Genomic DNA, 53,820 nt, shown 5'->3' with positions numbered 1-53,820 from the left:
GCGTTTCACGGAATCGCAGATCGGCTCTAACTCATTGTTTTCACGCGTTTCCGAACGGCGAACCGGTTTCCACTTCGCCTGGAAACGCTATAGGCCGTGCCGCCCGCCGCTCAGCGGCGGGCGATGATCTCGTCGCCGTCGACCACCAGCCGCAGGCCGAGCCTGCCGGTCTTGCGTCGCGCCAGGAAACGCGGCCGCTGCGCCAGCGGCCCGCGCGGGCGGCGCCGCTCCTGCGGCGGCGCGGTCTTCACCGGGCCGATCGATTCCTCGAGCGCGCGCGCCACGCCGTCGGCCTCGAACAGCAGCATCGGCAGCCGGTAGGCGGCGGCCCAGGCGCGCCAGTCGGCCGCCACGTCGTCGAGGTCGCCGGCGACCAGCAGCGGCACCGACAGCATGGGATCGTCGTGCAGCAGCTCGAGCGTCACCGTGACCTCGCCGAACTCGTCCTCCAGCGCCCGCGCCGCGACGCCGCGAAAGGCGCTCGCCGGCAGGGCGAAGCTCGCCGGCAGGCCGCTCCTGGCCAGCACCCGCTTCATGGTGACGCCGCGCTGGCCGATGGTGAAGGTCACCTCGCCGTAGTCGTCGTGGGCGGCGTAGCTGACCGCCTGCGGCAGCCGAAAGGGGTCGAGCCGCATCTGGCGGCCCGCCCATACGGGCTTCAGACCTGTGTTCATTGCGCCTTCCTGTCTCTCCTGAGAGCCGGTGTTCCGGTTCTCTCCGGGCCGGTGGTCCGGCCTCGTTGTGGAAGGCACCCTAGCGCCGCGGGTCTTACTGCCGGGTCTAGAAGTTCGGTTAAATTTTGCTGATCCACCCGATGGTTAGCGAATCCCGAGCGGACCGAGGGGCGGGCGCGGCAGACCCGCTCAGATGACCTTGCCGGGATTCATGATGCCGGCGGGATCGAAGGCGTGCTTGATGCGGCGCATCAGGTCGAGGGCGAGCGGCGGCGCGGTGGCGGCCAGCTCGTCGCGCTTCAGCCGGCCGATGCCGTGCTCGGCCGAGAACGAGCCGCCGAGCGCGCGCACCAGGTCGTGCACGGCGGCGTTGACCTCGCCGTAGCGCGCCATGAAGGCGGCGGCGTCGCCGCCGGCCGGCTGCGAGACGTTGTAGTGCAGGTTGCCGTCGCCCATGTGGCCGAAGCACACCACCCGGCTGCCCGGCACGATCGCCTCGACCAGCGCGGCGGCGCGGTCGATGAAGCCGGGAATCGCCACCACCGGCACCGAGATGTCGTGCTTGATGGAGGCGCCCTCGGGCCGCTGCGCCTCCGACATGGTCTCGCGCAGGGCGCGGAAGGCGGCGACCTGCGTCTCGCTGCGCGACACCACGGCGTCGTCGACCAGCCCCTTCTCCAGCGCCTCTGCCAGCACCTGCTCGGCCATCGCGCGCGATTCGTCCGCCGAGCGGCCGGACGACAGCTCGAGCATCACGTACCAGTCGTGCGCGCCGGAAAGCGGCGCGGCGGCGCCGGGCATGTGGCGCAGCGTGAAGTCCATCGGCGTGCGGCCGACCAGCTCGAAGGCGGTGAGCGCGGCGCCGGCGCGCGCCGAGGCCAGCCGGAACAGCGCCAGCGCCCTGTCCGGCGAGGCGAGGCCGGCCCAGGCGATGTCGCGGCCCCGCGGCATCGGCACCAGCTTGAGAACGGCCGCGGTGATGACGCCGAGCGTGCCCTCCGCGCCGATGAACAGGTTCTTCAGATCGTAGCCGGTGTTGTCCTTCTTCAGCTTGCGCAGGTCGTCGAGCACCTCGCCGGTCGGCAGCACCACCTCGAGCCCGAGGCACAGCTCGCGCGCGTTACCATAGGCAAGCACGGCGATGCCGCCGGCGTTCGACGACAGGGTGCCGCCGATCTGGCACGAGCCCTGCGAGCCGAGCGACAGCGGGTAGAGCAGGTCGCGTGCGGCGGCCGCCTCCTGCACCGCCTGCAGCACGGCGCCGGCCTCCACCGTCATGGTCGCCGAATCGGCGTCGATCTCGCGGATGCGGTCGAGGCGCGCCAGCGACAGGACGACCTCGCGGCCCGAGGCGTCGGGCATCTGGCCGCCGACCAGCCCGGTGTTGCCGCCCTGCGGCACCACCGGCGTGCCGGTCTCGCTGGCGAGCGCCAGGATGCGGCTCACCTCGTCGGTGTCGGCGGGCCTGAGGACGAGGCCGGGCCGGCCGGGAAAGAGGCCGCGCAGCTCGCGGCCGTAGGGTGCGACGGCGGCCGCATCGCGCAGCGCGTGGCGGGCGCCGACAATGGCGGCGAAACGCTCGACGAGCGGCGCGGGCAGGGTTTCGGTGTCGGTCTGCATGGCCCGACCCTAGACCATCTTGCCGCCGAGTGGACTCCCCCCGCCGCGCCGCAGCACGGCAAATCCGCACGTGCGGATCACGACGGCGGACGCGGCGCGGCGGCGCGCGCCAGCCGGTCGTTGATCGCCTCGCCGAGGCCCGTTTCGGGCACCGGCTCGACGGCGATCACGGCCGCGCCGCTCCCGTCGAGCCGGGCGAGATGGGAAAACAGGTTGGCGGCCGCCTCGCGCAGGTCGCCGGCGGGCGACAGGTTGAGCACCATCGCCGCGCGGTCGGCCCCGGCGGCGCGCGTCGGGCCGAAGGCGAGCAGCGCCTCGCCGGGCGCCACGGCGCGCGCGGCAAGCCGCAGGCCGGCGGCCGGCGCGTAGTGCGAGGCGAGCATGCCGGGCGCCACCACCGGACCGCCGGGCCGTTCGAGCGGCAGGCCGGCGACGCGCTCGATCTCGCCGGCCGGCACGCCGCCCGGCCTGAGCAGGCGCAGCCGGCCCTCGGCAACCTGAACGATGGTCGATTCCAGGCCGACCGGCGTCGGTCCGCCGTCGACGACCAGCGGGATGCGCGCGCCGAGCCCTTCGGCGACGGCCGCCGCCGTGGTGGCGCTGACGCGGCCGGACGGATTGGCGCTCGGCGCGGCGATCGGTCGCCCCAGCGCGCCGACCACGCGCGCGGCGAAGCCGACCGGCCAGCGCAGCGCCACGGTGTCGAGCCCGGCGGTGACCAGCGGATGGATCGGGCCGTCCGGCCGCAACGGCAGGACGAGCGTCAGCGGTCCCGCCCAGAAGGCTTCGGCGAGGCGCCGCGACAGCGGATCGAAGCGGGCCAGACGCTCGGCCATCGCCAGGCCGTCGACATGCACGATGAGCGGGTTGAAGCGCGGCCGGCCCTTGGCCTCGAAGATGCGCGCGACGGCGTCGCCGCGGGTCGCGTCGGCGGCCAGACCGTACACCGTCTCGGTCGGCAGCGCGACGACCTCGCCCGCCGCAAGCAGCGCGACGGCACGCTCGAGCGCCTCCTCAACGGGCAGGATTTCGGCCATGGATCCACGCTCCGGCACAACCGCCGCGCTGTAGCGCATCGGCCGGGAAACCGGAACCGGTTTTCGCAATGGCACGCCGTGCCCGTCCGGGAAGCGACCGCGTCCTTAGCACGCCGCGCGCGATGGCCGACGGGCCGCGCCCGCCGGCACGTGCCGCTGCGTCACCGTTTTGTTAATCCCCCCGATGCTACGGTTTTGCCGGTTCGGCGCATTCCGTTCCCGCAATGATGCACAATCAGAACCACGCGAGAGCCCACTGCCAGTCATGCGTCTTCTGCCGGCCCTCCTCGTCTGGTGCACGGTCGCACCCGCCGCCGCGCACGCCTCGTCCTTCGTCGTGCTCGCGCCGATGACGGAACGGGCCGGGCCGTCGATGCTGGTGCTCGACGCCGCGGCGAAGCCGGCAGGGGCGGTGCGGCAGGCGGCGACCCCGCCCGCCATGCCGGCGCTGCGCTATCCGCACCCGGCAGGCGGCGCGCCACGGCTCGCCGCGGCGCCGGCGGCACCCGCACCGCACGACGCTGTGGCAAGCAGCGGCACCGCCGGCCGCTTCGCCGCCATGAGCGCCTCGATGATCGCCATGACGCCGCCGCCGGCGGCGCCGTCCGACGTGGCTGACCCGGCGCCGCCGCCCGGACCGGCGCTCGCCTATCCCTATCCCGGCGGCGACGCGCCGGCCCATGCGCTGGCGGCCGCCGCTCCCCTCGCCTATCCCTATCCGGGCGGTGCGGCACCGGGACTGCTCGCCGTCGCCGCGCAGCCGCAGATCGCGCTCGACTACCCCTATCCCGGCGGTGCCGGGCGCGCGATGGTCGGCCGCGACATCGCTCCGGCCTCCGAGGTCGCGGCGATCAGCGCGTCGATGATCGCGCTCGAGGCGGTGCCGCCGGTCACCTTCGAGACGGTCTCCGCCGTCGCCGGCCCGGCGCCGACGAACCGGCCGCGCGCGCTGCCGGTCGTGATCCGCGGCGGGGTGTCGGGGGCGCCGTTCCGCCGCGCCGCGCCGGCCGCCGCCGCGCCGCCCGAGCCGACGCCGGTGGCCGGAAGCGCGCCGCCCGAACCGCAGCCCGCGCCGCCGCCGCCACCGCGTCCCGCCGCCCCGCCGCCGCCGGAGCCGAAGCGCGAGCCGGCCGAGCCGCCGGGGCCGACACCGCCGCCGACGCGCCTGCCGGAGTAGAGCGTTTCCAGGCGAAGTGGACACCGGTTCACCGTTCGGAAACGCATGAAAACAATGCGTTAGAGTCGATCTGCGATTCCGCGAAACGCAGAGCGGCTCTAGCGCACATGGCGCCGCGCCGCCGCGCTCTTGACCGGCCGGCGGCCGATGCGAAAGCATGCCGGCGACCGCCACGACGCGGCCAATTCGGGGGGACCGGCGATGGACGGGCTCATGAAGTTCCTGCACCTGTTCGCGCTGATGCTCGGCGCGGGTGCGGGGTTCGGCAACATGATGGTGGCGATGCAGGCGCGGTGTGCCGGCGGCGCGCCGCCGGCCGCGCTGCTCGGGCTGCGGCCCTTGTTCGGCCGGCTCGGGCTCGCCGGCATCGTGCTCATCTGGCTGACCGGACTGTGGCTGTGGATCGCCGACTACGACGCCGCGCCGCTCGGCTGGGCGTTCGTCGCCAAGCTGGCGGTCGCCGCGCTGCTGCTCGCCGTGGTGCTGGCGCTCAACGCGATCTTCGCCCGCGCGGCGCGCGGCACGCCGCCGCCGGCCTGGGCGCCGCGGCTCGGCCAGTCGACCAGCGTGCTGACGGTGATCGCCGTGGCGCTCGCCGTCTACGTGTTCGGCTGACGCCGCATCACGCCTTGCCGCGGCGCAGATGCTCGTCGAGGCGCGGCATGATCTCGACGAAGTTGCACGGCCGGTGACGGTAGTCGAACTGGTCCTTGAGGATCGCGTCCCAGGCGTCGCGGCAGGCGCCCGGCGAGCCCGGCAGGACGAAGACGAAGGTCTGCCGGATCAGCCCCGCGGTGGCACGCGACTGCACGGTCGACGTGCCGATCTTGTCGTAGGAGATGCGGTGGAACAGGACGGAGAAGCCGTCCATGCGCTTGTCGAACAGCGGCTCCAGCGCCTCGGGCGCCACGTCGCGGCCGGTGAAGCCGGTGCCGCCGGTCGTCAGCACCGCGTCGACGGCGGGATCGTCGCACCAGGCGCCGACCGTCTCGCGGATCGCCGCCACCTCGTCGCGCACGATGCGCCGGTCGGCGAGCGCGTGGCCGGCCTCGGCGATGCGCCCGGCCAGCGTGTCGCCGGAGCGGTCGTCGTCGAGCGTGCGGCTGTCGGAAACGGTCAGCACCGCGAAGCGGACGGGCACGAAGGGCCGTTCGGCCGGGGCATCAACCATGGTCGTTCTCCTGTGCGGCGAGGCTGCTGGTGGCGGCGACGAACCAGGCCGGCTGCGCCGCCGCCAGCGCCGCGGCGGCGGCCCCGGCCGCATCGCTGTCGGCGTAGACGCCGAAGCAGGTGGCGCCCGAGCCCGACATGCGCGCGACCAGCGCGCCGGTCCGCCCGAGCGCGTCGAGGACGTCGTCGATCTCCGGCAGCAGTTGGCGCGCCGGCGCCTCGAGATCGTTGCGCGTGGCGGCCAGCCAGTCGATCAGCGCGGCGCGGTCGGCGGCGGCCGCCAGCCGCGGCAGCGGCGGGTTGTCGCGCGTCCGCAGGGCCGAGAACACCGCCGGCGTCGACAGCGGCGCGCCGGGATTGGCGAGCACCATGGGCAGCGCCGGAAAGCGCGGCAGCGGCTCGACCGCGTCGCCGATGTTGCGGGCGACGAGCGGCCGGCCGGCCAGGCACATCGGCACGTCGGCACCGAGGCGAAGGCCGACCGCCGCGAGCGCCTCCTCGCCCAGGTCGGCGCGCCAGTGGCGCGACAGCAGGCGCAGCGCCGCGGCCGCGTCGCTCGAGCCGCCGCCGATGCCGGCGGCGACCGGCAGGTTCTTCTCCAGCACCAGCCGCACCGGCCGCGCCGCGGCGCCGAGCCGGGCGCGCAGCGCGTCGCGCGCCTGCACGGCGATGTTGGCGCCGTCGAGCGGCACGCGCGCAGCGAAGCGGCCGGTCACGCGCACCTCGTCGGTCTCGGCCGGCTCGGCCGAGAGCCGGTCGCCGGCCGCCGCGAAGACCACCAGGCTGTCGATCAGATGATAGCCGTCGGCGCGCTGCCCGGTGACGTGCAGGGCGAGGTTCACCTTGGCCGGGGCGGCCATGGTCTGGGGTTCGGCCATGCGCCCCCTTAGAGCATGTTGCAGCGGCGCGGAACCAGCTCGCCTCGCGACGATGCGACAAAATCGGTTCACCGGACCACGACGCCCCGGACCCGCGCCGCCGGCCCGGCCGCGTCCCGGCCCGGCGCTGCGGTCAGTCCTTGACGAGCCTGTACTCGCCGGTCTCGGGGTCCTGGACCAGCGTGCCGTCGGCGCGCGTGGACGCCTCCTTCTCGGCCCGCCGCACGCGCTGGGTGACGCGCTCGGCCTCGCGCACCAGCGCGCGATAGCCGACGATGGCGGCGACGCCGACGAGACCGAAGAAGATCAGTTGCGGCATGATCCAGGCATCCTCCGTTCAGCCCGGCACGGCGAGCGGCGTGCGAAATGTTACGCCGCTTTCGCGCCCTGTCAAAGCCCGTAGCGTCCCCACAGGGCGCGCTCCTCGGCGGCCTCGGCCGCACCGCCCAGAACGGCCGCGCCGAGCCCGGCCCCGGCCGCACCGATGCCGAAGAAGCCGAGGCGGCGGCCGAACAGGCCGCGCGGCGGCGTGACGAGCCGCAGCCGCGTCTTGTCGCCATAGCGCTCGCGCAGCACCGAGCGCATGTCGCCGAGGCCGTCGACCAGACCGAGCTCGACGCCGCGCCGGCCGGTCCAGAACAGCCCGGTGAACAGGTCGGGATCGTCGGCCAGCTTGTCGCCGCGGCGCTCGCGGACGATGTCGATGAAGGTCTCGTGCACGTCGAGCTGCAGGCGCTTCAGCCGCTCGACGTCCTCCTCCTTCTCCGGCTGGAAGGGATCGAGCACGGCCTTGTTGCGCCCGGCGGTGTAGAGCCGGCGCTCGACGCCGATCTTCTTGATCAGGTCGTGGAAGCCGAAGGAGGCCGACACGACGCCGATCGAGCCGACGATCGAGGAGGGATCGGCGATGATCTCGTCGCCGGCGAGCGCGATCATGTAGCCGCCCGACGCCGCGACGTCCTCGACGAAGACGAGCACGGTCTTGTTCTTCTCGGCCGCCAGGTCGCGGATGCGGCGGTAGATCAGCCGCGACTGCACCGGCGAGCCGCCCGGCGAGTTGACCGAGATGGCGACGGCCGGCGCCCGGGGAAAGGAGAACGCCTTCTGAAGCACGCCCGCCGTGGCGGCGAGCGACAGATGCTGGCGGAACTGGCTGCCCGACGCCATGATCGCCCCGTTGAGGCGGACGACGGGGATGGTCGGCGCATCTCTGCGCATCGACCTCGGCAGGGCGAGGCTCAAGGATCGCAACACTGAAAGCGGTCTCCGTTCTCGGGCCCTCATCCATTTAGGCATTCGCGGCGACGGCGCAATGGGCCCTGCGACTGCGGCCGCCGGCGCGGCGGGCTCAGCCGGCGAACAGCGGCGCGCGGCCGTTGACGATCGCCTCGGCGGCGGGCGAGAGCGCGCGGCCTTCCGCGTGCAGCACCAGCGGCGGCGCGAGCTGCAGCGCGCCGCGCGCGCCCTTCCTGGCGCGCAGCACGACGCGGATCGCCGCGGCGTCGGCGCGCGGATGGACCGGCACGACGGCCAGATCGCCGAAGCGGCCCGCGCAGGCGGCGATCAGCGCGCCGAGCGCCTGCGGCCGGGCGATCGCGGCGAGCCCGCCGCGCGGGCGCAGCACGGCGGCGGCCGTGCGCAGCCAGCGCTCGAGAAGCCCGTCGGGCATGACGTGCGCGGCGCGGCGCAGCGCGTCGGGCGTGGCACGGTCGCAGGCCGCGTTGAAGGGCGGGTTCATGATCGCGAAATCGAAGCTGTTGTCGGCCAGCCCGGCGGCGGCGCGCGCGGCCCCCGCCAGCGCCACGTCGGCGGCGAGCACGCCGGCGCGGGCGCGCAGATGGGCGTTCTGCGGCAGGGCGAGGCTGCGCTCGGCGCAGGCCAGCATCTGCGGCGCGTTGTCGACCAGGGTGACGCGCGCGGCCGGGCAGCGCGCGGCGACGGCGAGGCCGGCCGCACCGGCGCCGGCACCGAGGTCGACGGCGTGGCCGGCGAAGCCGTCCGGCACGGCCGCGGCCACCAGCAGCGCGTCAAGGCCGGCGCGATGGCCGCGCCCGGCCGGCTGCACGAGGTGGAAGCCGCCGCGGAAGAAGGCGTCGACGGTGACGGCGTCCGCGGCCCCGGCGTCGGCCATGGCCGCGCTCACGCTTCGCCGATCTCGCCGCCGATGCCGGCGTCGCGCAGCAGGCGGCGGGCGCGCTCGGCCTCGTCGGCATCGACCAGGATGCGGCGCGGCAGGATGCCGAGCGAGCCTTCCATGATGCTCATGTTCTGGTCGGCCACGAAGCAGCCGATGTCGGCGTCGCGCAGCAGGCTTTCAACGAAGGAGATGAGGACCGGGTCGTTGGTCCGGAACAGTTCGACCATGGCGCGACGTTTGCAGTTTGCCGGCCGCTTGTAAACGGCGCGCGTCGGCGGCGCCGGCCGCAGCGCCAATTCGCCGCTTGCCGCGGGCCGGGCCGGCGCCCTAGAATCATCAGCCGGGACGGCTGCAGCAGCGCGGCCGCGGAGAGGAGAACGACGTGGGTGTAGTACTGAACATCGGCAGCGGCCAGCGCGGCGAGGCCTCGATCGCGCCGCTCGTGGAGCTGACGGCGGCCGACATGGCGCGGGTGAACGAGCTGATCCTGTCGAAAGCGGGCTCGGACGTCGAGCTCATTCCCGAGGTGGCGCGCCACCTGATCTCGTCCGGCGGCAAGCGGCTGAGACCGATGGTCACCCTCGCGGCGGCGCAGATGTTCGGCTATTCCGGCGACAGCCACGTCAAGCTGGCGACCAGCGTCGAGTTCATGCACACCGCCACGCTCTTGCACGACGACGTCGTCGACGAGAGCGACCTGCGGCGCGGCAAGAACACCGCGCGCACCATCTGGGGCAACCAGGCGAGCGTGCTGGTCGGCGACTTCCTGCTCGGCCAGGCCTTCCGCATGATGGTCGAGGTCGGCTCGCTCGAGGCGCTCGACATCCTGTCGGCGGCCGCCGCGGTGATCGCCGAGGGCGAGGTCATGCAGCTCGGCGTGGCCAAGAACCTGGAGACGACCGAGGACGAGTATCTCGCCGTCATCAGGGCCAAGACGGCGGCGCTGTTCTCGGCCGCCGCCGAGGTCGGCCCGGTGATCGCCGAGGCGACGCGCGCCGACCGCGCGGCGCTGCGCTCCTACGGCACCAATCTCGGGCTGGCCTTCCAGCTCGTCGACGACGCGCTCGACTACGGCGGCAGCGCGCAGGAGCTCGGCAAGAACGTCGGCGACGACTTCCGCGAAGGCAAGGTGACGCTGCCGGTGATCCTCAGCTACCGGCGCGGCAGCGCCGAGGAGCGCGCCTTCTGGAAGCGCGCCATCGAGGACGCCGAGAACGACGACGCCGCGCTGGACAAGGCGCTCGGCCTGATGGCCCGGCACGGCGCCATCGGCGACACGATCGGCCGGGCGCGCCATTTCGGCGAGATCGCCCGCGACGCGCTGGCGCCGCTCCGCGACACGCCGGAGAAGGCGGCCATGCTCGAGGTCATCGACTTCTGCATCAGCCGGGTGACCTGAGCGCGCCGCCCGCGGCGTTGCGGGGCGTCCGCAAAAAGGCCATGCTTGTCGTGTCTCAGTGCAGCGCGAGTGCAACCGGCGAGTCCACGCTGCGCATGCCCATGGCTGGAAAGGAACCGATGCGGCTCAAACGTCACGACCTCACGCGCGCCCTGGCCCTGGCGGCGGTCATCGCGCTCACCGGCACGCCGGCCGGCGGCCAGGAGGCCGACGAGACCGACAGGATCGTCGCCACCACCTCCTTCTCCGGCGCCTTCCTGGCGGCGCGCGCGGCCGAGCTCGACAACGACCTCGACGCGGCCATCGCGTTCTACGAGCGGGCGCTGTCGTTCGACCCCGACAACCAGGCGCTGCAGCAGGGCCTTCTGCTGGCGCTGATCTCGAACGGCGATTTCGACGCCGCCCTGCCCTATGCGCAGAAGCTCAAGTCGGTGCCCGAGGTCGAGCGCTTCTCGCGGCTGGCGCTCGCCGTCGACGCGATGCGCGAGGGCGCCTTCGGCGATGCCCGCGACTGGCTGGAGATCGTGCTGGAAAGCGATCTCGACCGGCTGATCACCGGCGTGATGAGCGCCTGGGCGAGCCAGGGCGAAGGCGACACGTCGGCTGCGCTCGACCAGCTCGACGGGCTGTCGGGACCGGAGTGGTACGACATCTTCACCACCTATCACCGCGCCCTGGTGGCGGCCGGCGCGGGCCGCGACGACGTCGCGGTGGCGGCCTTCGAGGCGATCCTCGACGACAAGGTCGCCGGCGCGGGCGCGCCCGACACCTACATGCGCGCGGTGGAGGCCTATGCCGCCTACCAGGCCGGCCGCGGCGAGCGCGAGCAGGCGCTGGCGACCCTCGACGCGGCGGAGGAGTTCATCACCGGGCGCGCCGCGACGCTGGCGCTGCGCGAGCGCATCGCGGCGGGCGAGAGCGTCAGCCCGCCGGTGGCCGGCCCGGCGGCGGGCGCCGGCGAGATCCTGCTCAACCTGGCGAGCGCGCTCAACCGCGGCGGCAGCGAATCCTTCGTGCGGCTCTACCTGCAATACGCCCGTGCGCTGCGGCCCGACGACGCCGCCACGCTGATCGAGCTCGCCTCGGTGGCCGAGCGGCAGAACGAGCCCGAACGCGCCATCGCGCTCTACGAGCAGGTGCCCGACAGCTCGCCGATGAAGCGCGTGGCCGAGCTGCAGCTCGGCCTCAACCTGGCCGATCTCGAGCGCCACGAGGAGGCGATCGAGCATCTGACGGCGGCGCTGGCCGCCGACCCGGACGACATGCGCGCCTATGTGGCGCTCGGCAGCGTGCACGCCGCGCGCAAGGACTTCGCCGCCGCGGCCGAGGTCTACGACCGCGCCGTGACGCGCATCGACACGCCGGAGCGCGAGCACTGGAACATCTACTACCAGCGCGGCATCGCCTATGAGCGGCTCAAGCAGTGGGAGAAGGCCGAGCCCAACCTGCGCAAGGCGCTGGAGCTCTATCCCGAGCAGCCGCAGGTGCTGAACTATCTCGGCTACAGCCTGGTCGACATGAACCGCAATCTCGAGGAGGCGCTCGAGATGATCCGCCGCGCGGTCGAGCTGCGCCCGAGCGACGGCTACATCGTCGATTCGCTCGGCTGGGCCTACTACCGGCTGGGCCGCTTCGAGGAGGCGGTGCAAGAGCTCGAGCGGGCGGTGTCGCTGAAGCCGTCGGACCCGATCCTCAACGACCATCTCGGCGACGCCTACTGGCGTGCCGGGCGCCGGCTGGAGGCGCGCTTCCAGTGGTCGCACGCCCGCGACCTGGAGCCGGAGCCCGACGTGCTGGCCGCCGTCGAGCGCAAGCTGGAGGAAGGCCTGCCGCCGCAGGACGAGACGGCCGCGCCGGAGGACGAGGCGGCCGCGCCGCAGCCGGAGGAACCGGTGATGGTGGCGCAGGCGCCCGCGGCCGGCGGCGCGGCGATGCAGGACGCGATGCCGGCCGACGACGAGGCGGCCGGCGGCGTGCCCGCCACCTACGTCGTCAAGCCGGGCGAGACGCTGTGGTCGATCGCCGTCGACCGGCTCGGCCGCGGCGATCTCTACATCGACATCCTGGAGGCCAATCCGGCGCTGCAGGGCAATCCGGACCTGATCCGGCCCGGCCAGGAGCTGCGCATGCCGGCGCCGCGCTGAGGCGCCGGCGGACGGCCTTCCCCCGGCTGCCGGTCCTCAGTTGCCGGCGCCGTAGCGCGGCGTCACCGGACAGGCGACCCAGCCGCCCCCCTGGCGCGTGAAGCATTCGAGCCGCAGGTCGGAAAGCCGCTGCTCGTTGGGGTTCTGCTTCTCGCAGATGCAGTTCGACTGCGGCAGCCGCACCACGTCGCACCCGGGCGTCACGCACAGATAGCCGGTCACGGAATCGCGCATGTTGGAGTTGCGCTCGCCGGTGGGAAAGTTCTGCGCGGCGGCGGGCGCGGCGGCGGCGAGCGCGAACAGGGCGGCGGCGACAATGCGGGTCATCGGGCAATCTCCTCTCGACGGCGCCGGCACGGCGGCTCGGTCCGCGCCGCGGCGCCTTTCCTTGCACCGTAGGGGCACCGTAGGGCGCGAGGCCGGGCCGCGACACCCCTCACCGGCCATCACTTTCGCGCGAGCGGCCCGCGGCGCGGCCGCGCGCGGGCCCGGTTGACCGGCCGGCCGGGCCGCTCTACCACGGCCGCGCAACCCCCGCATCCGAGCCGAGGACCGCTCCCGTGAACGCCGGCCTGCCCGCCCACATGCATCCCAGCCGCTCCTTCCAGGGGCTGATCCTGACGCTGCACGGCTACTGGGCCGAGCGCGGCTGCGTCATCCTGCAGCCCTACGACATGGAGGTCGGCGCCGGCACCTTCCATCCGGCCACCACGCTGCGCGCGCTCGGCCCGCGGCCGTGGAACGCGGCCTATGTGCAGCCCTCGCGGCGGCCCAAGGACGGCCGCTACGGCGAGAACCCCAACCGGCTGCAGCACTACTACCAGTACCAGGTGATCCTGAAGCCGAACCCGCCCAACCTGCAGGAGCTCTATCTCGGCTCGCTCGAGGCGATCGGCATCGACCCGCTGACGCACGACCTGCGCTTCGTCGAGGACGACTGGGAAAGCCCGACGCTGGGCGCCTGGGGGCTCGGCTGGGAGTGCTGGTGCGACGGCATGGAGGTCTCGCAGTTCACCTACTTCCAGCAGGTCTGCGGCTTCGAGTGCGCGCCGGTGTCGGGCGAGCTGACCTACGGGCTGGAGCGGCTGGCGATGTATGTGCAGGGCGTCGACAACGTCTACGACCTCAACTTCAACGGCCTGGAGGGCGCGCAGCGGGTGAGCTACGGCGACGTCTTCCTGCAGGCCGAGCAGGAGTATTCGCGCTACAATTTCGAGCTGGCCGACACGGCGCCGCTGTTCCGCCACTTCGAGGACGCCGAGCGCGAATGCACGGCGCTGCTCGACGCCGGCGCGCCGGCCGCCGAGGGCGGCCTGCACCGCTGCGTCCTGCCGGCCTACGACCAGTGCATCAAGGCGAGCCACGTCTTCAACCTGCTCGACGCGCGCGGCGTCATCTCGGTGACCGAGCGGCAGAGCTACATCCTGCGCGTGCGCAACCTGGCGCGCCGTTGCGGCGAGGCCTACCTGCAGACGGAAGCCGGCGGCGCCGGCGCGCGCTCGGCCGCCTGAGGCGCCTGCCCAACACATTTGCGTGAAGCGCGCGGCAGCCGCTCGCGCGCCGGGCGGCCTTGCGCTTCAATGCGCACGGGGCGGCGACGGGTGCGGACCGCCCCGCGGGAGGAGGACCCGACGATGGCCGAGCACGGGCATTTCTACTGGAACGAGCTGATGACGCGCGACGCCGAGCGCGTGAAGGACTTCTACGGTCAGTCGATCGGCTGGACGTTCGAGGCTATGGCGATGGACGGCGGCCAGACCTACTGGGTGGCCAAGCGCGGCGACGCGCCGGTCGGCGGCATCTTCACGATGAGCGGCCCGGATTTCGAGGGCGTGCCGGAGCACTGGCTGCCCTATCTCGCCGTCGACGACATCGACGCCGCCGTCGACAAGGCACAGACCGCCGGCGGCACGATCGTGCGGCCGCCATGGGACGTGCCGGGCGTCGGCCGCATCGCGATGATCCGCGAGCCGGGCGGCGCGATGATCGGCTGGATGACGCCGGCGCCGGTCGACTGACGCCGCGCCCGCCGCCGCACCGCGCTGCGGGATGACAGCGCGCGCCGCCTTTGGTAAGGCCTGCGCGGCCTTCCCTTCGTTCTCATCCCGGCGACCCGATGCCCGACCTGCTTCTCGAACTGCGATCCGAAGAAATCCCCGCGCGCATGCAGCGCAAGGCGGCCGGCGACCTGAAGGCGATGGTCACCGGCGGCCTGGTCGAGGCGGGCCTGACCTACGAGGGCGCGCGCGAGCACTGGACGCCGCGCCGGCTGGTGCTCGACGTGCGCGGCGTCACCGCGCGCTCGAAGGACGTGCGCGAGGAAATCAAGGGACCGCCGGTCAAGGCGCCCGAGCAGGCGGTCAACGGCTTCCTGCGCAAGGCGGGGCTGACCTCCACCGAGGCGCTGGAGGTGCGCACCGACCCCAAGAAGGGCGCCTTCTACGTCGCGGTGATCGAGCGGCCGGGCCGCCCGGCCGATGAGATCGTCGCCGAGATGATGCCCGGCATCATCCGCGCCTTCCCCTGGCCGAAGTCGATGCGCTGGGGCCGCGCCTCGGCGCCGAAGGGCACGCCGTTCTACGGCGAGGAGGCGCGCGGCAGCGAGAGCCTGCGCTGGGTCAGGCCGCTGCAGTCGATCCTGTGCACCTTCGGGCCGGAGACCGAGGAGCCGACGGTGGTCGACTTCGCCGTCGACGGCGTGCGCGCGGGCAACGTCACCTACGGCCACCGCTTCCACGCGCCGGAGGCGATCACCGTGCGCCGCTTCGACGACTATGTCGCGAAGCTGGAGGCCGCGCGCGTCATCGTCGACGCCGAGCGGCGCAAGCGCATCATCCTCGACGACGCGCGCAACCTCGCCTTCGCCGCCGGCCTCGAGCTGGTCGAGGACGAGGCGCTGGTCGAGGAGGTGGCCGGCCTCGTGGAATGGCCGGTCGTGCTGATGGGCAGTTTCGAGGAGGCCTTCCTCGACATTCCGCCGGAGGTGGTGCGGCTGACCATCCGCGCCAACCAGAAGTGCTTCGTCACGCGGCCGCGCGGCGAGGCGGAGCGGCTGTCCAACCGCTTCGTCATCACCGCCAATGTCGAGGCGCGCGACGGCGGCGCCGAGATCGCCCAGGGCAACGGCCGGGTGGTGCGCGCGCGGCTGTCGGACGCCGTGCACTTCTGGACCACCGACCAGGCCGACCTGCCCGATCTCGACCGGCTGACGCAGGCCGCCGCCCGCTTCGACCTCGACCTGTCGAAGCCGCTCGACCAGCGCATGGCGCGGCTCGCGCATCTGAACGTCACCTTCCACGCCAGGCTCGGCACGCAGGGCGCGCGGGTGGCGCGCATCGCGCGGCTGGCCGAAGCGCTGGCGCCGGCGGTCGGCGCCGACGCCGCACGCGCGCGCCGCGCCGCCGTGCTCGCCAAGGCCGACCTGCAGACCGAGGTGGTCGGCGAGTTTCCCGAGCTGCAGGGCGCCATGGGCCGCAAATACGCCGCGCTGCAGGGCGAGGACGCACGCGTGGCCGCGGCGATCGAGGCGCATTACCGGCCGCTCGGACCGTCCGACCGGGTGCCGGACGAGCCGGTGTCGGTTGCCGTGGCGCTCGCCGACAAGCTCGACATGCTGACCGGCTTCTGGGCGATCGACGAGAAGCCGACCGGCTCGAAGGACCCCTATGCGCTGCGCCGCGCCGCGCTCGGCGTCATCCGCATCGTGGTGGAGAACGGCGTGCGGCTGGCGCTGCTCGACGCCTGGCACCGCACCTGGCTGGAGCATGCGCGGCAGACCTTCGACGCCTCGATCCACGACCTGTTCGACACCGTGCAGCGGCTCGGCACGGCGCTCCGGCCGGCCAACCTGGCCGCCGTGCTCGATGAGATCGGCGAGAGCGTGGAGACGGAGATCCGCGACCGCGCGCCGGAGATCGCCGAAACGCTGGCGCAGCGCGAGGCCGACCTGCTCGCCTTCTTCCACGACCGCCTCAAGGTCTATCTGCGCGACCGCGGCGCGCGCCACGACCTGATCGACGCGGTTCTGGCGAGCGGCGAGGCCGGCGGCGCCGCGACGGCCAATGACGACCTGCTGATGATCGTGCGCCGCGTCGAGGCGCTCGGCGCGCTGCTCGACAGCCCCGACGGGCAGAACCTGCTCGCCGGCACCAAGCGGGCGGCCAACATCCTGGCGGCCGAGGAGAAGAAGGGCACGGCGGTCGCCGGCCGCGTCGACCCGGCGCTGTTTGCCAGCGACGAGGAGCGGGCGCTGCACGACAGCCTGGAGGAGGCGGAGCACTTCGCGGGCGAGGCGATCGCGGCGGAGGATTTCGAAAGGGCGCTCGGCTTCCTCGCCGCGCTGCGCCAGCCGATCGACGCCTTCTTCGACGCCGTGCTGGTCAACGCCGACGATGCGGCCGTGCGCGGCAACCGGCTGGCGCTGCTGGCGCGCATCCGCTCGGCGACCGGCCGGGTGGCCGACTTCTCGCGCATCGCCGGCTGAGGCACCGCGCCGGCGCGGCCGGCGACGGCCCGCTGCACACGTCGTCCGGCGGCCACCCGAACCCCGTCACCAGCGCCTCACATCGCTATCCTCTGCGATCCTGGCCGACCGCGCGCAAGCGCGGGAGCCGGGCCGGGCCTGCTGGCGCGTCATCGGCCGCCCGCCGGCCGCAAGACGGCAGCGCGGCGCGTTCGGCAAAAAGTTCTTGCTTTGTTCCGTTCTCGGCGATAGGAATAGATTCATCGAGACAACGCGTCAGCAGGGCGGCCCGGCCGCCGCGGGAGAGCGCAGGATGGAACAGATCGGTCGCGCCGACATTGCCGCCTTCACAGGCGGAGGGCCCGACATGGCCAATGCCATCATCGAGGAGAGCGGCATTCGCGTCGGCGGCGAGCGGCGGCGCGGGCGGTCCGCCGGCATCAATCCCAGCGGCCGCTACGAGCCGCTCACCCGGCACGTCTTCGACGACGGCTGGAACTCGCTGGAGGAGCTGCCGCCCTTCAAGACCGAGGTGCAGGTGGAGCGGCCGCGCAACATCATCACGCGCAACCAGTCGCCCGACATCTCCTTCGACCGCTCGATCAACCCCTATCGCGGCTGCGAGCACGGCTGCGTCTACTGCTTCGCGCGGCCGAGCCACGCCTATATGGGCCTGTCGCCCGGCCTCGACTTCGAAGCGCGGCTGTTCGCCAAGCCGGACGCCGCCAGGCTGCTCGAACGCGAGCTGGGCAAGAAGGGCTACGAGCCGCGCACCATCGCCATCGGCACCAACACCGACCCCTACCAGCCGGTCGAGCGGCAGTGGCGCATCATGCGCGAGGTGCTCGAGGTGCTGGAGGCGCACGACCATCCCGTCGGCATCGTCACCAAGTCGGCGCTGGTCACCCGCGACGTCGACATCCTGGCGCGCATGGCCGGCAAGGGCCTGGCCAAGGTGGCGCTGTCGGTGACCACGCTCGACCGCAAGCTGGCGCGCACCATGGAGCCGCGCGCGGCGACGCCGGCGCGCCGGCTGGAGGCGATGCGCACGCTGAGCGAGGCCGGCGTTCCGGTGTCGGTGATGATCGGGCCGGTGATCCCCGGGCTCAACGACCACGAGATCGAGCGCATCCTCGATTCGGCCGCCGCCTTCGGCGCGCGCGAGGCGGGCTACATCATCCTGCGCCTGCCGCTCGAGGTCAGCCCGGTGTTCAAGGACTGGCTGCTGCGCCACTACCCGGACCGCTTCCGGCACGTCATGTCGCTGGTGCGCTCGATGCGCGGCGGCAAGGACTACGACGCCGAATGGGGCCGGCGCATGAAGGGCAGCGGTCCCTATGCCTGGCAGATCGGGCGCCGCTTCGAGATCGCCGCGCGCCGCTACGGGCTCAACCGCGAGAAGCGGACGCTGCGCACCGACCTGTTCAAGCCGCCGCATCGCCAGGGCGAGCAGCTCGTGCTGATCTAGCCGCAGCGCGGCACGCCACGTTCTTTCGGGCCGCCGGCGCGGCGGTCCCTGTCTTTCCGTCGGACCCGTCCCCCTCGTCCACAGCCGACGGATTTCCTTCCCGGCCGCCGCCCCCTCGATGGCCGGGAAGGGCTTGCGGAGAATCGGGCGCGGTGCGAGCATTGCCGCACGATGGCTCGCCGGCGCACCGATTCTCCGCCTCTCTTCGATCTGCCGATCCGCCCCGACCTCTCGCTCGAGCGGGCGGTGATGCGCGACGGGCATGCGCCGGTCGCCGGCCTCGACGAGGCCGGCCGCGGGCCGCTCGCCGGCCCGGTGGTGGCCGCCGCCGTGATCCTCGACCCCGCGCGCGTTCCCGACGGCATCGACGATTCCAAGCGCCTCGACGCGGCGGCGCGCGAACGGCTGTTCGCGGCGATCTTCGAGGCCGCCTCCTGCGTGTCGGTCGCCTCGGTCTGCGCCGGCTCGATCGACCGTTCCGATATCCGCAAGGCGAGCCTCGAGGCGATGCGCCGGGCGCTCGCCGGCCTGTGCACGGCGCCGCGCTACGCGCTGGCCGACGGCTGCGACGTGCCGCCCGGCCTGCCCTGCCCGGCGCGCGCGGTGGTCAAGGGCGACCAGCGCTCGCTGTCGATCGCCGCCGCCTCGGTGGTGGCCAAGGTGATGCGCGACCGCATGATGCGCCGCTCGGCCGGCGTCAATCCGCACTACGGCTTCGAGACGCATGTCGGCTACGCCACCGAGCGCCATCGCGCCGCGATCGCCGCGCACGGTCCGGTGACCCGGCTGCACCGCATGAGCTTCGCGCCGCTCAAGCTGTGAGATACCGTCACGTTCATCAAGCGTTTTCTTCGGGTGCGGCAGGCGCGGCCGCAGTGCGTTTGCCGACGGCGAACCGGCTTCCACGTCGCCTGGAAACGCTCCAACTTGTTGTTTCGACGCGTTTCCGGACGGCGAACCGGCTTCCACTTCGCCTGGAAACGCTTCAACTTGTTGTTTCGTCGCGTTTGCCGACGGCGAACCGGCTTCCACTTCGCCTGGAAACGCTATAGGTCGCAGGCAAAGAAAAACCGCCGGCGGTCGCCCGCCGGCGGCTTTTGCAATGTCGTGCCGGGGCGGCGCGTCAGTTCATGCGCGCCTTGACCGCCTCGACGGACTCCTTGAACAGCTTGCCGCGCGTGGTGGCGTCGACCTTGTCGCCGATCAGCGAGCGGGCCGCCTCCACCGCGATGTCGACGGCGCGCGCGCGCACCTCGGCCACCGCCTCGCGCTCGGCCTGGGCGATCTTGTTCTCGGCCAGCGCGGTGCGCCGGGTGACGTAGTCCTGCGTCTTCTGCTTGGCGTCGGCGAGGATCTGCGAGGCCTCGCGCCGGGCCGCCTCGACGATCTCGCCGGCTTCCTTCTCCGCTTCCTGGCGCTTGCGCTGATACTCGGCGAGAAGCTGCTGCGCGTCCTCGCGCAGCTTGCGCGCCTCGTCGAGCTCGTTGCGGATGCGATCGGCGCGCTTGTCGAGCGCACCGTTCACCATGCCCGGCACCTTGAGGTAGACGAGCAGGGCCAGGAACAGGATCAGGCTGACGAGAGCCCAGAAAGTGGCGTCCATGTCGCTCTCCTAGAGCCCGTTTCCACCAGGCCCGCTGGCCTGGCGCCGCGTCGCCGCGGCAAGTTCAATCAGACGGTCCATGGCGTCGTGCGCGACCCGCGTCGCGCCGTCCGGCGCCATGGCCTAGCGCTGCGCCGACTTGACGGCGCCGGCCACCGCGGCCTTGTCGACGCGGCCGCCGATCAGCTCCTGCACGATGAGACCGGCCGTCTCCTCGGCGATGCTGCCGACGTCGGCCATCGCCGAAGCCTTGATGGCGGCGATGCGCTCCTCGGCCTCGGCCAGCTTGCCGTCGAGCTCGGCCTCGACCTTGCGGCGCTCCGCGTCGGCCTCGGCCTTGGCGTTGTCGCGCGCCTCCTGGCCGATCGTGCCGGCCTTCTTGCGTGCGTCGGCGAGCTCCTGCTCGTAGGCGGCGACCGCCGCGTCGGCGTCGTCCTTCATGCGGGCGGCCTGGTCGAGATCCTGCGCGATGCGGTCGCGCCGCACCTCGAGGATCCCGCCGATGCGCGGAATCGCGACCCGCTTGATGAACAGGTAGAACAGCCCGAAGGTGATCGCCAGCCACAGGAGCTGCGAGGGGAAGGTCGCCGAATCGAAGGGCGGAAAGCCGCCTTCCTCCGTGCCCTCCACCGCGATGCCGGTCTCGGTGTTCAGCTCGCCGGAGGCGCCCTCCTCCTCCGGTGCCGCATATGCGGATGCCACAAACATGTGCGTGTCCTGTCAGCGGATGACGGCCGCGCGGAGGGCGGCCGTTCCGGGAGCCTTCAGCGTGCGGCTTACGTGAACAGAAGCAGCAGCGCGATGAGCAGCGAGAAGATGCCGAGCGCCTCGGTCACGGCGAAGCCGAAGATGAGGCGGCCGAACTGGCCGTCGGCGGCCGAGGGATTGCGCAGCGCGCCGGCCAGGTAGTTGCCGAAGATCTGGCCGAGACCGATGCCCGCGCCGCCCATGCCGAGGCAGGCGATGCCCGCGCCGATGGCCCTTGCTGCTTCTGCTTCCATGTCGAAACTCCTTGTCGATCGGGTGGTGGCGTTTTCAAGAACGTGGCGGGAGACCCGCCGGTGAGGCTTTCCTAGTGGCTCGGATGCAGGGCGTCGTTCAGATACATGCAGGTCAGAACGGCGAACACATAGGCCTGCAGGAAGGCCACGAGGAACTCGAGAGCGGTGATGGCGATGGTCATCAGCAGCGGCAGGATCGCCCCGGCGACGCCGACCGCGCCCATCGCGCCCATGGTGGTGACGAAGCCGGCGAACACCTTCAGCGTGATGTGACCGGCCAGCATGTTGGCGAACAAACGCACCGACAGGCTGATCGGCCGCGACAGGAAGGAGACGATCTCGATGAGAACGACGAGCGGCACCAGCACGCCCGGCACCCCTTCGGGCACGAACAGCTTGAGGAAGCCGAAACCGTTCTTCATGAAGCCGTAGACGATCACCGTGCCGATCACCAGCATGGCGAGCGCGAAGGTGACGATGATGTGGCTGGTCACCGTGAAGAAATACGGGAACATGCCGATCAGATTCGCCGTCAGGATGAACATGAACAGCGAGAAGACCAGCGGGAAGAAGCGCATGCCTTGCGTGCCCGCCGCATCGCGCAGCATCGAGGCGACGAACTCGTAGCTCATCTCCGAGACCGACTGCATCCGGCCGGGAACCAGGCCGCGGCTCGAGGTGGTCAGCAGCAGGAAGGCGCCGGCGCCGACGACCGTGGCGACCATGAAGGCGGCGGAATTGGTGAAGGAGAAATCGAGGCCGCCGACCTCGATCGGAATCCAGCGCGAAATCTGAAACTGGTGGATCGGATCTGTGGCCACCGGGACCCCCTCGCTCGCGGCCGTGCCGCTATTCGCCCTGACGGCCGCCGCCGCCGTCGCGACGCAGCCCGTTTTCCGCTACCAGTCCTGCCGAGCGCAGGACGTTCAAAACCCCTGCCGCAAAGCCCAGAAGCAGGAACACGATCAGCCCCCAGGGCGACGTTCCCGCAAACCGGTCGACGAACCAGCCGAGCGCTGCGCCCACGGCGATGCCGGCGATGAACTCGCTCGACAGACGCAGCGCGTTGCCGAACCCCGTCATGCCGCCGGACCTGGACGCCTCTGCCCCCTGCCCCGTCTCCGGCCGCTTCGCAGCCAGTGCCGCCTCGAGCGCGCGCCGCCTCTGGTCGAGGGCATCCGGGCCGCCGTCTTGCGCCCCGCTTCCGGCAGCGTCGGGGCCGTCCGGTCGTTTGTCCGTGGCCACCCGCAACCTCCATGCCCCGCAAGGCCGGCCGGCGGCCGCCCGCGTCGAAGTCGGGCGCAACATAGAGAGGGGCCTCGCGCCAGTCAAGCCGCGCGCGAGACCCTGTTCCCGCAAAGGAAAACCTTGTTTTTCAACTGCTTAGCCGGGTGCGACAATGCGCCCGCCGGCGGCCGCGCGGTGCCCGGCGGCGATTCCCCCGCGCTTCAGTTCCAGCCGCCGCCGCGCGTGCGGTAGAAGATGTGCTGGCCGATGCGCTGCATGCGCTGCATGGCGCGCGCCCAGCGCGGATTGACATAGGTGGCGTGGTAGTGGGTCGAGGAGCCGACCTCCTCGATCCAGATCTTGCCGGCCGTCACCGCCAGGCCGACCGTCTCGGCGGTCTCGTAGCTGCGCGGGCTGAGCACGCGATCGCGGATGCCGTCGCAGGCGAAGGAGAACTGGCAGCGGTTGCGCCAGCTCTTGTTCTGATAGACCACGCCGCAGATCGACCCGGGATAGGCGGGGTTGCGCACACGGTTGAGGATCACCTGCGCGACGGCCGCCTGGCCCTCGACCGGCTCGCCGCGCGCCTCGAAATAGATGCCGGCGGCCAGGCACTGCTGCTCGCGGGCGGAGAACACCGAGGCCGGCAGCGGCCGGCGCGCCCAGGCGTGGTCGCCGCGATCGACCGGCGGAATGAAGCGGCCGGCCTGCTCGTCCTCGTTCGCGAGCAGGCTGGCGAAGGGCGAGGCCTCGGCATAGTCGGGCTCGGCCGGCGCATAGGCGGTGGCCAGGACGTCGGGCCGGTCGTTGGTCACCAGCCGGGCGATCATCGGCGGCAGGTCGAAGCGGTCCTGCGGCTTGGCGCGCAGATGGAAGGCGGAGGCGATCTGCACCTCCTTGCCCTGGATCTTCGGCACGACGAAGGCCATGGCGGCGCTGCCGTCGGGCGGCGCGGCGAGCAGCGAGCTGGTGCGCTCGAAGATCGAGCCGGCGTTGAACAGCCGCGGCGGGGCGACCGGCAGCGTCTCGGCCAGCCGGCCCTTCTTGTCGGCGCGGTTGACGCGCGCCTCGTCCGGCGGCAGGTCGGGATCGGCGGTGCGCTTGCGGAAGGCGACGGCGCCGATGCCGTTGGCGCGCATCCCCGCGCCGGAGATCGCGCCGGTGGTCAGGTCGCCGTCGACGAAGGGCATCTCGGCCTGGTGCACCGAGCCGGCGACCGACGGCTCCAGGAAGGCCGCCCAGCGGCCGGCGCCCGATTCGGCGCCCGACACCAGGCTCGCCATGTCCTGATAGGCGGCGGTGGTGGGAAACCCGATCCAAAGCCCCAGCCCGACGACCGCGGGCGCGGCGATCGCGCGGCTTGCGCACTGCAAGCGGCGCAGTCCCTTCACGCTTGAACGCAGCACCAACCCTCTCCGAACGCGACAACTCAACCCCACAGGAAGCCGCAGCATGAAGGGTTAACCTTGACTTCCGGTTAACGGGCGCGGCCTCAGCGGCGCTTGCGGGCGCGCCCGGCATAGGGGTTGTCGGAGGTGCGCAGCGCGACGCGGATCGGCACGCCGAGCAGACCGAACGTCTCGCGCAAGCCATTGACGAGATAGCGCACATAGGCCTGCGGCATCGCCTCGGGCCGCGAGCAGGCGAGCACGAAGCCGGGCGGCCGCGTCTTCACCTGGGTCATGTACTTGACCTTGAGCCGGCGGCCGGCGACGGCCGGCGGCGGGTGGTGGGCGACGACGCCCTCCAGCCAGCGGTTCAGCCGGCCGGTCGAGATGCGCGTGTTCCACAGGTCGTGGGTGGCGACGATCGCCTGCATCAGCCGGTCGAGGCCGCGGCCGGTCTCGGCCGAGATCGGCACGGCGCGGATGCCGCGCGCCTGCGGCAGCAGCCGCCCGGCCGCCTCGCGCAGCTCGGCCAGCCGCGCCTGCGGCTCGTCGACCAGGTCCCACTTGTTGAAGGCGATCACCGGCGCGCGGCCCTCGCGCAGCACGAGATCGGCGATCTGCAGATCCTGCTTCTCGAACGGGATGGCGGCGTCGATCAGGATGACGACGACCTCGGCGAAGCGCACCGCGCGCAGCGCGTCGGCGACCGACAGCTTCTCCAGCTTCTCCTGCACCTTGGCCTTGCGGCGCATGCCGGCGGTGTCGAACAGCTTGACGCGGCGGTCGCGCCACTGCCAGTCGACCGAGATGGAATCGCGCGTGATGCCGGCTTCCGGGCCGGTGAGCAGGCGCTCCTCGCCGAGCAGCGCGTTGACCAGCGTGGACTTGCCGGCGTTCGGCCGGCCGACGATCGCCACGCGCAGCGGCCGGTCCGCCTCGGCCGGGTCGGGGGCGGCGTCCGGGTCGATGTCCTCGCCGATCAGCGGCTCCTCGCCCGGCGCCGCCGCGCTGCCGGACAGCGCCAGCGCGTCGAGCCCGGCCGCCTCGAGCGCGGCGACCATGGCGTCGCGCAGCTCGCCCAGGCCCTGGCCATGCTCGGCCGACACCGCGACCGGCTCGCCGAGGCCGAGCTCCCAGGCCTCGTGCGCGCCCATCGCCGCGCCGCGCGCCTCGGTCTTGTTGGCGACCAGGACGACCGGCCGGCCGGACTTGCGCAGCAATTCGGCGAAGGTGAAGTCGTCGGGCACCAGGCCGGCGCGCGCGTCGACCAGGAACAGCACCAGATCCGCCTCGGCGATGGCGCGCTCGGTCTGGCTGCGCATGCGCCCCTCGAGCGCGGCGGCCGCGGCATCCTCCAGCCCGGCGGTGTCGATCACGTCAAAACGCAGGTCGTCGAGCCGGGCGGGATGGACGCGCCGGTCGCGCGTCACGCCCGGCGTGTCGTCGACGATCGCCAGGCGGCGGCCGACCAGCCGGTTGAACAGCGTCGACTTGCCGACATTCGGCCGGCCGACGATCGCGACCGTGAGCGCCATCGCGGCCTACGCCGCCGGGCCGGAGCCGACGATCAGCTCGTTCATCAGCTCGGCGCGGCGGCGCAGATTGGCCGGCGCGCGCGGGTCGTCGGCGATCTGCTCGAACAGCGCCAGCGCATCGTCGCGGCGGCCTTCCTTCCAGGCGGCGAGCCCGAGCGCCTCGCGGGCGGAATGGCGCAGCGGGTTGGCGTCGCCGGTCAGCGTCTCGACGCGGGCGGCGACGTCGGCATAGGAGCCGTGGTCGACGAGCAGAAGCGCGGCGCGCAGGCGGGCCATGTCGCGGATCGAATCGGCGATCGCGCCGTCGCCGGCGACCGCGTCGAAGGCGGCGACCGCCTCCTCGACCTGGCCGTCGGCGGCCAGCACCGTCGCCGCGCGCATGCGCGCCAGCAGCGGATAGGCGCCGAAGCCCTCCGCCTCGAGCGTCTCGAGCGCGGCCAGCGCCTCGCCGGTCGCGCCCTGCTCGGCCAGCTCGAGCGCCTCGGAGAAGGCGTCGCCGGAGGCGTTGGCCCGGCTCTCGCGCCAGTACTCGTAGCCGACATAGGCGGCCGTCGCCAGCACCACCGCCACCGCCACCGCGATGGCGATCGCCCCGTAGCGCCGCCACAGCGCCTTCATCTGATCCTGGCGAAGCTCCTCGTTGACTTCGCGAATGAAACTGTCGTCGGACATGGAAGATCCGTTCCCGCCGGCGCCGAGGCCGGCCTTGCCTGCCGCCGGCCCGAGGCCGGCAATGCGTGCCGCCGGTCCCCGACCGGCACAGCGTGAGTGGCCCGCGTTTTAGCGGATTTTCGCGGTCATGGAAGGGGCGAGCTGCGTCGGCGCGTGCGCGGCCCGCCGAATCGGGCCCGTCATCCCATCACCGGCACGCCGAACAGCCACAGATGCAGCCGCCAGGCAAACAGCCACCACGCGGCCGAGCCGACGAGCACCGCCGCGACGTCCCACACCACGGGGCCCGGCGGCGGCCCGAAATCGCCGCGCCGCTTCATCGAGATGCGGTCGACCACCGCCCAGGCGAGGAAGGCGCCGAACAGCACGAGCGCGGCGAGGTCGCCATTGGCCAGCAGATGGCCAAAGGCCCAGATCTTGACCGCCAGCAGCATCGGATGGCGGGTCGCCGAGCGGATGCGGCCGGCCGGCATCTGCGAGGCCGTCAGCACGACGAAGGCGACCCACATCAAAAGCAGGTTGACGTGCTTCATCCACACCGGCGGCTCGTAGAGCACCGGCGCGGCCGGCCAGGCGCGGTCGTAGCCCCACACGATCAGCACCAGGCCGACCAGCGCGACCACGGCATAGATGCCTTTCCATGTCGCCTCGCCCATCCTCGCCACCTGGCGGTCGCGCCAGGCCGGCGCGACGATGCGCACCGAATGGATGCCGAGAAAGAGCACGAGACCGAGGATGAGAACCAGCATGACGCCCCCCAGAATGGCAGTGCGCGCCGACCGGCCGGATTGCCGGCGGGGCGCGCCGTGCCTAGTCTTCAATCATGACTGCCGATCCCGATAAAGCGAAAAGCCGGCTTGCGGCAAAACGCGCCGAGCTCGAGGCGCTGTCGGCGGCCTCGGCCGCGGCGCGCCGGCCGGACGCGCTCGACCAGCAGGCGATCGGCCGGCTGTCGCGCATGGACGCCATGCAGCAGCGCGCCATGGCCGAGGCGGCCGAGCGGGCGCGCCGGCGCGACCTGACCCGCATCGAGATGGCCGAGCGGCGGCTTGCGGCCGGCGACTACGGCCACTGCGTCGACTGCGACGCGCCGATCGCCGACGGCCGGCTCGCGATCGATCCGATGGCCGAGCGCTGCGTGCGCTGCGCCGGCCGGCGCTGACCCGCTGCCGCATTTCCACCGCCGCGCCGCCACAATCGCCGCCTATGGCGGCTCCTCCCGCCAACCTCCTGCCCGGACCTGCCGCCATGATCCTGCCGTCGCGCCCGCTCGCCTCCTGCCTCGCCGCGCTCGCGCTGGCCCTGACGCCGGGCGCCGCCGGCGCGCATGCGGCGGACGGCGGGCGCGCGCCGCAATACGTGCTGATCTCGTTCGACGGCGCCGGACCGATCGCGCAGTGGGAACGTAGCCGCGCGCTGGCGCGGGCGAGCGGCGCGCGCTTCACCTACTTCCTGTCCTGCACCTTCCTGCTGACGCCGCAGACGGCGGCGCGCTATGCCGGGCCGCGGCAGCGCGCCGGGCGCTCCAACATCGGCTTCGCGCAGTCGCGCGAGGAGGTGGCGGAGCGGCTGCGCCAGATCTGGGCGGCGCGGCTGGAGGGGCACGAGATCGCCAGCCACGGCTGCGGCCATTTCGACGGCGCCGCGTGGTCGGGCGCGGAATGGGCGGCCGAGCTCGGCGCCTTCGAGACGGTGCTTGCCGAGGCCTGGACGCTCAACGACATCCCCTTCGAGCCGGCCGGCTGGCGCCGCTTCGCCGACGACGAGATCGTCGGCTTCCGCGCGCCCTATCTGGCCACCGGGCCGGCGCTCTTCGCCGCGCTGGCCGAGGCCGGCTACCGCTACGACGCCAGCACCGTATCGCGCGGCCCGGCCGAGCCGACGGCCGGCGACGGGCTGTGGCGCTACGCGCTGCCGATGGTGCCGGAAGGGCCGCAGCAGCGGCCGCTGATCGCGATGGACTACAACCTTTATGTGCGCCATTCCGGCGCCGAGGAGCGGCCAGACGAGGCGGCGGCCTTCGAGGCGCGCGCCTACCGCGCCATGCGCCAGGCGTTCGACGCCGCCTATGCGGGGGCGCGGCCGCCGCTGCAGCTCGGCTTCCACTTCACGCTGATGAACGGCGGCGCCTACTGGCGCGCGCTGAAGCGCTTCGCCGGCGAGGTGTGCGGCATGGCCGAGGTGCGCTGCGTCGGCCACGCCGCGCATCTCGGGCTGACGCGCGACGCCCCGCAGGACGACGGCGCGCTCGGCGGCTGAGCCACCGCCGCGCCGGCGCTCACTCGGCCGGCGCGCCGCGCTTGGCGAGATAGACCTGGTCGATCTCCGGCAGCGACTCGCCCTCGATCGCCGCCTCGAACGCCTTCAGCCGCTTGTGCACCGACATCAGCTCGATGATCGTCGTCCACGAGTTGACCAGGTACTGGAACGAGTTCTCGACCCGCGTGAAGGCGCGGATGATCTGCTGCATGACGCCGAGCGTGATGGCGCCCGACACGATGGTGGGGCCGAGCGCGATGTAGGGCACCAGATTGCCGATCTGCAGGTAGAAGATGCGCACCACGTTGAAATAGAGGTAGTTGAAGTAGAGGCGGAAATAGTTGCGCCGCACGTCGTCGTAGAGCTCGCGCACGGTCTGCGGCCGCGCCCGCTCGGCATGGTCCTCGCCGTAGACCAGCTCCTTGCGGTAGGCCGCCTCGACGCGCTGGTTGCGGAACTCCAGCCCCGGCAGGCGGATGCCGGCTGCGGCGACCAGCGCGGTGCCGATCACCGACCACAGGATGGCGACGAAGACCAGGCCCTGGCTGACCTCGCCGATGATCGGCAGCTCGGTGACGTTGGCCGACAGCACCCACAGCAGCGGCAGGAAGGCGATCAGCGTCATCAGCGAATCGACCATGTTGATGCCGAGGCTCTCGCTGATGGAGGCGAAGCGCATGGTGTCTTCCTGCACGCGCTGCGCCGCGCCCTCGATGTGGCGCAGCTTCTCCCAGCGCGTCATGTAGTACTCGTTCATCGCCGTGCGCCAGCGGAAGATGAAGTGGCTGACGAAGAAGCGGAACAGCGTGGCCACGAAGACGTAGACCAGCGCGATCTGCAGGAAGCTGACGATCTGCCAGTAATAGTCCGTCGCGGCCACGGCGCCCGGCTCGCCGAGCGCGCGCTGCACCATGTCGTAGAAGGTGCCGAACCACTCGTTGATCATCACGTCGAGCTGGACGAGGAACCAGTTGACGAACAGGATCAGCGCCGAGCCGGCGACCGACCAGCGCTGCCAGCGATGCGGCGCGATGCGCATCCAGGTGCCGACGAACGCGACGATGACGACGATGAAATACTGGTAGAACCAGAACTCGAGCGCCCGCTCGCTCGCCTGCGTGAACACCGCCTGGGCGGCCTCGTCGGCGCCCGGCGCCGGCGCCGGCGGGTAGCCGAAGCCGACCAGGCCGCCGAGGCTCAGCGTGCTCCCCCAGCCCTTGGCCGCCAGGTACCAGAACAGCACGCAGAACAGCGACCAGAGGGCAAACGACACGAAGAACGCCTTCGGCCGCGGAAAGAACGATACGAACACGGGCGGTTTTCCCTTCTCGGGGGCTCGATTTGCAGGCTGGAGACGGGCCGCGCGCCGCGCGGACCGGCTTCTCGAGCCGTTCTGCTCTTCACGGAATCGCAGATCGGCTCAAACTTGTTGTTGTGCCGCGTTTCCGGACGGCGAACCGGTGTCCACCTCGCCTGGAAACGCTCTGGCGATGGTAGGGCTGGAGCGCGCTCACGACAATCACACAAAAGTGCGAGAATTCGGGCGACGCCGTGGCAATGTCAGGCGCCGGCCGCGCCGCCCGCGCGCAGGCGCCCCGCGGGATAGGCGACGGCCGCCGACAGCACCAGCGCGGCGGCGGCGGCCAGCGAGGCGGCGAGATAGCTGCCGGTCAGGTCGGTGGCGTAGCCGGCGACGATCGGCCCGAGGATCTGGCCGGTGCCGAAGGCGGCGGTCATCAGCGCCAGCGCCCGGCGCGGCGCGTCGCCGGCGAGCCGGCGGCCGGCCTGCAGGCCGAGCGCGGTGACGGCGACGAAGGTGCCACCGAGCAGCACGCCGCCGACAAGCGGCCCGGCCGGCTGCGGCACCAGCACGCTGGCCATCACGCCCGCCGCCTCGACGGCGCAGCCGACGGCGAAGGTGGCGGTCAGGCCGAGCCGCCGGGCCGCCTTCGCCCACAGCCAGACCGACGGCGCGGCGGCCAGCCCGGTGACCAGCCACACGCCCGGCTCGAACAGCCGCCCGCCGGCACCCTCGCGCACGATGGCGACGAGGAAGGTGGCGGTGACGATGTAGCCGAAGCCGAACAGCCCGTAGGCGAGCACGATCAGGCGCAGGCCCGGGTCGCGCGGCAGCGCCGGCTCGCGCGGCGGCCGCGGTCCCGTGCGCGGCGCGCGATCGGCGAGCGCCAGCACCGCCGCCAGGCCGAGCGCCGACAGGACGCCCGCCCACAGCCAGCCGGCCGGCCAGCCGGCGCCGGCCAGGTCGAGCGCGCCGGTCATCAGCGCGGAGACGGCGATGCCGGCGCCGACGCCGCCGAAATGCACCGCCTGCAGGTCGCCACGCCCGGCCGCGGCCAGGCGCGCGAACACCAGGCTCGACATGAACACCATGACGAAGGCGCTGGCCACGCCGGCGGCGAGCCGCACGAGCAGGAAGACGACGAGCGCGTCGCTCAGCGCCATGGCGGCGGCAAGCCCGGCGCTGGCGGCCAGCCCGGCCACCACCAGCGGCCGCTCGCGGCCCTCCGCCCAGCCGCCGGCCGCCAGCAGCGCGCCGAGCAGATAGCCGAGATAGTTGGCCGAGGCGATCAGTCCGGCATCGGCGGCCGACAGGCCGAGGCCGGCCATCATGCCGGGCAGGATGGGGGTGAAGACGAAGCGGCCGATGCCCATGGCAACGGCCATGGCGAGCGCGCCGGCGAGCGCCTGGCGCCAGGGTGCGGGAGAAGCGGGCGGCATGGCCGGCCGACAGTAGACCAAGGCGCCCGAGAGGGACATCGCCGTCTGTCCGCCCGGTGACGCCGCGCGTCGGCGCGGCCGGGCCATCATGCCGGGCGCGACGGCGGCGCCGCACCGCCGAAAAAAGGACAGCCCCGCCGCGGGGGCGGGGCTGCCGGCGTCCGTTCGCAGGCCCGGTTCAGGCCGCGGCGGCTTCCAGGCGCCGTTCCTCGGCCACGCCGCGCAAGGTGGCGTACATCATGGCCAGCAGGATGAGCGCGAAGGGAATGCCGGTGGCGACCGCCGCGCCCTGCAGCGCGCCGAGGCCGCCGCCGAGCAGCAGCGCGATGGCGACCAGGCCCTCGAAGATGGCCCAGAACACGCGCTGGGCGACCGGCGCGTCGACCTTGCCGCCGGCCGTGATGGTGTCGATCACCAGCGAACCGGAGTCCGAGGAGGTGACGAAGAACACGATCACCAGCACGATGCCGACGAAGGAGACGATCTGCGTCAGCGGGTAGGCCTGCGCCATGACGAACAGCTTCAGGTCCTGCGAGACGCTGCCCACGGCGGCTTCGGCGTCGGCCATCACCTGCTCGATCGCCGCGCCGCCGAAGGTCGACATCCAGACGATGCTGACCACGGTCGGCACGATCAGCACGCAGGTGATGAACTCGCGCACCGTGCGGCCGCGCGACACGCGGGCGATGAACATGCCGACGAAGGGCGACCAGGAGATCCACCAGGCCCAGTAGAACGACGTCCAGCCCTGCATGAAGTTGAGATCCTCACGGCCGAACGGGTTGGACAGCGGCGCCAGATTGGCGACATAGGCCACCGTGTTCTCGAAGAAGCCGGTGAGCAGCACCATCGTCGGCCCGACCAGGAAGATGAAGCCGAGCAGCAGGAACGCCAGCACCATGTTGATCTCCGACAGCCGCTTCACGCCGGCGTCGAGACCGGCCACGACGGACACCAGCGCGACGGCGGTGATGACCAGGATCAGCACGACCTTGGACGTGTCGCCGCCCTCGGTGCCGAGCAGGTAGTTGATGCCGGCCATCGCCTGGGTGGCGCCGAAGCCGAGCGAGGTCGCCAGACCGAACAGCGTGGCGAACACCGCCAGCGTGTCGATGACGTGACCCGGCCAGCCCCACACGCGCTCGCCGAGCAGCGGGTAGAAGGCCGAGCGCAGCGTCAGCGGCAGGCCGCGATTGTAGGAGAAGAAGGCGAGCGCCAGCGCGACGACCGCGTAGATCGCCCAGGGGTGCAGCCCCCAGTGGAAGATCGTCGCCGCCATGGCGAGCTCCCTGGCCGCCTCCGGGTTGCCGCCGGCCGCGCCGAGCGGCGCCCAGTCGGTGCGTGCGCCGCCTTCGGCCGCGACGCCGCCGAGCGAGGCGCCGTAGTGCGACAGCGGCTCGGAGACGCCGAAATACATCAGGCCGATGCCCATGCCGGCGGCAAACAGCATCGCGAACCAGCCGGCATAGCTGTAGTCGGGCGTGGCGTCCGGCCCGCCGAGCCTGACCCCGCCATAGGGCGAGACGATGAGGAACAGGCAGAACAGCACGAACAGGTTGCCGGCGATCAGCAGCAGCCAGTCGAAGGTGCTGGTGAGCCAGGCCCGCAGGCCGAGGTCCCAGAACGAGCCGGCGGCCACCGTCTCGCTGACGTCGACGCCGTTGAAGAAGGCGTCGGCGCCGTCCTTGAACATCAGCGCGAAGATGACGAAGGCGACGATCACCACCGCGGAGACGAAGAACACCGGGTTGTGGATGTCGAGGCCGAGAACGCGGACATTGTCCTGGCCGACCTTGTAGTCGGTGTCGACCGGGTTGGGGGCTTCTTCGAAAACGTCAGCCATGGTCATGGTCCTCCCATAGGCGTGCGGTGCCCGGTCCGCAAAGCGTGTGCGAACGCCGACGACGGGCAAGGCGGCGGCACGCGGCGGCCCCCCTTTGAATGTGCATCATGATACCCTCCTTGTTGCCTGGGATGCGCGGCGGGCGCAGCACGTCCGCAGCGCCATTCTCGCACCCGATCGCAAGGGTGACGCCTCGCGGCGGTCCCCGTCCGCCCGTATGCGACCTCGTGCGCTACGGAATCAGACACTAACGGAAGAAGGCGCAGCAGTTCAAAGCGCGCGGGCGGATTTCTCCGGCTTTCACCGCTAGCGCGGCGGGCGCAGACGGGTGTCGGGCCGCCCGAGCGGCAGCCGCCGCTGCCGCCGTCGCGCGCCTTGCCTCGCAAACGCCGCGATTGGCGGCTCGGATCGCTCGCCCCGGCCGGTCGCCGGGCGGGCGCGGGGCCGGCGCGGATTTGCCCCGCCCCCGCCAGTGGAACCAGCGGCCGGCGGCAACGTTGTTGCCGGGGACGACCATACCGTGCAGGAGAGAGCTTATGAAGAAAATCGCCCTGATCGCCGTGCTCATGCTGCCCGTGGCCGCATGCACGCAGACCCAGCAAGGCGCGGCCATCGGCGGGGCGTCGGGCGCCGCGATCGGCGCCGCGGTCGCCAATGACGACGTCGAGGGCGCGGTCATCGGCGGCGCGGCCGGCGCGATCGCCGGTGCGCTGATCGGCCGGGCGGCCGAGGGACGCGACCAGTGCGTCTATCGCGACGAATACGGCCGCCGCTACGTCGACGACTGCCCGGCCGGCTATTGACCGCAGCCGGCACCGCCGGCGCCACAGCGCGAAGCGGCGCTCCCGGCAGCCAGCCGGGGCGCCGTTTTGCGTGTCGGCCGTCCGCTCAGCGCGGCGCGGCCTGGGCGTTGAGCGCGTCGTGCCGCCGACGCACCTCCTGCGGCCAGCGCGACTTGATGTAGGACAGCGCTGCGACGATCTCGCGGTCCGACAGCAGCCCCTCGAAGGCGGGCATGGCGGAGCGATGGTCGGGCAGCCCGGCCGCCGCGGCGACGCCATACTTGGTGATGTCGAACAGGAGCCGGTCGGGATGGTGCCAGGTGTGGCCGGTCTCGTCGTGCGGCGGCGCCGGCAGCAGTCCGTCGGGGCCCGGCGTCTGCCAGTCCGCCTCGCCCTGGAGTTCGACCCCGTGACAGGATGCGCACTGCGCGGCGTAGACGCGCGCGCCGAGCGCGACGAGGCCGGCATCGTCCGGCCGCAGCAGCCGGCCCTCCGCCTGCCGGTCGAACAGCGCCGGCGCAGCGAGCACCGCCAGAACCACCGCAAGCAGCGCCAGCGCCACGACGGCGAAAACGATCGCGCGGCGGCTCATTCGATGCCGTTGTGGCGCTGCAGCGCCCGCACATAGGCCGTGATGCGGCCGACCTCGCGCGGTGCCAGGCCCGCCACCGGCGGCATGTCGCCGAAGCGCCAGTGATGCGCGCGCACGCCGTTGGCAACCGCCAGATCGAAGGCCGCGTCGGCATGGTGGCCCGGCTCGTAGATCGGGTGCACCAGCGGCGGGCCGTAGCCGTCGCGGCCGGCCGCCGTGGGACCGTGGCACTCGGCGCAGTTGGCCTCGAACAGCGCCCGGCCGGCGCGCGCTTGCGGATCGAGCGCGTCGGGCACGGCGACGGCGGCGAGCGGCGCGCCGCTGCCGCCGCGCTCGGGCCCCCGATCCGAGAGCCGATACCAGCCGACGACGAGAACGAGCGCCAGGGCGGCCGCGGCGACGAGGCGACGGTTGCTCATGCGCGGCGGTCCGGCCGAAGCGACGCGGACCGGCGCGGTCGGTCACGGCGGGCGAAGCGTAGCGGGCTCACGGTCGCACTCGTCTCCGGTCTCGTCCGATCCACCTCGCCCGCCACCGCGCCGGTCCGCGCGCTGGCAGGCTGGGAGCGGATTCCCTAGCGCTTCCCGCCGGTGGAAGGTCAAGCGCGGCCGGCGCCCTGCCCGCAGCGGGAACCTTCCCGCGCTGGAAGGCCGTTGTCACTGCAGCGCCGGCGCGTTGCGCCACGACACAGAAGCGAAAAGAGGATCCGATGTCCTATTGGCGATTTCTTGCGATGGTCGCGACGGCGACCGTCATCATGTTCGGCCTGATGTATCTCAACACCTATGCCTTCGATCACCTGATCTTCAGCGAGACCCGCACCTACATGGCGCTGCTGATGGGCGCGACGATGGCCATCGTCATGCTGGCCTTCATGCTGTCGATGTACACCAACCGCGCGATCAACCTGTCGATCGTCGCCGGCAGCCTGGTGCTGTTTGCCGTGTCGCTCTACCTGGTGCGCAGCCAGACGACGGTGCAGGACGTCTCCTACATGCGCGCGATGATCCCGCACCATTCGATCGCCATCCTGACCAGCGAGCGCTCCGAGATCTCCGATCCGCGCGTGCGCAAGCTCGCCGACGAGATCATCAAGGCGCAACGGCTGGAAATCGCCGAGATGAAGGCGCTGATCGCCGACCTGAAGGGCGGCCCGCCGGCCACGCCGGAGATCGACGGCCGCTAGACTGGGGGCCGCCGGCAGCGCCGGGGCGCCCGGCGCCGGCCGGAAAACTGGCCTCGGCGGGCGAGTTGTCATAGAAGAAGGCATGATGCGCATGCTCGCCCTTTCGATGACGCTGGCCGTTCTCGTCATCTTTGCCGCATGGCCCGGCAGCGGCGGGGCTGCCGCGGCGACGGCCGGCGAACCGGCGGTCACGCAGCACGCGCAGGAGGTCGCCGGCTGCCCGAGCGGCGACAGCGCCGCCCATCACGGCAGCGGCGCCTGCGTGTGGGAGTGCGCCGGCACGCCGCCGGCGGCCGCGATCCTGCCGCCGCGCAACGCCGCACCGGGCGAAGCGCCCGCTTCCGGCCAGCGCGCGCTGGCCATCGCCGAGGCCCGCTTCCGCCCGCCGATCGGGGGTTGATCCGCCACGCTGCGCCGCATGCGCGGCGCTTGCGCCACGTTCAGCCTTCGGAGGTTCGTCATGATCACGAAACGCAGTTTCCTCGCCGGCCTGGCCGCCGCCGCGCTCGCGCCGGCCGCCCCGGCGCTCGCCCATCCCGTGCGGCTCGACCCGAAGTTCCTGCCGCAGACGGTGCGCTACCGCGGCCATCCGCCGGGCACCATCGTCGTCGACACCGGCAACCATTTCCTCTACCTGCAGCTTTCCGGCGGCCGCGCGCGGCGCTACGGCGTCGGGGTCGGCCGCGCCGGGCTCGCCTTCAAGGGCGGCGCGGTGGTCGGCCGCAAGGCCAGGTGGCCGCGCTGGACACCGACCCAGAACATGATCCGCCGCGAGCCGCACAAATACGCCCGCTATGCCGGCGGCGTGCCCGGCGGTCCGGGCAACCCGCTCGGCGCACGGGCGCTCTATCTCTACCGCGGCGGGCGCGACACCATGTACCGCATCCACGGCACCAACCAGCCCGGCTCGATCGGCCGGTCGGTGTCCAACGGCTGCATCCGCATGATCAACGACCACGTCGTCGATCTCTACGAGCGGGTGCCGGTGGGCGCGCAGGTCGTCGTCCTGTGAGATGCCGATGGCTGAGGCCGGCGGCGCGGCGGCGGCCGCACTCTTCCGGCCGCTGACGCTGCCCTCGGGCGTCGTCCTGAAGAACCGGCTCGCCAAGGCGGCGATGTCGGATTCGCTCGGCGACGGCCGCGGCAACCCGACCGGCGCGCAGCGCCGGCTCTATGCGCGCTGGGCGGCGGGCGGCGCGGCGCTGTCGGTCGTCGGCGAGGTGCAGGGCGACCCGCACTTTGCCGAAAAGCCGGGCAACCTCGTGCTGGCGCCCGGCGCCGACGCGGCCGGCTTCGCGGCGCTGGCGCGCTGCGGCGCGGCCGACGGAAGCCGGTTGTGGCTGCAGCTCGGCCATGCCGGCGCGCTGGCGCATCCGCCGATCGGCACGCCGAAGGGGCCGAGCGCGCTCGACCTCCCGGGGCTCGCCTGCGCGGCGCTGACGCAGGCAGAGGTGGCGGCGCTGCCGGCGCTGTTCGCGCGGACCGCCGCGCAGGCCGAGCGGCTCGGCTTCGGCGGCGTCGAGCTGCACGCCGCGCACGGCTTCCTGCTCAGCCAGTTCCTGTCGCCGCTGTTCAACCGGCGCGGCGACGCCTATGGCGGGCCGCTCGCCAACCGCATGCGGCTTCTGATCGAGACGGTGGAGGCAGTGCGCGACGCGGTCGGCGCGGGCTTCGCCGTCGCCGTCAAGCTCAACGCCACGGACCAGCTCGCCGGCGGCTTCGCCGAAGACGAGGCGCTCGCCGTCGTCGCCGCGCTCGAGGCCACCGGCATCGACCTGATCGACATCAGCGGCGGCACCTATTTTCCCGGCGCGGCGGCGGCCTCCGACCGGCGCACGGCCGGCCCCTACTTCGGCGCCTTCGCCGCGGCGGCCAGGCAGCGCACGCGCACGCCGCTGATGCTGACCGGCGGCTTCAAGACGCGCGCCGAGGCGGCCGCGGCGGTCGCCGGCGGCACGGTCGACGTCGTCGGCCTGGCGCGCGCCCTGGTGCTCGACCCGGCGCTGCCGCGACGCTGGCGGACGGCCGAAGGCGGCGACCCCGGCTTTCCGCGCTTCGGCGAAAGCCCCGAGGGCGGCATCACCGCGTGGTACACGATGCGGCTGACCGCGCTGGCCGAAGGCGGCGCCTCGGCGCCGGCCGATCCGGCGGCCGCGCTCGACGCCTACCGGGCGCGCGACGCAGCCCGAGTGGCGCTGTGGCGCGCGCGCTTCGGCCCGCCGCCGGCGAACGCGACCTAGAGCCGTTCTGCGTTTCACGGAATCGCAGAACGGCTCTAACGCATTGTTTTCATGCGTTTCCGAACTGCGAACCGGTTGCCACTTCGCCCGAAACCGCTCTGGCCGCGCCGGGCGGTCAGCCCGCCTCGATGCCCTCCTCGATCGTTCTGGTGTGGGCGCGCGCCTGGCGCACCGACCGACTGTCGAGCAGGCGCACCAGATAGTCGCGGTTGGTGACGATGCCGGCGATCTGTGTCGCGCGCAGCGCGGCGACGAGCCGGTCGAGCGCCTGTTCGCGGGTGTCGGCGTGGGCGATCAGCTTGGCGATCAGCGGGTCGTAGTGGGTGCCGATCTCGTTGCCTTCGCGATAGCCGGCGTCGACGCGCACGCCGGGCATCGCCGGCAGGACGAAGCTGGCGAGCGGACCCGGCGACGGCAGGAAGCGCTTGTCGGGATTTTCCGCATAAAGCCGCGCCTCGACGCTGGCGCCGGTCAGCGCGATGCCGGGCTGGGCGAGCGCGGCCGAGAGGTCCTCGCCCATCGCCTGGCGGATCTGCGCGCTCACCAGGTCGACGCCGGTGACCATCTCGGTCACCGGATGCTCGACCTGAATGCGCGTGTTCATCTCGAGGAAGTAGAAGGCCTGGCTGTCGGGGTCGAAGAGATACTCCACCGTGCCGGCGCCGCGATAGCCGATCGCCGCGGCGAGGTCGGTCGACACGGCGGTCATGCGCGCCCGCGTTTGCGCCGACAGGCCGGGTGCCGGCGCCTCCTCCACGACCTTCTGGTGGCGGCGCTGCAGCGAGCAGTCGCGCTCGAACAGGTGCACCGCGCCCGCGGCGCCGAAGCCGAAGACCTGCACCTCGACATGGCGCGCGCGCACCAGGAAGCGCTCGAGATAGACGCCGTCGTCGTGGAAGATGCGCGCGGCGAAACCGCGCGTGCGCTCGACAGCGGCGAGCAGCCGGTCCTCGTCGTCGACGCGCTGCATGCCGTGGCCGCCGCCGCCGGCCACCGCCTTGACCAGCAGCGGGTAGCCGACCGCCCGGCCGGCCTCCAGCACGGCCTGCGGGTCGCCGGGCAGCCGCTCGGTGCCGGGCAGAACCGGCACCCCGGCGGCGATCGCGCAGGCGCGCGCGCTCTCCTTGTCGCCCATCAGGCGGATGTGCTCCGGCGCGGGCCCGACGAAGGCCAGCCCGGCTTGCGCGCAGGCCTCGGCGAAGGCGGCGTTTTCCGAGAGGAAGCCGTAGCCGGGATGCACGAGCGTGCTGCCGGTCGCCAGCGCGGCCTCGATGATGGCGGCGCCGTCGAGATAGCTCTCGCGTGCCGGAGCGGGGCCGATGCGCACGGCCTCGTCCGCCATGTCGACATGCGGCAGGCCGGCATCGGCATCGGAATGGACGGCGACGGTCGGCAGGCCGAGGCTTCGGGCAGCGGCGAGGACGCGGCAGGCGATCTCGCCGCGGTTGGCGGCAAGCAGTTTGTGCTTCATCGGGATTTCCTCGTCGGAACAGCGCGCAGCGTCAGCGCCGCGCGCGGGCAGGCGGCGCGGCCGCGGCGGCCTCCTCCTGCTCGATGGCGGCGATCGCGGCGTCGCGCGAATCCATGATCAGCCGGTTGACGTGGCGGCCGGCGTTCGTGGCATCGCCGGCGGCGACGGCATCCACCACCTGTCGCCAGATGTGCGCCGATTCGCGCCGCCGCGCCTGCGTGGCAAGGCCGAGCTGGGTGTAGCGGATGGTCTGCCGCGCCAGCGAGTGGAGCATGCCGGTCAGTCGCCGGTTGTGGGTGATGGAGGCGAGGATGCGGCTGAGCGCGGCGCTCTGGCGCACATAGTCCTCGTGTCCCTCGGGGTCCTGCGCCAGCTCCTGCAGCCGCGCCGCGCCGGCCTTGAAGGCGGCGATCACCTCGGGCGTGCCGGCCGCGCAGAGGTGGCCGACGGCGACCTGGCTGAGGGCGGCGCGGATCTCGAAGATGTCGCGCACCTCGTCCGTCGTCAGGCGGGTGACGTGGGCGCCGCGGTTGGGCGCGATGCGCACCACGCCCTCCATCTCCAGAAGGCGCAGCGCCTCGCGGATCGGCCCGCGGCTGACCTGGAACTTGTCGGCCAGATCCTGCTCGCGCACCGGGTCGCCGGGGCGATAACGGCCCTTGAGGATGGCGTCGCTCACCTGCTCGGCGATCTGCTCGGGCAGCGTCAGCGGCCGGCGGTACTCGACCTCGCCGTCGCCGGAGCGCAGACCGGCCGGACCGTCGTCGTCGAATGCCATGGGTCTGCCTCCCCTCGCCCCCGGCCCGAGCCCCGCTATGGCGACCACCGCGTTCAGCCGACGGTCAGCGTCGCCAAAGGCTGGCCTTCGCGCACCGTGTCGCCCTCCGCCACGGTGATGGCGGCCAGCGTTCCGGCCTCGGGCGCCAGCACCGGGATCTCCATCTTCATGGACTCCAAGATCATCAGAATACCCTCCTCCTCGACCGCCTCGCCAACGGCCGTTTCGATTTTCCACACGGTTCCTGCGATTTCGGCTTCGACGACGATCTCACGCATGGCGTTCCTTCCTTCGCTCAGATGTAGGTCGGCCAGGCGCTCAGCTCGCGCCGGCCGAGGCCGCCGCCGCGCGCCGCGGCATGGGTGGCCAGCGCCTCGATCAGGAAGGCGCGGGTGTCGCGCGGGTCGAGCACCGTCTGCACGCCGAAGACCTGCGCCATGTCGTAGGCCGAGGTGCCGCGGGTGAGCTGGCCGCGGGCGGCCTCGAAGGCCTCGGGATCGTCCTCGCGGCGGATGCCGAGCACAACGCTGACGCCGATCTGGGGATCCATGAAGCTGACATCGGCCGTCGTCCAGGCGGCGCTCTCGTTGCTGTTGCGGCCGCCGCCGAGATTGAGGAAGGCCTGGCCGTAGCTCTTGCGCAGGATGACCGAGATCTTGGGCACCGAGCACAGCTGCAGCGCGTGCATCATGTTCATGATCTGGGCCGGCGCCGCCTTGCGCTCGCCCTCCACGCCGACGAGGAAGCCGGGCGTGTCGACCAGCATGACGATCGGGATGTGGAAGGAATCGCACAGCGCGAGGAAGCTCGTCACCTTGCGGCACGCGGCGGGATCGAGCGCGCCGCCGCGGATCATCGGGTTGGTCGCGACGATGCCGACGCTGCGGCCGGCCAGCCGCGCCAGACCGGTGACGGCGGCGCGGCCGAAGCGCTCCTTGACCGGCAGGAAACTGTCCGGATCGACCACCGCGCCGATCACCTTGCGGATGTCGTAGACCTTGCTGCGCTCGACGGGCACCAGCTCGAGCAGGCGGTCGGCGGCGGCGGGGTCCTCGGCCGGCGCTTCGGCGACCGGCGGTGCCTCGCCGGCATGGCCGGGCAGGTAGGACAGGAAGCGGCGCACGAGCGCCAGCGCCTGCTCGTCCGTCTCGACGACGGCATCGGCGAGGCCCGTCACCTCGGCGTGCAGGCGCCAGCCGCCGAGCTCCTCCGGATCGACCGTCTCGCCGATGGCAAGCGCGGTCACCCGCGCGCTGGAGACGGCGAGCACGGCGCCCTTGCGCATGACGACGAAGTCCGACAGGCAGGTGTACCAGGTCGACGAGCCGAAGCAGGGCCCCAGGACGGCGCTCACCCACGGCGTCTCGCGCCGCCGGCAATACTGCTGCGGGTCGGCGCCGCCCTGCGACATCGCCTGGGCGCCCATCACGTCGGGAATGCGCGCGCCGGAGGATTCGCCGAGGAAGACGACCGGCATGCCGGAGCGGGTGGCGGTGTCCTTGACGTAGGCGATCTTCTTGGCGTTGGTCGCCGAGGACGAGGCGCCCTTGACCGTCAGATCGTTGGAGACGACGGCGACGCGGCGCCCGTCGATGCGGCCGAAACCGCTCACCTTGCCGTCGGCCGGCGTCCTGTCGCGATCCTGCGGCACCACGGAGGTGGCCAGCAGGCCGACCTCGCGGAAGCTCCCGGCATCGAGCAGCACGTCGAGGCGCGCCCGCGCGTCGAGATGCCCCTGCTCGGCGCGCCTGGCGAGCTTGTCCGGCCCGCCCATGGCGCGCGCGGCGCGCTGCCGCGCCTCGAGCTCTTCAAGCTGCCGCTGAAACCCCATGGCTCGCCTCCCTTTCGGCGCACCCTTCCTATAAGATTGCCTTATTGTCAACAATCCTATTGACAACTTGACGACACCGAAGCTAAGCCCCGGACGGTGACGGGCGGAAGCGTCGCCGCGGTGGGAGGAAGCATGTCCTGGCAGTCCGAAGTCGACGAGATCGCGCGGCGCCGTCAGCTCGCCGAGGCCATGGGCGGACCCGAGGCGGTCGCGCGCATGCATGCCGCCGGCAAGATGACGGCACGCGAGCGCATCGCCCGGCTGCTCGACCGCGACACCTTCCGCGAGATCGGAACGCTCACCGGCGCGGCCGAGTATGACGAGGATGGCGCGCTCGCCGCCGTCACGCCGGCCAACGCGATCATCGGCACCGGCCGCATCGACGGCCGCAAGGTGCTGGTCTCGGCCGACGACTTCACGATCCGCGGCGGCTCCTCCGAGGCGACGATCTCCGACAAGTGGATCTATGCCGAGCGCATGGCGCTGGAGCTCGGCCTGCCGCTCGTGCGGCTGGTCGACAGCGCCGGCGGCAGCGTCAAGCTGCTCGACAAGCAGGCGTCGACCAAGCTGCCCGGCTATGCGAGCTGGGAAATGACGCGGATGATGGGCGAGATCCCCGTCGTCGGCATCGCCATGGGATCGTGCGCCGGGCTCGGCGCGATCAAGGTGGCCGGCGCGCACCTCTCCATCATGGTCAAGAACACCGCGCAGGTGTTCGCCGCCGGCCCCTTCGTGGTCAAGGAGGGCACCGGCGTCGACGTCGACAAGGAGGAGCTGGGCGGCGCCGCGGTGCACGCCCGCGGCTCCGGCGTGGTCGACAACGAGGCGGCCGACGAGGCCGACGCGCTCGACCAGGCGCGCCGCTTCCTGTCCTACCTGCCGCCCAACGTGCACCGCCTGCCGCCGGCGGCGGAGCCGCAGGACGATCCGGAGCGGCGCGAGGAATGGCTGCTCGAGGCGGTGCCGCGCGAGCGCCGCCGCGCCTACCAGACGCGCAAGATCATCAACGCGGTCGTCGATGCCGGCAGCTTCTTCGAGATCGGCCGCTACAACGGCCGCTCGAGCGTCACCGGCCTGGCGCGGCTCGCCGGCAAGCCGGTCGGCATCCTGGCCAACGATCCGATGTTCGCCGGCGGCGCGATGACCGCCAAGTCGTCGCAGAAGATCGAGAGCTTCGTCGACCTCTGCGACACGTTCCACCTGCCTGTCGTGTCTCTGTTCGACCAGCCCGGCATCATGATCGGCCCGGACGCCGAGCGTGCCGGCACGATGCGCGCGGCGATGCGCGCGCTGGCGGCCATCGACCAGAGCCGCGTGCCGTGGTGCACGATCGTCGTGCGGCGCGCCTTCGGCGTGGCCGGCGCCGCGCACGGCCGGCTCGCCGGCATCAACCTGCGCTATGCCTGGCCGTCGGCGAGCTGGGGCTCGATCCCGCTCGAGGGCGGCATCGCCGCCGCCTTCCGGCGCGAGATCGCGGCGGCCGACGATCCCGACGCCCTGCGCGATCAGCTCCACCGCCGCTACAGCGCCCTCACCTCGCCGTTCCGCACGGCCGAGCGCTTCGGCATCAACGACATCATCGATCCGCGCGAGACGCGGCCGCTGCTGTGCGACTGGATCGAAACGGCGTGGGAGCAACTGCCGCAGCAGCTCGGCACCGCCCCGCGCACCATGCGCAAATAGGCGGCGGACGGACGGCATGAAGATCATCGCGGGCGACGAACTGACCTGGGCGGCACGGCAGTTTGCCGGCCGTGTGGCGCTGCAGTTCGGCGAGCGGCACTACGGCTACGGCGAACTCGAGGCGCAGTCGAACCGGCTGGCGAACGCGCTGATGGCGCTCGGCCTGGAGCCCGGCGCGCGCGTGGCGGTGCTGCTCAACAACTGCATCGAGAGCGTCGAGACCGTGTTCGGCGTCACCAAGGCGGCGCTCACCTACGTCGCGCTCAACGCGCGCCACACCGTGGCCGAGCACGCCGACATCCTGCGCGACGCCGGCGCCACGCTGGTGATCGCCGGACCGGAGTTCCAGGAGGTCGCCGAGGCGGCGGTGCGGCGGGCGCCGTCGGTGCGCCACCTCGTCGGCCTCGGCTGGCGGGCGCCTGGGGCGGCGAGCTATGCCGAGCTTCTCGACAGCGTCTCGCCCGCGCCGCCGCGGGTCGCGGTGGACGACGCGCAGATCACGCGCATCGTCTACACCTCGGGCACGACCGGCAAGCCGAAGGGCATCGCCTACAGCCATGCGCGCGCCCGCCACCGGCTCGACAACTTCTTCGCCGCGCTCGAATACCGGCTCGGCGTCGAGGATTCGATGATCCATGTCGGACCGCTGACGCACGCGGCCGGCAACTACATGATCCCCTACTACCTGCGCGGCGCGCGCAACATCATCCTGCCGCGCTTCGATCCGCAGCTCCTGCAGCAGACCATCGAACGCGAGCGCGTCACCCACCTGCTGCTCGTGCCGACCATGATCGTGCGCCTGCTCGACGACATCGCCGAGCACGGCATGCGCCACGACCTGTCGTCGCTCACCTGCATCAACTACGGCACCGCGTCGACGCCCGTGCATGTCCTGCGGCGGGCGATCGAGACCTTCGGTCCGGTCTTCCGGCAGCATCTCGGCATGTCGGAATGCCCGCAGCCGCTCACCATCCTCTACCCGCACGAGCACGTGCTCGACGGCGCGCCGCACGAGGTGCGGCGGCTGGCCTCCTGCGGCCGGCCGACGATGAACGTCAGCATCTCCATCCGCGGCCGCGACGACGCGCCGCTGCCGCCCGGCGAGACCGGCGAGATCGCGGTCGAGGCGCGGGGCGTTGCCGCGGTCGAGTACTGGAACCGGCCGGATCTGCTGGCCGAGACCGTGCGCGAGGGATGGTTCTACACCGGCGACGTCGGCTGGCAGGACGAGGACGGCTTCCTCTACATCGTCGGCCGCAACAAGGACATGATCATCTCCGGCGGCTTCAACGTCTATGCGCGCGAGGTCGAGGACGCGCTGCTGCAGAATCCCGAGCTCGCCGACGCCGCGGTGATCGGCGCCCCCGACGCGGAGTGGGGCGAGGTGATCGTCGCCGCGGTCGTGGCGAGGCCCGGCAGACGCCCGACGCCGGAATCCGTCATCGACGCCTGCCGCGACCACATCGCCGGCTACAAGAAGCCGCGCCGCATCGTCTTCGTGGAGGCGCTGCCGCGCAACGTGGCCGGCAAGGTCAACAAGGCCGAGCTCAAGGCGGCGCTGCTCGAAGGGGCGGCGGGGCACGGCGCGCCAAGCTGAAACACAGGACCGGGAGGAAGACCATGCTCACGACATCCATGCGATACGGCCCCGCGGCGGGCCTCGCGGCGGCGCTGCTGGCCAGCGGCCTCGCCGTCGGCACGGCCGGCGCGCAACAGCAGGTGAAGCTGTCCTACCACTGGGGGCCGAACCACCCGGCCGCGAGCTTCGCCGACGCCTTCGCCGAGCGGCTGACCGAACGCAGCGACGGCGCGCTGCAGGTCGACGTCTTTCCCTCCGGCCAGCTCTTCGGCATCCGCGAGGTGCTCGGCGGCGTGTCGTCCGGCGCCGTGCAGATCGGCATGGCGGTCGGCGTCGCCAGCTTTCCGCCGCTGACCAGCGACTACGACATCACCGCCGTACCCGGCCTGTTCGACAGCTTCGAGGAGATGCGCGGCTTCTTCGCCGAGACGGAGGCGGGACAGGCCATCGTCGAGGAGATCGAGACCTCGGCGCGCATCCGGATCGTCGGCTACAATCCCGTCGGCCCGATCGCCGTCTTCTCCACCATCGAGGATCTGTCGACGGTCGGCTCGCTGAGCGGCGCCAGCGCCCGCGTGCTGACCGATGCCGACCGCGTGCGCTGGGAGGCGCTCGAGGCCGAGCGCATGGTCTCGCTGCCCACCGGCGAGGTCTACACGGCTTTGCAGAGCGGCATGATCGACACGGTCGCCACCGTGCCCGGCGCGCTGGCCGCCTACAGCTGGTGGGACTTCATCAAGTCGGCGCAGCTGCCCTACTTCCAGTTCGGCGACGGCTACATCATCGCCAACGGCGCCTGGTTCGACAACCTGTCGCCCGAGCTGCAGGCGCTGGTGCGCGAGGTGGGCGCGGAGATCTCGACCGAATCGACCGCCGCCATCAACGCGGCCTCCGCGCAGGTTCTCGACGGTCTGGAGCAGAAGGGCGGCACCGTCTACACGCTCGAAGGCGAGGAGCTGGAGCGGCTTCGCCGGCTCGAGCGCGAGGAGGTCTATCCGCGGCTTGCCGACCGGGTGAGCCAGGATGTCCTCGACGCCGCCCTCGCCTACACCGGCGCCGAATAGGCGGCCCCGCCCTGCCCGCCGGCACGCCGGGGGCAGGGTCCGGCGGGCGGCGCGACGCCGCCGCCCGAGACACTGGAGGGTGATGCCATGGCCGGGCTCGTTGTGGCCTATGTGCGGTTCAGTGCGCTTCTTGCCCGGCTGTGCCTGGTCGTGGCCAGCGCGGCCATCGCCTTCGCGGTGTTCGCCCTCACCGCCTCGGCGCTCGAGCGGCTGTTCATCGGCATCAGCTTCGCCGTGCTCAACGACCTGCCGCCGCAGCTCATGCCCTGGGTCGTGTTTCCGATGATGGGCGTGCTGCTGCGGCGCGACAAGCACGTGACGGTCGACTTCCTGCCCAACCTCCTGACGGGCCGGCGGCGCGCCGCGCTCGACCTGGCGGTCGGGCTCGTGGTGGCCGTGGCGAGCGTCGTCTTCCTGGCCGGCGGCAGCGAGGCGCTCGGCTTCTTCATCATGCTGAACCAGGTGTCGGAGACCGGCCTCGACTTCCCGCTGTGGTGGATCTACGCGGCGTTCCCGGTCGGCTTCGCCATCCTGCTGTGGTTCTCCGTCGAGAAGTGCGCGCTGGCGCTCTGCGAGCTCGCCGGCGCGGAGACCTGGGCGACGCTGCTCAAGGGAGGCGCGCGATAATCCCCTTCACGCTCGCCCTGTCGACGGTTCTCCTGCTGGTCTCCGTGCCGATCTTCCTGGTGTTCGGCATCGGCAGCTCGCTGATCGCCACCGGGCAGCTCGGCCTGCCCTGGGCGACGCTGCTGCAGACCGCGTTCGCCGGCATCACCAAGCAGATCCTGCTCGCCATCCCGCTGTTCGTGTTCGCCGGCTACGTCATGGTGCGCGGCGGCATCGCGACGCGGCTGATCAATCTTTGCGTCGCGCTGGTCGGCCACTGGCCCGGCGGGCTCGGCATCGCCATGGTGCTGGCGATGGGCTTCTTCGCCGCGTTCTGCGGCTCGGTGCTGGCCGCCATCACCGCGATCGGCACCATCCTGATGCCGCGCATGGTCGAGAACGGCTATCCGAAGCCCTTCGTGGTCGTGCTGGCGGCGATGGCCGCGCTGCTCGAGGCGCTGATCCCGCCGAGCAACGCGGCGATCATCTATTCCTCGCTCACCCAGGTGCCGGTGGCGCGCACCTTCGCCGCCGGCATCGTGCCGGGCATCGTGCTGATGCTGCTTCTGAGCCTCTACGTCGCCTTCCGCTGCCGCGCGATGCCGCGCACGCCGCGCGCCTCCTGGCGCGAGCGGCGCATCGCCTTCACCGCCGCCATCCCCGCCCTGTTCACGCCGGTCATCGTGCTCGGCGGCATCTATGGCGGCTTCCTGACGGCGGCCGAATCGGCGGCGGTCGCCAGCGCCTGGGCGCTGATCGTCGGCTTTCTCGTCTACCGCCAGCTCTCCGTGCGCGGCGTCGCCGAGGCGCTCGCCGCCACGACGATCGCGACCAGCGCCATCTTCATCATCATCGCGATGGCCAAGTTCCTGTCGGTGGTGCTGACCTTCACCCAGGCGCCGCAGCACCTGATCGAATACCTGACCGGCTTCGGCACCGGGCCGCTCACGTTCCTGCTGCTCGTCGCGGCCGCCTGCCTGCTACTCGGCACCTTCATCGAGGTGGTGCCGATCTTCTACCTGGTCGTGCCGCTGACGCTGGCGGGGCTCGGCGTCTTCGGCGTCGACCCGATCCACTTCTACATCGTGCTGGCCGCCTTCATCGGCCTCGGCATGCTGACGCCGCCGGTGTGCGTGGGCCTCTACACCGGCGCGGCGGTGATCGGCCTGTCGCCCGAGCGGGCCTTTGCCGAGCTGCCGGGTTTCCTGCTTCTCGGCCTCGTCTACGGGCTCATCATGATCCTTGTCCCCGACCTTGCCACCTGGTTGCCGAGCCATGTCTGATTTCGAATCGGGCCTCGTCGTCGAGGAGCCTGTGGCCGGCGTCGCCGTGATGCGCTTCGACCGGCCGGCCGCCCTCAACGCCATCACCAGCGCCACCGGACAGGCGATGGTCGAGGCGTTCTGCGATTTCGCCGTCCGCCCCGACCTGCGCTGCCTCGTCATCACCGGGACGGGCACGCGCGCCTTCTCCACCGGCGCCGACCTGAAGGAGCGCGCCCGGCTCGACGACACGGCGCTGCGCCGCCAGCACGCCACGCACCGTCTCGGCCTGACCATTCGCCAGGCGTTCGCGTTTCCGGTGATCGCGGCGGTCAACGGCCTGGCGCATGGCGGCGGCGCGGAGCTGGCGCTGTCGTGCGACATGGTGATCGCCGCCGACCATGCGCGCTTCTGCCTGCCGGAGGTCAAGCGCGGCATCATGCCGGGCATGGGCGGCACCCAGTTTCTCGCCCGCAAGGTGGGCGCGCAGCGGGCGATGGAACTGATCCTGTCCGGCAGGGAGATCGACGCGCAGGAAGCGCTCGCGCTCGGCATCGCCGGCCGCATCGTGCCGCAGGCCGCGCTTCAGGCGGCGGCTCTCGAGAGCGCGCGGCAGATCGCGACCAGCCCGCCGCTGGCCGTCAGCGCCGTCGCCCGCGCCGTGCGCGGCGGCGCCGGCACGGACCTGGCAAGCGGGCTCGCCCTGGAGCTGGCGCTGCACCAGCGGCTGATGGCGAGCGACGATCGGCGCGAAGGCATCGCCGCCTTCGTCGAGCGCCGCACGCCGCACTGGCGCGGCCGGTGAGCGCGCCGGGCGGACGCATCGCCATTGTCGGCGGCGGCTTCACCGGGGCCGCGCTCGCCATCCATCTCGTGCGCCACGCGCGACCGTCCGGCGCGATCACCGTCTTCGAGCCGCGCGCGCGGCTCGGCGCCGGCCTCGCCTATTCGACCGACGATCCCGACCATCGCTTCAACGGTCCGATCGACCTTCTGTCGCTGTTTCCCGACGATCCGGCGCATTTCGAGCGCTGGTATCACGCCTCCGGCGAGCGTGCGGCCGATCCGCAAGCCGTCGCCGCGACCGGGCAGCTCTACTGCCGGCGCGCCGCGTTCGCCCGCTACATGGCCGCGCAGCTCGCCGCGCACGGCGGCCCGCCGTCGGACACCGGCGCCATCGTGCACGATCGCCGCCGCGTCGTCGATCTCGAGCGGGACGGCGCCGCGCTGACCCTGACGACGGACGACGGGACGCGGAGCGCCTTCGGGCAGGTCTTCCTGTGCACCAGCTTCGAGCCGCCGGCCATTCCCGGTCCGCTGCGGCCGCTGGCCGACGATCCGCGCTTCGTGGTCGATCCGTGGGCGCCGGGCGCGCTCGACCGGGTGCCGCGCGAGGGCGACGTCCTGCTCGTCGGCACCGCGCTGACGGCGGTCGACGTCGTGGCGACGCTGATGCGGCGCGGCCAGCGCGGCACCGTGACGGCGATCTCGCGGCGCGGCCTGCTGCCGCGCCCGCAGGACGTGCTGCCGTCGATGGAGGCCCGCATCGCCAAGTTCCTGCGCCCGACGCCGCTGTTCGTCGAACGGCACGGCGTGCCGCACCGCCTGCCGGCGATCGTGCGCGCCGTGCGCGCCGACATCGCCGAGGCGCGGCGCCGGGGCCGGCCGTGGCAGGATGCCTTCGACGACCTGCGCGATGCCGGGCCCGTGCTGTGGGCGGCGCTGCCCGTTGCCGAGCGGCGCCGGGCGCTGCGCCATCTGCGCGCCTTCTACGATGCGCACCGCTACCGCATGGCGCCACAACTGGCGGCGATCGTCGAGCACGCGCAGCGCGCCGGCCGGCTGACCTTCGCCAGGGCGCGCTGCGTCGCGGCCGAGGCGACCGCCGCCGGCCTCGTCGTGCGGCTGGCCGAGGGGCGGCCGGCGGCAACCGCCGGCGCGCGCTGCTTCGCCGCGATCGTCAACTGCACCGGACCGACGTCGGAGGTGGCGGGAAGCCGCAACCCGCTGCTCGCCGCGCTCGTCGCCAGGGGGCTTGCCGCCCCGGACCCGACGGGCGCGGGCCTCGGCGTCGATGCGGCCTGCCGGCCGATCGCCGCCGACGGCGGCACCGACCCCCGCCTCGTCGCCTTCGGGCCGCTGACCCGCGGCCGCTTCGGCGACCTGACCGCGATCCCGCAGATCAACGCGCAGATCCTGCGCACGCTGACGGGCAGCGCCCTCGGCCGCCCGGGCGGTGCCGCGCCGACGAACGCCTAGCCGCGCCGGGCGGTCAGCCGCGCCACCTGGCCGAGCCCGTCATAGAGGATGACGGCGAGCGCGCCGGTCAGCAGGCCGCCCTGCAAGACGAAGGCCAGGTTGTTGGAGTTGAGGCCGGCGATGATGACCTCGCCGAGCCCCTTGGCGGCGACCGTCGAGCCGATGGTGGCCGTCGACAGGGCGATGACCAGCGAGATGCGCACGCCCTCCAGGATGACCGGCAGGGCGAGCGGCAGCTCGACCTGGAGCAGGCGCTGCGGCCCGGTCATGCCGGAGCCGCGCGCCGCCTCGGCGACGGCCGGCGGCACGCCGGTCAGCCCGGCCAGCGCGTTCTCGAAGACCGGCAGCAGGCCGTAGAGAAACAGCGCGATCAGCGTCGGCCAGGCGCCGAAGCCGACCACCGGCACGGCAAGCGCCAGCACCGCGACCGGCGGGAAGGTCTGGCCGATGTTGACGATGGCGCGCGACAGCGGCAGGAACTCGGCGCCGATCGGCCGGCTGACCAGTATCGCCAGGCCGACGCTGATGGCGACGGCCGGCACGATGGCGGCGACGACGATCAGCAGATGCGAGACGGTGAGCGCCAGCAGGCTCGCCCGGTCGTAGATCGCCGCCCCGCCGGGCGGCGCGAAGGGCGCGAGCAGCGGCGCGAAGGCGTCCGGCACCAGCAGGAAGGCGAGCACCAGCGCCACCAGGGCGAACCGGAGCGCGGCGGCCACGACGGCGCTCATCGCGGCGGCCGCCCCGCCGAAAGCAGCGCGCCGCGCGTCACCCGGCCGCAGGCGGCACCCTCGTCATCGACCACGGGCAGCGCCTGGCGGCCGCTCCAGATCATCTCGGCGAGCGCGTCGCGCAGCGAGTGGCCGGTGCCGATCGGCGGCCCCTCGGCCGTGCCCGGCTCGACAAGCGGCGCGATGGGCAGCAGCGACAGGTAGCGGAACGGCCGGTCCTCCTCGCCGACCAGGCTCTCGACGACGGCGCTGGCCGGCCGGGTGAGGATGTCGGCGGGCGGCGCGAACTGCTCGACCCGCCCCTCGCTCATCACCGCGATGCGGTCGCCGAGCTTGATCGCCTCGCTCATGTCGTGGGTGACGAGCAGGATGGTCGAGCCGAGCCGCTCCTGGATCGCCTTGAGGTCGTCCTGCGCCTTGGCGCGGATCACCGGGTCGAGCGCGCCGAACGGCTCGTCCATCAACAGCATGTCGGGCCGGGCGGCCAGCGCACGGGCGACGCCGACGCGCTGCTGCTGGCCGCCGGAAAGCTGGTGCGGGTAGCGCGGCGCGATCTCGTCGGGGTCGAGCTGCAGCAGCTCGAGGAGCTCGCGCACGCGCGCCGCGATGCGCGCGCGCGGCCAGCCGAGCAGGCGCGGCACGGTGGCGATGTTGCGCGCCACGGTCCAGTGCGGAAACAGGCCGTGGTCCTGGATGGCGTAGCCGATGCGCCGGCGCAGCTCGTGCGCCTTCATGCGGCGCGTGTCGACACCGTCGATCTCGACCGTGCCGGCGGTCGGCTCGACCAGCCGGTTGACCATGCGCAGGAAGGTCGACTTGCCGGAGCCCGAGGTGCCGACGATCACCGTGACGGTGCCCGACTCGATCGCCATCGTGACGTCGCGCACGACCGCCTTGCCGGCATACTCCTTGGTCAGTCCCTCGATGCGGATCATCGCCGCGCTCCCGGAAGCAGGTCGACGGTCGCGTCGAGCACGACGGCGGCAACGAAGGCGAGCGCCACCGTGGGCAGCGCGCCGAGCAGGATGAGGTCGGTCGCGGTCTGGCCGAGCCCCTGGAAGACGAAGGTGCCGAAGCCGCCGCCGCCGATCAGCGCGGCGATGGTGGCAAGACCGATGTTCTGCACCAGCACGATGCGGATGCCGGTCAGGATGACCGGCAGGGCGAGCGGCAGCTCGACCGAGGCGAGCTGCTGGCGCCGCGTCAGCCCCATGCCTGCGGCCGCCTCGGTGACGCCGGCCGGCACCGCGGCGAGGCCGGCCGCCGTGTTGGCCACCATCGGCAGCAGCGAATAGATGAACAGCGCGACGAAGGCCGGCGCCATGCCGATGCCCTGGACACCGAGCGCGGCGGCGCCCGGCACGTTGGCCGCCACCCAGCCGAGCGGCACGATCAGGATGCCGAACAGCGCGATCGACGGGATCGTCTGCAGCAGGCTGAGACCGTTGAGCACCGGCGCCTTGAAGCGGCGCGCGCGGTGGATGGCGATGCCGAGCGGCACGCCGGCGGCGACGGCGACCGCCAGCGAGCCGAAGGCGAGCTGCAGGTGATGACCGCCCTCGCGCCAGAAGGCGGCGGCGCGGCCGCGGTACTCGGCGAGAACCGACAGGCCGTCCCACTGGCCGCTGACGAGGATCAGGCCGAGCGCGGCGAGCGCGGCGGCAAGCGCGGCGAGCCGGCCGAGCGGCCCCGGCCGCAGCCGCACGATGGCGTCGGTGACGAGGATCGCCAGCGCGAAGGCGGCGAGCCAGAAGCCGACGCCCGGCGCGACGCGGGCATACTGCGCCCCGCCGGCCGACAGCGTGCGGCCCGCCTCGCCGATCGCCATGAGAAGGGCGAGCAGCATCAGCGCCGAGACGGCGAGGCGCAGCGCCGGACGGCGCGCGGCGAGCGCCACGGCGACCGCGGCGAGCGCCAGGCCGACGACGGCGAGCGCCCACGACAGCGGCAGCGCCTCGAACAGCCCGCGCGGCTCGGCCGGAGCGATGCGGTTGGCGCGATAGCTGGCCAGCGGCAGCGCCAGCGCGACGGCCAGCAGGCCGCCCATCGGCACGCCGAGCTTGTCGGGGCTGCGCCCCACGGGCGGCGCTCAGCCGTCGCTGTCGACGAAGCCGTTGGCGGCGAGGAAGTCGCGCGCCACCGCCTCGGCCGGCTGGCCCTCGACCTGCACGCGGCCGTTGAGCTCCTGCAGCGTCTCCAGCGTCAGCGCCTCGAAGACCGGCTTCAGCAGATCGGCGATCTGCGGATGCTCCTCGAGCACCGGCGCGCGGACGATCGCGGTCGGCTGGTAGACCGGCTGCACGTTCTTGTCGTCCTCGAGCACCTTGAGGCCGGCCGCCTGGATGGCGCCGTCGGTGCCGTAGACCATGGCCGCATTGGCCTCGTTGGTGCCCTGCGCGGCGGCGCGGATGGTGGCCGCGGTGTCGCCGCCCGACAGCACGATGAGCTGGTCGGAGGACAGCTCGAAGCCGTAGGCCTCCTGGAAGGCGGGCAGCGCCGCCTCGGAGTTGACGAACTCGGACGAGGCGACGAGCTTGACCGTGCCGCCGCCGCTCACCCATTCGCCGAAGTCGGAGAAGGTCTCGATGCCGTTCTCCTCGGCGACGTCCTGGCGCAGCGCCACCGCCCAGGTGTTGTTGGCCGGCGCCGGGGTCAGCCAGACGATGTCGTTGGCCTCCGCGTCGAGGTCGCGCGCAATCTCGTAGGCCTTGGCCGCGTCGTTCCACACCGGCTCGTCGGCGCGGTTGAAGAAGAAGGCGGCGTTGCCGGTGTACTCGGGATAGATGTCGATCTCGCCGGCGGTGATCGCCTTGCGCACGACCGGCGTGGCGCCGAGCTGCAGCCGGTTCTCCGTCTCGATGCCGGCATCCTCAAGCACCTCCAGGATGATGTTGCCGATGACACCGCCCTCGGTGTCGATCTTGGACGAGACGACGACCTGCGCCGAGGCGGCGCTGGCGGCGAGGGTGCCGATGCTCAGGGCGAGAGCGACGAGGGTTTTCATGGGGATGCCTCCGGATCTGTGCTGAGGGGCTGCGGCCGCTGCGACGGCCGCCGGGATTCCGGTAACTCTGCGACGCGCGACCGGTTGCAGTCAAAGGTCGCATTCCGCACCGGCCATGCATGCGGAAAATGCGACCCCGAGCGTCGACATATCGCAGCGTCGCCTCAAGTCCATGCCGGACCGGCGGGAAAAGGCGCCGCTGCACAGCCTTTCGGCCGGCAGCGGCGGATCATGGGGACGATCGAAAGCAGCGGTCCTTCGCGCGACGGCGGGTGCCGGCATCGCGCCCGCCGCGCGCATGCCCCGCCGGGCGGACGCC

General features: G+C 72.4%; 56 protein-coding genes. 23 read left to right on the top strand and 33 right to left on the bottom strand.

The genetic code is table 11. The features are described from left to right. Positions 1–110: 110 nt before the first annotated feature. The 3 genes from N1F89_RS11035 to N1F89_RS11025 form a co-directional block, all read right to left on the bottom strand. Complete coding sequence (locus tag N1F89_RS11035; protein WP_290084063.1) at positions 111–674, bottom strand: DUF6101 family protein; 564 nt, start codon at positions 672–674, stop codon at positions 111–113. Between the two features lie 189 nt (positions 675–863). Further along, positions 864–2,294 carry an FAD-binding oxidoreductase gene (locus tag N1F89_RS11030; RefSeq protein WP_290084061.1) on the bottom strand — a complete coding sequence of 477 codons (1,431 nt, stop codon included), beginning with the start codon at positions 2,292–2,294 and terminating at the stop codon, positions 864–866. Positions 2,295–2,371: 77 nt separating this feature from the next. After that, positions 2,372–3,331, bottom strand: a complete 960-nt coding sequence (locus tag N1F89_RS11025) for an L-threonylcarbamoyladenylate synthase (protein WP_290084060.1) — start codon at positions 3,329–3,331, stop codon at positions 2,372–2,374. Positions 3,332–3,596: 265 nt separating this feature from the next. Between N1F89_RS11025 and N1F89_RS11020 the strand changes: the two genes are divergently transcribed. After that, positions 3,597–4,508 (top strand): hypothetical protein, encoded by a 912-nt coding sequence (locus N1F89_RS11020; protein WP_290084058.1) that lies wholly within the window; start codon positions 3,597–3,599, stop codon positions 4,506–4,508. Positions 4,509–4,655: 147 nt separating this feature from the next. Further along, positions 4,656–5,123: a hypothetical protein gene (locus tag N1F89_RS11015; protein WP_290084057.1), complete on the top strand. Its 468-nt coding sequence runs from the start codon at positions 4,656–4,658 to the stop codon at positions 5,121–5,123. A 7-nt stretch (positions 5,124–5,130) separates the two neighbouring features. Here the strand turns inward: N1F89_RS11015 and moaB are convergent, their stop codons facing one another. The 6 genes from moaB to N1F89_RS10985 all read right to left on the bottom strand — a co-directional run bounded on the left by moaB (position 5,131) and on the right by N1F89_RS10985 (position 8,920). Beyond that, positions 5,131–5,679, bottom strand: a complete 549-nt coding sequence (gene moaB / locus N1F89_RS11010; RefSeq protein ID WP_290084055.1) for a molybdenum cofactor biosynthesis protein B — start codon at positions 5,677–5,679, stop codon at positions 5,131–5,133. After that, positions 5,672–6,556, bottom strand: coding sequence for a 4-(cytidine 5'-diphospho)-2-C-methyl-D-erythritol kinase (locus tag N1F89_RS11005; RefSeq protein ID WP_290084053.1), 885 nt, complete (start codon positions 6,554–6,556; stop codon positions 5,672–5,674). Before N1F89_RS11005 ends, moaB begins: the two co-directional genes overlap by 8 nt. 133 nt (positions 6,557–6,689) lie before the next feature. After that, positions 6,690–6,875 (bottom strand): hypothetical protein, encoded by a 186-nt coding sequence (locus tag N1F89_RS11000; protein ID WP_290084051.1) that lies wholly within the window; start codon positions 6,873–6,875, stop codon positions 6,690–6,692. Positions 6,876–6,946: 71 nt separating this feature from the next. Further along, on the bottom strand, positions 6,947–7,810 hold the full coding sequence (locus N1F89_RS10995; protein ID WP_290084049.1) for a S49 family peptidase: 864 nt from the start codon (positions 7,808–7,810) through the stop codon (positions 6,947–6,949). Between the two features lie 94 nt (positions 7,811–7,904). After that, positions 7,905–8,687: a methyltransferase gene (locus N1F89_RS10990; protein ID WP_290084048.1), complete on the bottom strand. Its 783-nt coding sequence runs from the start codon at positions 8,685–8,687 to the stop codon at positions 7,905–7,907. Between the two features lie 8 nt (positions 8,688–8,695). Continuing rightward, entirely contained in the window at positions 8,696–8,920 is a 225-nt protein-coding gene (locus tag N1F89_RS10985; RefSeq protein ID WP_290084046.1) for a DUF2007 domain-containing protein, read from the bottom strand. Between the two features lie 155 nt (positions 8,921–9,075). Here N1F89_RS10985 and N1F89_RS10980 point away from each other — a divergent pair, with 155 nt between their 5' ends. Further along, positions 9,076–10,092 (top strand): polyprenyl synthetase family protein, encoded by a 1,017-nt coding sequence (locus N1F89_RS10980; protein WP_290084044.1) that lies wholly within the window; start codon positions 9,076–9,078, stop codon positions 10,090–10,092. Positions 10,093–10,211: 119 nt separating this feature from the next. Next, a complete protein-coding gene (locus tag N1F89_RS10975) occupies positions 10,212–12,236 on the top strand; it encodes a tetratricopeptide repeat protein (RefSeq protein ID WP_290084042.1) in 2,025 nt (674 codons plus the stop codon). A gap of 36 nt (positions 12,237–12,272) precedes the next feature. Here N1F89_RS10975 and N1F89_RS10970 read toward each other — a convergent pair whose 3' ends face one another. Continuing rightward, the gene (locus N1F89_RS10970) at positions 12,273–12,563 is read right to left on the bottom strand and encodes a hypothetical protein (protein ID WP_290084040.1); all 291 of its coding nucleotides are present in this window, start codon (positions 12,561–12,563) and stop codon (positions 12,273–12,275) included. Between the two features lie 233 nt (positions 12,564–12,796). On the opposite strand from N1F89_RS10970, the gene N1F89_RS10965 reads away from it, so the two are divergent. From N1F89_RS10965 to N1F89_RS10945, 5 genes are all read left to right on the top strand, one after another. Further along, a complete protein-coding gene (locus tag N1F89_RS10965; protein ID WP_290084038.1) occupies positions 12,797–13,747 on the top strand; it encodes a glycine--tRNA ligase subunit alpha in 951 nt (316 codons plus the stop codon). Between the two features lie 123 nt (positions 13,748–13,870). Further along, positions 13,871–14,254 (top strand): VOC family protein, encoded by a 384-nt coding sequence (locus tag N1F89_RS10960; protein ID WP_290084037.1) that lies wholly within the window; start codon positions 13,871–13,873, stop codon positions 14,252–14,254. A gap of 98 nt (positions 14,255–14,352) precedes the next feature. Next, the gene (gene glyS, locus N1F89_RS10955; protein WP_290084036.1) at positions 14,353–16,719 is read left to right on the top strand and encodes a glycine--tRNA ligase subunit beta; all 2,367 of its coding nucleotides are present in this window, start codon (positions 14,353–14,355) and stop codon (positions 16,717–16,719) included. A 292-nt stretch (positions 16,720–17,011) separates the two neighbouring features. Further along, entirely contained in the window at positions 17,012–18,166 is a 1,155-nt protein-coding gene (locus N1F89_RS10950) for a PA0069 family radical SAM protein (RefSeq protein WP_290084034.1), read from the top strand. Positions 18,167–18,337: 171 nt separating this feature from the next. Next, entirely contained in the window at positions 18,338–18,988 is a 651-nt protein-coding gene (locus N1F89_RS10945; protein ID WP_290084032.1) for a ribonuclease HII, read from the top strand. Between the two features lie 301 nt (positions 18,989–19,289). Here N1F89_RS10945 and N1F89_RS10940 read toward each other — a convergent pair whose 3' ends face one another. The 9 genes from N1F89_RS10940 to N1F89_RS10900 all read right to left on the bottom strand — a co-directional run bounded on the left by N1F89_RS10940 (position 19,290) and on the right by N1F89_RS10900 (position 26,341). Beyond that, positions 19,290–19,769: a F0F1 ATP synthase subunit B gene (locus tag N1F89_RS10940; RefSeq protein WP_290084030.1), complete on the bottom strand. Its 480-nt coding sequence runs from the start codon at positions 19,767–19,769 to the stop codon at positions 19,290–19,292. A 123-nt stretch (positions 19,770–19,892) separates the two neighbouring features. Further along, positions 19,893–20,477, bottom strand: a complete 585-nt coding sequence (locus N1F89_RS10935) for a F0F1 ATP synthase subunit B (protein WP_290084028.1) — start codon at positions 20,475–20,477, stop codon at positions 19,893–19,895. Positions 20,478–20,545: 68 nt separating this feature from the next. Further along, complete coding sequence (locus N1F89_RS10930; protein ID WP_290084027.1) at positions 20,546–20,770, bottom strand: F0F1 ATP synthase subunit C; 225 nt, start codon at positions 20,768–20,770, stop codon at positions 20,546–20,548. A gap of 71 nt (positions 20,771–20,841) precedes the next feature. Then, the gene (locus N1F89_RS10925) at positions 20,842–21,591 is read right to left on the bottom strand and encodes a F0F1 ATP synthase subunit A (protein WP_290084025.1); all 750 of its coding nucleotides are present in this window, start codon (positions 21,589–21,591) and stop codon (positions 20,842–20,844) included. 28 nt (positions 21,592–21,619) lie between these two features. Continuing rightward, positions 21,620–21,910 carry an AtpZ/AtpI family protein gene (locus N1F89_RS10920; protein ID WP_290084072.1) on the bottom strand — a complete coding sequence of 97 codons (291 nt, stop codon included), beginning with the start codon at positions 21,908–21,910 and terminating at the stop codon, positions 21,620–21,622. Between the two features lie 308 nt (positions 21,911–22,218). Continuing rightward, positions 22,219–23,400, bottom strand: a complete 1,182-nt coding sequence (locus tag N1F89_RS10915) for a cell wall hydrolase (RefSeq protein ID WP_290084070.1) — start codon at positions 23,398–23,400, stop codon at positions 22,219–22,221. Positions 23,401–23,489: 89 nt separating this feature from the next. Beyond that, positions 23,490–24,920, bottom strand: coding sequence for a ribosome biogenesis GTPase Der (gene der, locus N1F89_RS10910; RefSeq protein WP_290084023.1), 1,431 nt, complete (start codon positions 24,918–24,920; stop codon positions 23,490–23,492). A 6-nt stretch (positions 24,921–24,926) separates the two neighbouring features. Continuing rightward, positions 24,927–25,592 (bottom strand): tetratricopeptide repeat protein, encoded by a 666-nt coding sequence (locus tag N1F89_RS10905; RefSeq protein WP_290084022.1) that lies wholly within the window; start codon positions 25,590–25,592, stop codon positions 24,927–24,929. 179 nt (positions 25,593–25,771) lie between these two features. Further along, positions 25,772–26,341: an NnrU family protein gene (locus N1F89_RS10900; RefSeq protein WP_290084021.1), complete on the bottom strand. Its 570-nt coding sequence runs from the start codon at positions 26,339–26,341 to the stop codon at positions 25,772–25,774. Positions 26,342–26,415: 74 nt separating this feature from the next. On the opposite strand from N1F89_RS10900, the gene N1F89_RS10895 reads away from it, so the two are divergent. Together N1F89_RS10895 and N1F89_RS10890 are read left to right on the top strand one after the other, a co-directional pair. Then, on the top strand, positions 26,416–26,754 hold the full coding sequence (locus N1F89_RS10895; RefSeq protein WP_290084019.1) for a TraR/DksA C4-type zinc finger protein: 339 nt from the start codon (positions 26,416–26,418) through the stop codon (positions 26,752–26,754). 86 nt (positions 26,755–26,840) lie between these two features. Beyond that, on the top strand, positions 26,841–27,851 hold the full coding sequence (locus tag N1F89_RS10890) for a polysaccharide deacetylase (protein WP_290084017.1): 1,011 nt from the start codon (positions 26,841–26,843) through the stop codon (positions 27,849–27,851). Positions 27,852–27,870: 19 nt separating this feature from the next. Here N1F89_RS10890 and sbmA read toward each other — a convergent pair whose 3' ends face one another. From sbmA to N1F89_RS10875, 3 genes are all read right to left on the bottom strand, one after another. Next, positions 27,871–29,163 carry a peptide antibiotic transporter SbmA gene (gene sbmA / locus N1F89_RS10885; RefSeq protein WP_290084015.1) on the bottom strand — a complete coding sequence of 431 codons (1,293 nt, stop codon included), beginning with the start codon at positions 29,161–29,163 and terminating at the stop codon, positions 27,871–27,873. 248 nt (positions 29,164–29,411) lie between these two features. Beyond that, positions 29,412–30,629, bottom strand: a complete 1,218-nt coding sequence (locus N1F89_RS10880; RefSeq protein ID WP_354670320.1) for a YbfB/YjiJ family MFS transporter — start codon at positions 30,627–30,629, stop codon at positions 29,412–29,414. Between the two features lie 139 nt (positions 30,630–30,768). Continuing rightward, positions 30,769–32,433 (bottom strand): BCCT family transporter, encoded by a 1,665-nt coding sequence (locus N1F89_RS10875; RefSeq protein ID WP_290084013.1) that lies wholly within the window; start codon positions 32,431–32,433, stop codon positions 30,769–30,771. A 536-nt stretch (positions 32,434–32,969) separates the two neighbouring features. On the opposite strand from N1F89_RS10875, the gene N1F89_RS10870 reads away from it, so the two are divergent. Continuing rightward, complete coding sequence (locus tag N1F89_RS10870; protein ID WP_290084012.1) at positions 32,970–33,236, top strand: YMGG-like glycine zipper-containing protein; 267 nt, start codon at positions 32,970–32,972, stop codon at positions 33,234–33,236. 85 nt (positions 33,237–33,321) lie between these two features. Here N1F89_RS10870 and N1F89_RS10865 read toward each other — a convergent pair whose 3' ends face one another. Together N1F89_RS10865 and N1F89_RS10860 are read right to left on the bottom strand one after the other, a co-directional pair. Next, positions 33,322–33,807, bottom strand: a complete 486-nt coding sequence (locus N1F89_RS10865; protein ID WP_290084010.1) for a cytochrome c — start codon at positions 33,805–33,807, stop codon at positions 33,322–33,324. Beyond that, positions 33,804–34,226, bottom strand: coding sequence for a cytochrome c (locus tag N1F89_RS10860; RefSeq protein ID WP_290084008.1), 423 nt, complete (start codon positions 34,224–34,226; stop codon positions 33,804–33,806). The genes N1F89_RS10865 and N1F89_RS10860 overlap by 4 nt, the downstream gene beginning before the upstream one ends. Before the next feature lie 290 nt (positions 34,227–34,516). Between N1F89_RS10860 and N1F89_RS10855 the strand changes: the two genes are divergently transcribed. The 4 genes from N1F89_RS10855 (at position 34,517) to N1F89_RS10840 (ending at position 37,233) form a co-directional block, all read left to right on the top strand. Beyond that, a complete protein-coding gene (locus tag N1F89_RS10855; RefSeq protein WP_290084006.1) occupies positions 34,517–34,993 on the top strand; it encodes a DUF305 domain-containing protein in 477 nt (158 codons plus the stop codon). Between the two features lie 91 nt (positions 34,994–35,084). Beyond that, on the top strand, positions 35,085–35,393 hold the full coding sequence (locus N1F89_RS10850) for a hypothetical protein (RefSeq protein WP_290084004.1): 309 nt from the start codon (positions 35,085–35,087) through the stop codon (positions 35,391–35,393). 60 nt (positions 35,394–35,453) lie between these two features. Then, positions 35,454–36,005 carry a L,D-transpeptidase gene (locus N1F89_RS10845; RefSeq protein WP_290084002.1) on the top strand — a complete coding sequence of 184 codons (552 nt, stop codon included), beginning with the start codon at positions 35,454–35,456 and terminating at the stop codon, positions 36,003–36,005. Between the two features lie 7 nt (positions 36,006–36,012). Beyond that, complete coding sequence (locus tag N1F89_RS10840) at positions 36,013–37,233, top strand: oxidoreductase (protein WP_290084001.1); 1,221 nt, start codon at positions 36,013–36,015, stop codon at positions 37,231–37,233. A gap of 115 nt (positions 37,234–37,348) precedes the next feature. Here N1F89_RS10840 and N1F89_RS10835 read toward each other — a convergent pair whose 3' ends face one another. From N1F89_RS10835 to N1F89_RS10820, 4 genes are read right to left on the bottom strand one after another with little or no spacing between them, the layout of a single operon-like run. Continuing rightward, complete coding sequence (locus tag N1F89_RS10835) at positions 37,349–38,704, bottom strand: biotin carboxylase N-terminal domain-containing protein (RefSeq protein WP_290083999.1); 1,356 nt, start codon at positions 38,702–38,704, stop codon at positions 37,349–37,351. Between the two features lie 31 nt (positions 38,705–38,735). Continuing rightward, complete coding sequence (locus N1F89_RS10830; RefSeq protein WP_290083996.1) at positions 38,736–39,482, bottom strand: GntR family transcriptional regulator; 747 nt, start codon at positions 39,480–39,482, stop codon at positions 38,736–38,738. Between the two features lie 53 nt (positions 39,483–39,535). Continuing rightward, entirely contained in the window at positions 39,536–39,760 is a 225-nt protein-coding gene (locus N1F89_RS10825) for a biotin/lipoyl-binding carrier protein (RefSeq protein WP_290083994.1), read from the bottom strand. Positions 39,761–39,777: 17 nt separating this feature from the next. Continuing rightward, entirely contained in the window at positions 39,778–41,313 is a 1,536-nt protein-coding gene (locus N1F89_RS10820; RefSeq protein ID WP_290083992.1) for a carboxyl transferase domain-containing protein, read from the bottom strand. Positions 41,314–41,445: 132 nt separating this feature from the next. Here N1F89_RS10820 and N1F89_RS10815 point away from each other — a divergent pair, with 132 nt between their 5' ends. From N1F89_RS10815 to N1F89_RS10785, 7 genes are all read left to right on the top strand, one after another. After that, complete coding sequence (locus N1F89_RS10815; RefSeq protein ID WP_290083990.1) at positions 41,446–42,996, top strand: carboxyl transferase domain-containing protein; 1,551 nt, start codon at positions 41,446–41,448, stop codon at positions 42,994–42,996. Positions 42,997–43,012: 16 nt separating this feature from the next. Beyond that, positions 43,013–44,593: an AMP-binding protein gene (locus tag N1F89_RS10810; RefSeq protein ID WP_290083989.1), complete on the top strand. Its 1,581-nt coding sequence runs from the start codon at positions 43,013–43,015 to the stop codon at positions 44,591–44,593. A 23-nt stretch (positions 44,594–44,616) separates the two neighbouring features. Continuing rightward, positions 44,617–45,639, top strand: coding sequence for a TRAP transporter substrate-binding protein (locus N1F89_RS10805; protein WP_290083988.1), 1,023 nt, complete (start codon positions 44,617–44,619; stop codon positions 45,637–45,639). A gap of 87 nt (positions 45,640–45,726) precedes the next feature. After that, on the top strand, positions 45,727–46,266 hold the full coding sequence (locus N1F89_RS10800) for a TRAP transporter small permease (protein WP_290083986.1): 540 nt from the start codon (positions 45,727–45,729) through the stop codon (positions 46,264–46,266). Beyond that, a complete protein-coding gene (locus N1F89_RS10795; protein WP_354670319.1) occupies positions 46,176–47,528 on the top strand; it encodes a TRAP transporter large permease in 1,353 nt (450 codons plus the stop codon). The genes N1F89_RS10800 and N1F89_RS10795 overlap by 91 nt, the downstream gene beginning before the upstream one ends. Then, positions 47,521–48,312 (top strand): enoyl-CoA hydratase-related protein, encoded by a 792-nt coding sequence (locus tag N1F89_RS10790; protein WP_290083983.1) that lies wholly within the window; start codon positions 47,521–47,523, stop codon positions 48,310–48,312. Before N1F89_RS10795 ends, N1F89_RS10790 begins: the two co-directional genes overlap by 8 nt. After that, positions 48,309–49,766 (top strand): FAD/NAD(P)-binding protein, encoded by a 1,458-nt coding sequence (locus N1F89_RS10785; protein WP_290083982.1) that lies wholly within the window; start codon positions 48,309–48,311, stop codon positions 49,764–49,766. Before N1F89_RS10790 ends, N1F89_RS10785 begins: the two co-directional genes overlap by 4 nt. On the opposite strand, the gene N1F89_RS10780 is transcribed toward N1F89_RS10785, so the two are convergent. The 5 genes from N1F89_RS10780 to N1F89_RS10760 form a co-directional block, all read right to left on the bottom strand. Further along, positions 49,763–50,497 (bottom strand): ABC transporter permease, encoded by a 735-nt coding sequence (locus N1F89_RS10780; protein ID WP_290083980.1) that lies wholly within the window; start codon positions 50,495–50,497, stop codon positions 49,763–49,765. The genes N1F89_RS10785 and N1F89_RS10780 overlap by 4 nt on opposite strands. Continuing rightward, entirely contained in the window at positions 50,494–51,432 is a 939-nt protein-coding gene (locus tag N1F89_RS10775) for an ABC transporter ATP-binding protein (RefSeq protein ID WP_290083978.1), read from the bottom strand. The genes N1F89_RS10780 and N1F89_RS10775 overlap by 4 nt, the downstream gene beginning before the upstream one ends. Further along, on the bottom strand, positions 51,429–52,544 hold the full coding sequence (locus N1F89_RS10770; RefSeq protein ID WP_290084065.1) for an ABC transporter permease: 1,116 nt from the start codon (positions 52,542–52,544) through the stop codon (positions 51,429–51,431). Before N1F89_RS10770 ends, N1F89_RS10775 begins: the two co-directional genes overlap by 4 nt. A gap of 42 nt (positions 52,545–52,586) precedes the next feature. After that, positions 52,587–53,501 carry an ABC transporter substrate-binding protein gene (locus N1F89_RS10765; protein ID WP_290083977.1) on the bottom strand — a complete coding sequence of 305 codons (915 nt, stop codon included), beginning with the start codon at positions 53,499–53,501 and terminating at the stop codon, positions 52,587–52,589. A 90-nt stretch (positions 53,502–53,591) separates the two neighbouring features. Further along, a partial coding sequence (locus N1F89_RS10760) for a hypothetical protein (RefSeq protein WP_290083975.1) occupies positions 53,592–53,820 on the bottom strand: 229 nt, incomplete at its 5' end.

The sequence above is a fragment of the Aquibium sp. A9E412 genome (assembly GCF_030398335.1).
Taxonomy (GTDB): Bacteria; Pseudomonadota; Alphaproteobacteria; order Rhizobiales; family Rhizobiaceae; genus A9E412.
The sequence above is the reverse complement of the archived record's forward strand: the minus strand, read 5'-3'. Positions and strand labels throughout refer to the sequence as shown.

What these genes read in the sequence shown, in the direction of transcription:
- moaB (WP_290084055.1), bottom strand. Translation starts at nt 5,679, where the DNA reads ATGGTTGATGCCCCGGCCGAACGGCCCTTCGTGCCCGTCCGCTTCGCG.
- N1F89_RS10890 (WP_290084017.1), top strand. Translation starts at nt 26,841, where the DNA reads ATGATCCTGCCGTCGCGCCCGCTCGCCTCCTGCCTCGCCGCGCTCGCG.
- N1F89_RS10860 (WP_290084008.1), bottom strand. Translation starts at nt 34,226, where the DNA reads ATGAGCAACCGTCGCCTCGTCGCCGCGGCCGCCCTGGCGCTCGTTCTC.
- N1F89_RS10845 (WP_290084002.1), top strand. Translation starts at nt 35,454, where the DNA reads ATGATCACGAAACGCAGTTTCCTCGCCGGCCTGGCCGCCGCCGCGCTC.
- N1F89_RS11035 (WP_290084063.1), bottom strand. Translation starts at nt 674, where the DNA reads ATGAACACAGGTCTGAAGCCCGTATGGGCGGGCCGCCAGATGCGGCTC.
- N1F89_RS10820 (WP_290083992.1), bottom strand. Translation starts at nt 41,313, where the DNA reads ATGGGGTTTCAGCGGCAGCTTGAAGAGCTCGAGGCGCGGCAGCGCGCC.
- N1F89_RS10990 (WP_290084048.1), bottom strand. Translation starts at nt 8,687, where the DNA reads ATGGCCGACGCCGGGGCCGCGGACGCCGTCACCGTCGACGCCTTCTTC.
- N1F89_RS11015 (WP_290084057.1), top strand. Translation starts at nt 4,656, where the DNA reads ATGCGAAAGCATGCCGGCGACCGCCACGACGCGGCCAATTCGGGGGGA.
- N1F89_RS10975 (WP_290084042.1), top strand. Translation starts at nt 10,212, where the DNA reads ATGCGGCTCAAACGTCACGACCTCACGCGCGCCCTGGCCCTGGCGGCG.
- der (WP_290084023.1), bottom strand. Translation starts at nt 24,920, where the DNA reads ATGGCGCTCACGGTCGCGATCGTCGGCCGGCCGAATGTCGGCAAGTCG.
- N1F89_RS10800 (WP_290083986.1), top strand. Translation starts at nt 45,727, where the DNA reads ATGGCCGGGCTCGTTGTGGCCTATGTGCGGTTCAGTGCGCTTCTTGCC.
- N1F89_RS11005 (WP_290084053.1), bottom strand. Translation starts at nt 6,556, where the DNA reads ATGGCCGAACCCCAGACCATGGCCGCCCCGGCCAAGGTGAACCTCGCC.
- N1F89_RS10970 (WP_290084040.1), bottom strand. Translation starts at nt 12,563, where the DNA reads ATGACCCGCATTGTCGCCGCCGCCCTGTTCGCGCTCGCCGCCGCCGCG.
- N1F89_RS10825 (WP_290083994.1), bottom strand. Translation starts at nt 39,760, where the DNA reads ATGCGTGAGATCGTCGTCGAAGCCGAAATCGCAGGAACCGTGTGGAAA.
- N1F89_RS10790 (WP_290083983.1), top strand. Translation starts at nt 47,521, where the DNA reads ATGTCTGATTTCGAATCGGGCCTCGTCGTCGAGGAGCCTGTGGCCGGC.
- N1F89_RS10850 (WP_290084004.1), top strand. Translation starts at nt 35,085, where the DNA reads ATGCTCGCCCTTTCGATGACGCTGGCCGTTCTCGTCATCTTTGCCGCA.
- N1F89_RS10880 (WP_354670320.1), bottom strand. Translation starts at nt 30,629, where the DNA reads ATGTCCCTCTCGGGCGCCTTGGTCTACTGTCGGCCGGCCATGCCGCCC.
- N1F89_RS10960 (WP_290084037.1), top strand. Translation starts at nt 13,871, where the DNA reads ATGGCCGAGCACGGGCATTTCTACTGGAACGAGCTGATGACGCGCGAC.
- N1F89_RS11030 (WP_290084061.1), bottom strand. Translation starts at nt 2,294, where the DNA reads ATGCAGACCGACACCGAAACCCTGCCCGCGCCGCTCGTCGAGCGTTTC.
- N1F89_RS10900 (WP_290084021.1), bottom strand. Translation starts at nt 26,341, where the DNA reads ATGCTGGTTCTCATCCTCGGTCTCGTGCTCTTTCTCGGCATCCATTCG.
- N1F89_RS10945 (WP_290084032.1), top strand. Translation starts at nt 18,338, where the DNA reads ATGGCTCGCCGGCGCACCGATTCTCCGCCTCTCTTCGATCTGCCGATC.
- N1F89_RS10815 (WP_290083990.1), top strand. Translation starts at nt 41,446, where the DNA reads ATGTCCTGGCAGTCCGAAGTCGACGAGATCGCGCGGCGCCGTCAGCTC.
- N1F89_RS10830 (WP_290083996.1), bottom strand. Translation starts at nt 39,482, where the DNA reads ATGGCATTCGACGACGACGGTCCGGCCGGTCTGCGCTCCGGCGACGGC.
- N1F89_RS10765 (WP_290083977.1), bottom strand. Translation starts at nt 53,501, where the DNA reads ATGAAAACCCTCGTCGCTCTCGCCCTGAGCATCGGCACCCTCGCCGCC.
- N1F89_RS10940 (WP_290084030.1), bottom strand. Translation starts at nt 19,769, where the DNA reads ATGGACGCCACTTTCTGGGCTCTCGTCAGCCTGATCCTGTTCCTGGCC.
- glyS (WP_290084036.1), top strand. Translation starts at nt 14,353, where the DNA reads ATGCCCGACCTGCTTCTCGAACTGCGATCCGAAGAAATCCCCGCGCGC.
- N1F89_RS10835 (WP_290083999.1), bottom strand. Translation starts at nt 38,704, where the DNA reads ATGAAGCACAAACTGCTTGCCGCCAACCGCGGCGAGATCGCCTGCCGC.
- N1F89_RS10930 (WP_290084027.1), bottom strand. Translation starts at nt 20,770, where the DNA reads ATGGAAGCAGAAGCAGCAAGGGCCATCGGCGCGGGCATCGCCTGCCTC.
- N1F89_RS10855 (WP_290084006.1), top strand. Translation starts at nt 34,517, where the DNA reads ATGTCCTATTGGCGATTTCTTGCGATGGTCGCGACGGCGACCGTCATC.
- N1F89_RS10770 (WP_290084065.1), bottom strand. Translation starts at nt 52,544, where the DNA reads ATGGGCGGCCTGCTGGCCGTCGCGCTGGCGCTGCCGCTGGCCAGCTAT.
- N1F89_RS11000 (WP_290084051.1), bottom strand. Translation starts at nt 6,875, where the DNA reads ATGCCGCAACTGATCTTCTTCGGTCTCGTCGGCGTCGCCGCCATCGTC.
- N1F89_RS10870 (WP_290084012.1), top strand. Translation starts at nt 32,970, where the DNA reads ATGAAGAAAATCGCCCTGATCGCCGTGCTCATGCTGCCCGTGGCCGCA.
- N1F89_RS11020 (WP_290084058.1), top strand. Translation starts at nt 3,597, where the DNA reads ATGCGTCTTCTGCCGGCCCTCCTCGTCTGGTGCACGGTCGCACCCGCC.
- N1F89_RS10865 (WP_290084010.1), bottom strand. Translation starts at nt 33,807, where the DNA reads ATGAGCCGCCGCGCGATCGTTTTCGCCGTCGTGGCGCTGGCGCTGCTT.
- N1F89_RS10895 (WP_290084019.1), top strand. Translation starts at nt 26,416, where the DNA reads ATGACTGCCGATCCCGATAAAGCGAAAAGCCGGCTTGCGGCAAAACGC.
- N1F89_RS10780 (WP_290083980.1), bottom strand. Translation starts at nt 50,497, where the DNA reads ATGAGCGCCGTCGTGGCCGCCGCGCTCCGGTTCGCCCTGGTGGCGCTG.
- N1F89_RS10840 (WP_290084001.1), top strand. Translation starts at nt 36,013, where the DNA reads ATGGCTGAGGCCGGCGGCGCGGCGGCGGCCGCACTCTTCCGGCCGCTG.
- N1F89_RS10805 (WP_290083988.1), top strand. Translation starts at nt 44,617, where the DNA reads ATGCTCACGACATCCATGCGATACGGCCCCGCGGCGGGCCTCGCGGCG.
- N1F89_RS10810 (WP_290083989.1), top strand. Translation starts at nt 43,013, where the DNA reads ATGAAGATCATCGCGGGCGACGAACTGACCTGGGCGGCACGGCAGTTT.
- N1F89_RS10875 (WP_290084013.1), bottom strand. Translation starts at nt 32,433, where the DNA reads ATGGCTGACGTTTTCGAAGAAGCCCCCAACCCGGTCGACACCGACTAC.
- N1F89_RS10905 (WP_290084022.1), bottom strand. Translation starts at nt 25,592, where the DNA reads ATGTCCGACGACAGTTTCATTCGCGAAGTCAACGAGGAGCTTCGCCAG.
- N1F89_RS10985 (WP_290084046.1), bottom strand. Translation starts at nt 8,920, where the DNA reads ATGGTCGAACTGTTCCGGACCAACGACCCGGTCCTCATCTCCTTCGTT.
- N1F89_RS11025 (WP_290084060.1), bottom strand. Translation starts at nt 3,331, where the DNA reads ATGGCCGAAATCCTGCCCGTTGAGGAGGCGCTCGAGCGTGCCGTCGCG.
- N1F89_RS10950 (WP_290084034.1), top strand. Translation starts at nt 17,012, where the DNA reads ATGGAACAGATCGGTCGCGCCGACATTGCCGCCTTCACAGGCGGAGGG.
- N1F89_RS10775 (WP_290083978.1), bottom strand. Translation starts at nt 51,432, where the DNA reads ATGATCCGCATCGAGGGACTGACCAAGGAGTATGCCGGCAAGGCGGTC.
- N1F89_RS10935 (WP_290084028.1), bottom strand. Translation starts at nt 20,477, where the DNA reads ATGTTTGTGGCATCCGCATATGCGGCACCGGAGGAGGAGGGCGCCTCC.